We start from the raw sequence: 57671 nt of genomic DNA on the forward strand, positions 1-57671 counted from the left end.
CGCGCAGGGCACTGGCCACCAGATAGCCTGGCGCCCCCATGTCGATGAGGCGCAGGGCGCTGGTGATGGCATCGTTGGTGTGCAGGGTGGTGAGCACCAGGTGCCCCGTGATGGCGCCGCGCAGGCCTATCTCCACCGTCTCGTTGTCCCGCATCTCCCCCACCAGCAGTATGTCCGGATCCTGACGCAGGGTGGAGCGCAGCACCTGGGAGAAGGTGAGCCCTATCTTGGGGTTGACCTGCACCTGGTTGATGCGGGGCAAGCGGTACTCTACCGGGTCTTCTACCGTGATGATCTTCTGGCTCGCCTCGTTCAGCTCGGACAGGGCGCCGTAGAGGGTGGTGGTCTTGCCGCTGCCGGTCGGCCCCGTCACCAGTATCATGCCGTGGGGCCGTTTGAGCTGGCGGCGAAAACGCGTGAGGATCTCGGGGGGCATCCCCGTCTCCTCGAGGGAGAGGATGCCGGCGCTCTGATCCAGCAGTCGCATCACCACGGACTCCCCGTGCTGCACCGGCATGGTGGACAGTCGCACGTCCACGTCGCGCCCGCGCACCTTCATGGCGAAGCGGCCATCCTGGGGCAGCCGCTTCTCCGAGATGTCGAGCCCGGCCACCAGTTTCAGGCGCAGCACCAGGGCCTGGGCGATGCGCACCTCGTTGAGGAGATTCTCGTGCAGCACGCCGTCGATGCGCTGGCGGATGCGCAGCACCTTCTCGTCGGGCTCGATATGGATGTCCGAGGCGCCGACCTGCACCGCGTCCTCGAACAGGGAGCGCAGCAGCTTGGCCACGGTCGCCTCCCCCTCGTTGCCCCCCTCCAGGTTGCTGGATCCCAGCTCGAAGCCGGCATCCTGATACTCCTCGTGCAACTGCTCGGCGAAGCTCTCTATCTCGCGGGTACGGCGATAGAGGCGGTCGAAATAGTCGAGCAACTGGCCCTCACGGGCCACGGCGAGGCGCATCTCCCGCGGCCGCAGCAGGTTGGCGATGGCATCCAGGGCGCTCAAGTCGGCGGGGTCCGACATGGCCACCGTCACCTCGTGTTCGTTCTGGTTGACCGCCAGGGCGCGATAGCGACGGGCCTGCACCTCGGGCAAGAGGGCGACCGCCTTGCCGTCTATGGTGAGGTTGTTGAGGTCGAAGAAGGGCACCCCGAGCTGACGGGCCAGGAATTGCAGCAGTTGCACCTCGCTGATGAAGCCCAGATCGATGAGGGTGGTACCCAGCTTGCGACCGGTCTGACGCTGCTGTTGCAAGGCGAGTTGCAGCTGATCGTCCGTGACGATCTGCTCTTGCACCAGCAGATCGCCCAGGCGCATCTTCAGTCTCGGTTGTGCCATGAAAACTCCGTGTTGTGAGCCGGCGCCCCGGCGCCGACCCGCTCAAATCGATGACCGCGGCCAATGGCCGCGATCAGGCATGCACCTTGTTCAGGGCCCCAGCTGCGCCAGACGCTGGCCGAGCCAGGCCTGGGAGGCTTCTCCCAGGTTGCCGTGCAACTGGGCATTGCGATAGGCATCCCGGGCGCGCTCGCCATGGCCCTGGCCATCCTCGGCGATCCCCAGTCCCAGCCACCAGCGCCCCTGATCCGGTTGCACCCGCAGCAACCGGACATAGAGCTCGGCCGCCTCGGCATTCTGTCCCAGCTCCTGGCTCAGGCCGGCCCAGGTCGCGTAATAGTCGAGGTTGCTGGCCAGGGGGGGCCGGGCGCCGCCGAGCCAGGCGAGGGCCCCTCGCTTGTCCTCTTCGGCCAGGGCCAGACGGGCCCGCAACAGGCGAAAATCGGCCTGATCCGGCTGGCGACGAATGCCCTCCTCCAGCAGGGCGCTCGCCTCGGCGAGGCGACCCTGGCCATAGAGCAGACCCGCCAGCTGCTGCCGGGCCTGTTCGTTGTCCGGCGTCTGACGAAGCAGGGCGCTGAACTGGGCCTCGGCTTCGCTCAGCTCCCCCTTGACCAGGGCCGCGTTGGCCTTGCGTTCGCTCAATACCGCGAACTCGGCCGGGCTCAGCTCCACCGTCTCTATCTTGAGGGAAGGGGCGCGGCGTGGCGCCGGTTCGGGCGCCGCCTCGACGGCGAGCTCGGCATGGAGATCCGGCTGCAACTCGGCGTCGCTCGGTTCTCTCTCCTGCCACTGGGGCTCATCCATCTCGTCGAGATCCGCCCCCTCGTCTGTCTGTGCCTGCGCCAGAGGAGCTGGACTGACCGCCCTCGCTGGCTGTGCCACTGCCTGGGTCGAGGCGTCAGCAGACGGGCCAGGCGCTGGCTGGGCCTCTGCCGGTGGCAGTGGGGTTTGCGGCGCCAGCTCGGATACGGACGAACCAGGCAAGGGGGCCTGTTCACTGGGCAATGACACCGGAGGCAGGACGACAGCCGTCAGATGGCTCCTCTCCTGCTGCTGTTGCCAATAGAGCCAGCTGCGCCAGCTCAGGATGCCGAGGGCCAGGCCGCAGATCAGGGTGAGCAGCAGCATCCACCAGCCCTGGCCCCGGGCGGGCGCCACATAGACGGCGGCGGGCTCGCCATTGCCCTGGCGGCGCTCGAGATCGGTCAGCATCTTGTTGATAACACTCACAACCAGACTCCTGCCCGTTGCATGAAAAATAGGGGGTCACTCACTCGGTTCATGGCCAGATCCCGTAGAGCAGGGCGGCGGCCAGGCCCAGAGCCAGCACCAACCAGCGTCCTCGCCAGGGACGGCTGGCGTCTTCGGTATCCCGGATGGCGAGCCACACCTGGGCGGGCAGGATGCGCCGCACCCCTTCGCCGTAGCCAACCATCAGGCTCTTCTGGGCCAGCACATTGATGAGGCGGGGAATGCCGCGGGAGGCGCGCCACAGCAGGCGCTGGGCCGCCTTCGACCAGAGGGGGGCGCCGCGATAGCCGGAGACATGCAGCCTGTGCTCCAGATAGGCGCGCGCCTCATCCTGGCGCAGGGGGCGCAGGGCATAGGAGAAACCGATACGCTGACGCAACTGACGCAGATGGGGCTGGGCGAGGCGCCCGTCCAGCTCGGGCTGGCCGAACAGCACCACCTGCAGCAACTTGCTCGCCTCCGTCTCCAGGTTGCCAAACAGCCGGATGGCCTCCAGCGTCTCGTCCGGCAGGGCCTGGGCCTCGTCGAGCAGCACCACCACCCGACAGCCCTGCTGGTGCAGGCCGATGAGGTGGCGATGGATCCGATCCGTGATGTCCAGCTCGCTTCCTTCCTGCACCGCGAGCCCCAGCTCCAGGGCCAGGGCGATGCGCAGCTCCGCCGGGGTGAGGTGGGGGTTGGGCAGCCAGGCGAGTCGCACCGGCTGTTGTTCGGAGCCAAGTTCGGCCAGCAGCTTGCGGCAGAGCAGGGTCTTGCCCGTGCCCACCTCGCCGGTCACCTTGATAAAGCCCTCCCCCTGACCCAGGGCCCAGTGCAGCACCTGCAGCGCCTCCTCGTGGGGGGGCAGCCCGTAGTAGAACCCCGTGTTCGGGGTGAGGGCGAAGGGGGGCTCCTGCAGACCGAAATGGTTCAGGTACATGGCGCCCCCCTGCCGGGCAGGGGCGACGGGACGCACGGCGTCACCACTCACCGATCCCGGGCTGGGTACCATTTGTCCAGCAACTCGGAGGAGCGTTGCAGCTCTTTTTGCCAGGTGTCCCTGGCCACCACGGTCGGCTTGAGCAGGATCACCAGCTCCACCTTGCGGTTGCTCTCGCTGCGGTTGGTGAAGGCCTCGCCGACCCAGGGGATGTCGCCGAGCAGGGGCACCTTGCTCACTATCTCCTGCTTCTTGGTCTCCATCAGGCCGCCGATGACGATGATGTCGCCGTCGTTGGCCTGCACCACGGTATCGGACTCGCGGATCGAGCTCTTGGCCAGGGGCAGCACCAGGGGGTTGGCGGTGCCGACGCTGATGGTCTTCTGCTGCTCCTGGGTGTCGATGACAGAGGGGTGTATGTGCAGCAAGACCCTGTCCTGTTCGTCGATCTGCGGGGTCACGTCCAGGGCGATGCCCGAGAAGAAGGGGGTCAGCTCCACGTTCGGGTAGACCTGATCCTGGTTGCTGCTGCTGGTGATGGTGGTGGAGGCGTCGGTGACGAAGTATTCGTCCGTGCCGACCTTGATCACCGCCTTCTGGTTGTTGGTGGCCGTCACCCTGGGGCTCGACAGGGTATTCACGTCCCCTTGGGTCTTGAGCAGGTTGACCGCCACATCGAAGTTGCCGTCCGAGATGGTGAAGCCGGCGCCGCCGCCCAGAGCCTTGAAGATGGTGTTGGTGCTGGCGGCGACCGTGTTGCCCACCAGGCTGCCGATGCCTGTGACCCCCTTGCTGCCACCGTCCCAGGTCGCGGAGAGGCCGTTCCAGTCCACCCCCTGCTCATAGCCCTCGTTCAGGGCCACCTCCAGGATGCGGGCCTCCAGCACCACCTGGCGCTTGAGGTGCGACTCGGACTGGTTGAGGAACTCCCGCACCGCCTTGAGCTCCTTGGGATAGGCGCGCAGGGTGACCAGGCCCGCCTGGGGACTGGTGATCACGGCCCGCCCCTCCCCCTTGCCGATCAGGGTCTGCAGGGATTCCTTGAGATCGGTCCAGTAGTCGGTGTTGGTGTCCGTCTCTATCTGGGTGCCGTTCTGCTGGCCACTGCTGGAAGAAGAGCTGTTGTTGAAGCCGTTGCCGTTCAGGCTGGTCTGGCTGTCGTTGTTGAAATTGTTGTTGCTGCCGCTGTTGGGGTCATTGGCGGTCACCCCCCCTGTGCTGATGGCGGTACGGGACTGGCCGCGACGCGCCATCATCAGGTAATTGACCGGTATGGTCTCGGTGCGCAGCCCGGCCGGATAGATGTGATAGACCGGGCCCTTGCGCTGCACGTCGAAGCCATACATATCTGCCACCACGGACAGCACCTCGGGCAGGGTCACATCCTTGAGCTCCAGGGAGATGAGCCCGGCAACCCCGGGATGGACCGCCACGCTGTAGCGGGATCCCTTGAACAGGGAACCGAAGAAATCCACCGCCTCCACGTCATGGGCGGCGATGCGCAGCCGCTTCTCCGGCACCGCTGCGGGCAGGGCGGGGCGATTGAGGGCCAGCAGCTCGTTTTGCACCGAGCTTGGCACCGTCAGCGCCTGGGCCTGGGCGTTGCGCTGCTGTTCGAGACGGGCGTCGAGCAGCGCCTCCTTGGCCGAAGTCGGTTCCGGATGACGATAACTGGTACAGCCAGCGGCCAGCACGGCGAGGGAGATCACACAGAGTCGATGTCTTTTCATGAAATGAGAATGCCCTGACTGAGAATTCGAAGTGGCGCGCGGCGCCGACATGGTGAGGGGTCGGCTCATCGCAGGATACCGCCGGCAAACAGCGCCAGCCGCAGGCGCTTGCCACCCTTGTCCAGCAGCACGGCGTCGGCGTCTATTCCCACCAGCCGATAGCCGTTGATGCTGTCCCCTATCCGGTAGCTCTGGCCGTCGAGCACGGCCCGGGCGGGCCCGTTGCCCAGCATGATGCTCTGCAACCTGGGCAGGCCGCGGCCCTGGCTGGCGCTCCCCTGTCCCGCTGGCGCCTCCAGGGGCTGAGTCGGATCCCTCAGCACCTCCGCCTGGACGACAGGCGATAACAACAAAATAAATATCAGCAACTTAACCACGAATAAACTCCCGACTGGTGCTCAAGGTGTATATCTCCATCTCCACCTGTGCGCCGGGGTGAGTCTGCACCCGATAGTCGAACAGCCGCCAGTAGAAGTGACGCGGCAAGGCTTCCAGCGCCTTGAGATACTGATACACATCGAAATAGTTTCCCTCCAGCCGCAGGCGGATCCCATGCTTGAACAGGTTGCTGCTCTGCTCCCCCGCCATCAGGGGGGTGGGGGCGATGCTGGTCAGGGCCACCATGTGCAGGCGGGAAGATCCCGCCAGCAGGCTCTCCAGCACCGCGGCCATCTCGTTGGCCGGGATCAGATCCACCGTCTGGGCCTTGAGCTCGCCATCGAGGCGCACCAGCTGCCCATCGAGCTCGGCGAGCTGGCGGCGCACCCCGAGGTTGGGATCCCGGTTGAGCCTGGCCTGCTTGCCCTGGTTCTCGAGCCCCATGATCTCCAGGTCCCGCTGGGCGGTGACCAGGGCCTGCCTGTCTTGCTCCAGGCGCAGCTGAGCCCCTTCCAGCCAGCCGTAATAGAGGACGGCGAACAGCAGGATGAGGCCGGTCAGCAGGATCAACACCCGCTCGCGCTGGCTCAGGGCGGCCACCCGATCGCCATATGCTTGCCAATGGGCTCTCATCAGGGGGTCTCCCGCGCGATACCGCTCAACTGAAACTGCAGCCGCCCCGCCGGGTCGCGGCTCAGGGTCAGCTCACCAAACTCTTTTCCCGCCAGGGTCGGCATCTGCTTGAAGCGATTGACCCAGGCCGGCACGTCCTGGCTGCTGCGCGCCACCCCGGCCAGATTGATGCGCCCCTCGTTGACCTCGATCCGCTCCAGGGCCAGCCTGTCGTTGGCCAGCCGGGCCAGATCCGACATGATGCCGGCATAGCCCTGGGACTTTTGCAAAGAGAGGCTGCCAAGCTGGCTCATCAGGCCCTGCTTGGCACTCAGTTCGTCCCGCTTCTGGGCCAGCTGGCGCTGGAGCGCCGGATCGGCCTGATGACGGGCCAGGGCCGCGTCCAGGCGCTTGGCCTCGCCCCGCTGCACATCCAGGGCCAGCCGCACCTGGGCCAGCTCACGGCCGACCCCCTGCTGCTGCCAGAGCGTCCAGCCCCCCAGCCCGACCAGCAGCAGGGTCAGCAGACCCCAGGCCAGCACCATCTGGGGCAGGCCGGCCCACTGGCGGCGTGGGTGAAACTCGGGAGCGTAGAGGTTAAGGGTGCGCTTCATCACGACCTGGCTCATGACGGATCTCCCAGGGCGGCGCCGTAAGCTGGCAGGTATTCGACCCCGGCCAGCACCGCCTTGTTGGCCATGGCGGACACCGGCAAGGCGAAGGTCTGCTCCATGTGGCGCACCAGGGTGCCGATGAAGGGCGAGGCGATGGCGAGCTGCAAGGCACCGGGCTCGGGCAGCTTGAGCTGGCCGGTCAGGTAATCGAGGGAGCGCTGGATCTCCAGCATCAGGCTGTCGAGCTGCATGGGTGTCGGCTCCTGCTCGCCGGTCAGGGCGGCGAATCCGCGCAGCTGGCGCGAGAAGCAGAGTCCCCCCTGGTGGAATACCAGCAGCTGCAGATCCTGGCCTCTGGCTTGCCACAGCAGCATGCGCACCCGGCTGTCCCGCTCCTGAAGAGAGGTGAGCGCCAGCTCGTCATGCTGTATCGTCTCCAGCCGCGCCACGGCGTTGACGGCATCGGCCACCAGCCGGATCCGGCTCTTGGGCACACAGATCACATTGATGCGCGCCTGGCCGGCCGGCGGCGTCGGCAGATCCACATAGTCCATCGCCAGTTGCATTACCGGCTCGCTGACGTAATCCTTGACGGCCCAGGGCAGGGCCCCGGCCATTTCGGCCTCGGGCACGGCGGGCTTGTCGATCTGGACCTGCTGGCAGAGCGAAGCGGCCAGGGCGACCCGTACCCGGGACTTGGCCAGGCCATGGCGCGAAAACAGCTCGGCGATGGCGACGGGCCACTCCTGCTGGCTATTGACGCTGCGGGTCGCGAAGATGGGGGGATCCTGCAGGGCGGCCAGCATGACCCTGTCCTGGGCCAGCAGCAACCCGACCCGGCTCCCCTTGGGCTTTGCGGAGAAGAAGGCTGTCATCGTGATAGATACCTGGCCGCTGAAAACGGATTAAACCTTAACATATACAGTGAATTAGCCTCTATATAAATGACGAACGACCAAGGCAGACTGCCCTCGCCGCTGCACGCCATCCATCACCCCCTGCTGGACCAGTACGGGGTCAGCCTCTGGTGCAAGCGCGATGATCTGATCCACCCCCGCCTCTCGGGCAACAAGTGGCGCAAGCTCAAGTACCAGCTGGTGCAGGCCAGGGCAGAGGGCAAGCGCCGTCTGGTCTCGTTTGGCGGCGCCTACTCCAACCATATTCACGCCCTGGCGGCGGCTGGGCGCCAATCAGGGCTACACACGACCGGTATCATACGTGGTGAGCCCGCCGCCGTCAGCAATCCCACCCTGACCGATGCCAGAAGCTGGGGCATGGAGCTCATTTTCGTGGATCGCCAGAGCTACCGCCGTCGCCAGGATCCCCACTGGCTGGCCCAGTTCCAGGGGCCGGACACCCTGCTGATCCCGGAAGGGGGCAGCGCCCCCCTGGCCCTGCCCGGGGTCGCCGAATTGGTGGACGAGATGCCCTTCTCCCCGGATCTCTGGGTGCTGCCCTGCGCCAGCGGCGGCACCCTGGCCGGGCTCGTCTCGGGCAGACGGGAGGGCCAGCGGATCCTCGCCATCGCCGTGCTCAAGGGGGCCGACTTCATCCGTGACGAGGTGTGCCGCCTTCATCCCGCCGCCGCCATTGACCCTCACTGGTCCATCGCCCTCGACCACCATGATGGCGGCTACGCCAAGTTCAGCCCGGCGCTCTGGCACTGGGTGCAGCAGTTCAGCGCCGAGACGGGCCTGCCGCTGGAGCCCATCTACAGCGGCAAGGCGATGTGGGGCCTGTTTCGCGAGCTGGCGGCCGGGCGCATCCCCAGAGGCAGCCGCATCGTCTTCCTTCACACCGGCGGCCTGCAGGGGCTGGCCGGGCTCAGGGAGCAGGGGCGGATCTGATCCCTCATCAGGGGCGGGCCATGGGCTCTGGCTCGCTGAACCAGGGCCCCTGGCCACCATAGACCCCCAGGTGGCGCAGCATCTTCCACTCCTCCTGGCTTTCCACCCCCACGGCGATCACCCTGGCCTGGGTATTGGCACAGCCACCCACCAGGCTGCGCACCGCCATCTGGTTGACCTGACGACTCTGGATCTCCCGCACCAGGCTGGGGTGCAGCCGCAGGAAGTTGATCTCGAACTCCTTGATGTACTGGGTGCTGACCACGTCCTGACCCGCATGGTCGATGGCCAGCTGGCAGCCCAGCATGCGCAGGGAGCGCAGCGGCCGCTTGAGAGCCTCGTAGTGGCGGGTCACCTGGGCCTCGGAGAGCTGCAGCACCAGGCGCTCGTTGGTCCTGCGCGGCAGCTGGAACAGGGCGAAGAAGAGCCAGCGCTGGAACTCGCGATTGAGCAGGCTCTGGGCGCAGAGGTTGAGGGTGATGGGGGGGCTCGTCTCGTCTCCCCCCCGCAGCAGCAGCAGGGTCTGCTCCGTCACCAGCCGATCCAGGGGCAGCAGCAGCCCCGTCTTCTCGGCCATGGGAATATAGACCCCCGCCTGCAGGGGCCGCCCCTGCTCGTCCAGGATCCGGGTCACTATGTCCTGCTGGACGACAGGCGCCCCCTGATCCTGCTGCACCCCCTGACGGTAGAAGTCGATGCCCCTCTCCTCCAGCCGACGACTGAGCAGGCTGCGCCAGCGTACCGTACCCTTGCTGCTCGGCTCCAGGCTGAGGCGCTTCTCGTAGAGGAACCAGCCGCTGTGGCCCTGCAGGCGGGCGCTCTTGAGGGCCAGCTCCGCCTCCTCCTGCACCTTGAGCAGGCTGTCGTTGGCCTGGTAGCAGACGGCGCCGATGAACACGGCCGTCTCCGGGTTGACTCCCTGAGGCCAATGCAGCCGTTGCAGGCTCTTGAGCAGCTGGCCGGCCCCGTCCACCATCTCGCTCTCCGCCATGTTGGGCAGCAGCACGGCAAAGGCCTGACCGCCGTAGCGGGCCTGCAGGGCGCCGTTGTGCTTGCGCACGAAGGTGCCGATGGAGGCGCTCGCCTCCTGCAACAACTCCCGTACCTGGCGGGCATCCTCTTCGAAGTCGAACTCCTCCAGGCAGGCCAGCTCGATGAGCAGCACACCGCCGCTCATCACGTTCGCCTCCATGATGGCGCTCTCCAGCCTATTGTCGAAGAAGAGGCGGTTACCTATGCCTATGTCCTTGTCGACAAAGGCATTGCTGCGGATGAAATTGTCAAAGCGGCTGCGCTCCTTGCGGGCATCGGCCAGTTCGGCAAGCAGCTTGTCGAGGGCGCCGCTGGCGGAGACGGGCCACTCCTCGGCCGGATCGTGGGCCAGCTTGGCCAGCTTGCCATCCAGGATCAGCTGACCGCGCAGGGCCAGCAGCTCGGCCCCCCTCAGCTGCAACCGCAGCCAGCGAATGGAGTACCAGAGCCCGAACACCACGATGAGGATGCCAAGGGAGATGCCGGACATGGCCTGGATCGAATATTCGAACTCCTTGAAGGGGCGCTCGAGCTTGAAGTCGGCCACCAGGCCGGGCTGGCGGGAGAGCTGACGCTGATAGGGGATCAGCAGGCTCTCGTCCTCCTGATACTGGACGTCGCGAAACCAGTAGATGCGCTGCTTGCCCTGATGGACCTCCAGCTCGACCACCCGGGCCGAGCGCAGCAGGGTCGGCAGCCAGCGGGTGAGATCCCTGTGGTCATCGGCCACCTCCAGCTGCTTGTCGAGCACCTCCACCAGGGAGCTGACCTTGTTCTGTTGCAGCTCGAAGCCGAGCTGGCGAAAACTGAATACTCCCCCCAGCAGCACCATGGTCATGGCCGCTATCACGCACAGGGTGATGAAGGAGACGAGTTGTGTGGTGAGTTTCATGGGCCTTCCGTATGCACCAACGTCCGTGTTGACTCATGGTAACAGCCGGACCCATGGCCGCCTATGGACGGGGATCCCACTGCTGAGATTAAGGGGCGCGAGCATAATCAATCGCGGCATGAATACCAAGGCGATTGGGGATGACCGGATGGGGGGAAGGCACAAAGAAAAATGGTCCCGCAGAGGGGACCAAAACACTCATATCAAAACTAACACTCTGTGCTACTGACAAAACATACAGATACAGGAGTATTGAACACACGGTGAGTCAAACCGCACGGCTACTCTACCCAGTTCAGATAAGCTGGACAATTGTCATTTCTGACAGGTCAGCGATTGAATCTCGAACAAACCATCAAATAAAATTAATGTTTATCAAAAGGTTATTGCATCGTGCTTAAAACGCGATCAGGCTCATTCAAATTGATACAGCTAATCTTTATGATGGTTAAATCTCAATCGAGTCACCTTTTTCCCGACAGAAGGTTCCCCCATGTCAAGACAGACGCCGTTATGGATTTCCCTGGGGCTCTTCTGTACGCCTCCCCTACTGCTCTTGCTGCTCGGACCCCTGCTCACCAAGCCCCTGACCCACCATCTGCTCAAGGCAAAGGAAGAGGAGCTGCTCGCCTATCAAGCGGAGCGCAGTCAACTGCTCAGCCATGACCTCCTCGCCCAGCTGTCCCGTTTCAAGTTCGATTGCGGGCCACAGGACATGGCGCTGCTGCGATCCCCCGACTATTACAACCGCCACATTCGCTTCGCCGCCCTGCAACCGGCCAAGGGTCAGGGGTGTTCTACCCTGGGCCCCCAGTGGCCCTTCGTGCCCGAGGTCAAGCTATCCCCCTCTGCCGATTTTCAGCTCACCAGCACAGCCCCCAGGTTCGATACCGAGCGAGAGATGCTTGTCTATGCGCGGCGCAATGACAATCTGGCCTACTGGGTGCTCGACAGCAGCTGGAGCCACGAGCTGTTGAGAACCCCCTGCAAGGGGTGCTTCTACCTGGAGTTCAACCACAAGGATCCCGCCCTGGCCGGCCTCTTCTTTCCCCGGGGCAACAAGCAGATCCGGGCAGAATCCAGCCCGATCAGCACTGTCCATTTCGACAACCAGCATCAGGTGGAGCAGACCCTGCTGGCCGGTCAGGCCCTGCGCCAATACGCCGCCAGCCAGATCCGCCACTATGGCCTGCCCATCAGCCTCTTGCTGGGACTGGGGTTGGTGCTGACTTACTGGCTGCTGCGCAACTACCGCAACTCCCTGGATGGCCTGCTGCGGCTCGCCATGCAGCGGGGGGAGTTCATCCCCTTCTACCAACCCATCGTCGACAGCCGCAGCCACGAGGTGGTGGGGCACGAGGCCCTGATCCGCTGGCGGCGCAATGACAGCTTCGTGCCCCCCGGCGCCTTCATCGACTACGTGGAGCGCCAGGGGCTGATCGTGCCCATCACAGAGCAGCTGGTGCGCCAGGTGGTGGCCGATCTCGAGCAACTGCCGCCGCCCCAGTGGGTCAGCGTCAACCTGGTCGCCGCCCACGTCGAGCACAGCTACCTGGACGAGATGCTGCAACGGCTGCGCTGGCCGGATCCCGACCGCCTCACCTTCGAGCTGACCGAACGCATCCCCATCACGGACATGCAGCGGGCGGCCCGCGAGATGGCCAACCTGGGCCTGCGGGGTTATCACTTCAAGATCGATGACTTTGGCACCGGCTACGGCGGCTTCGCCTACCTGCAACGGCTCGGGATCCGCCGCATCAAGATAGACAAGATGTTCGTCGACACCATAGGCACCCAGGATCTCAAGCGCAGCGTGCTCGACGCCATCATCGCCTTCGGCCGCGAATCAGGGATGGAGATGATAGCGGAGGGGGTCGAGAGCCAGGAGCAGATCGACTACCTGGCCGAACGGGGGGTCTACCTGATCCAGGGCTATGCCTTCGCCCGGCCCATGCCCATCGCCGAGCTGGTCCACTGGCAGCCGCCAATGAAGGCGGCAGAGGCGATGCGCGCCAGTGGGGCCTGACGGCCCCGGTCACTCACTCGCAGATGAGGTTCTTGCCAAGGGCCTTGGCGCGATAGAGGGCGCCATCGCCCCGGTTGAGCAGCTGATGGGACCCCTCCCCCGCCAGATACTCCGCCAGCCCCAGGCTCAGGGTGAGGGGCAGGGGCGAGTCGAGCCCCACCTCGGCGATATGGCCCCGGATCTTCTCCGCCACCCGGCGCGCCTCCGCCAGGTTGGTGCCGGGCAGGATCAGGATGAACTCGTCGCCGCCCCAGCGGGCCAGGGTGTCTATCTCCCTCAACTGCCCCTTCACCTGGTTCGCCAGGGCGATCAGGGTCAGATCCCCGGCGCCATGGCCATACGAGTCGTTGATCTGTTTGAACTCATCTATGTCGAGGGTCACTATGCTCAGGGGCTGGTTGAACCGCTTTGCCCGCTCGCACTCGTGGCGCAGGGTCTGCTCCAGCCGATAGCGATTGGCGACCTGGGTCAGGGCATCCGTCTCCGCCAGGCGGCGATTCTCCTCCACCTGATGCAGCAGCGCCTCGTTGGCATGGCGCAGCTCCTGGGTGCACTCCTCCACCAGCAGGGAGAGGGACTTGTTGGTGGACTCCAGGGTTTCGAAATAGAGCCGCTTGTCGTGGATGTTGCGGTGGGCCCCTATCATGCGGGCCGGCGTCCCGTCCTGATGGCGGGCCACGATATGGCCGCTGTCCTCGATCCACAGATAGTCGCCACCGCTGGTGCGGCAGCGATACTCGATGCGGTAATGGGGACTGCGGCCGGCCAGGTAATCGTCGAAGTGGGTCATGACCCGGCCCAGATCTTCCGGGTGGATGAGGGACTCCCAGGTGAGCACGTCGTTGTCCAGACTGTGGGGCTCATACCCCAGCATGCGATACCAACCGGCGTTGCGATAGACGTAACCCGAGTCGACGTGCCAATCCCAGATACCGTCGCTGACCAGATCTATGATGGTTTGCACCACCTCGTCGCAGAGGTCGGGCAGCAGCGGGTCCCTCTGTCGATAGCTCTCCTCATTCATGATGCCATCCTTGCTTACATTCATGGGGCTATTTGCTGGGATCAAGTGTAGGGGCTGACGCCAGAAAAAGAGGGGGGCCAGCTCGCAGATTGCGCAGCCGGCATCAGGTTGTGATGCGCTTGAATCTCAAGCGGCGCGGGGGATCCAGAGGATCGGGGGCCGCTCGGGTGACGAGGCGGGGGCCCGATCAGGCCCCCTGGGGAGAAGGGTCAGTCGGAGAGATAGTATTCCACCGTGGAAACCACCCGCACCTTCTTGATATAGGGGGTGCTGGAGTCGCGATTCTCCACCGTGAACTGGCCCTGGTTCGCGGTGCGGATCTTGCCGAGCCGACTGGCGGAATCCTTGGCAAACTTGTCGGCCACCTCCCGCGCCGAGCGGGTCGCCTCCTCCACCATCTGCGGCTTGAGCTCGTTGAGGCGGGTGAAGATGAACTCGGTCTGCTGATAATCCTGACCGGCGAAGGCGATGCCCTGCTGGCCCAGCTCGGCGATGCCGTTCATCAGCTGGCGCACCCTGTCCACCTGGCCGGAGCGCACCGTGATGGTCTGGGCCGCCGTGTAGCGAAACGCGCTCGCCTCGGCGCCGCCATAGGGCTGAGCCAGCTTGTCGGTGACGGCGGGAGGCGCTATCAGTATCTCCTCCTCGGCCACGCCGTTGAGCTTGAGATAGGCCAGAATGGCGGCCGCGCTCTTGCCCATCTCGCCATAAAGGCCGGGCAGCTCGTTGCTGGCGCCGGAAAAACGAATGGGCCAGACCACCACATCGGCCTGCACCTCCTTCTCAGACAACCCCTTCACCGACACCCGACGCTCATACTCCTTGGCCTTGAGCAGGCTGTTGCCGCCGATCCAGGCCATGCCCAGCAGCCCTGCCAGCAGCAGGCTGCCGAGGACGAGGGACGATTTCACGCTCTGTTCCATAACAAACTCCCCATCAGATGGTGTCTTGTGACCAGCCGTTTCTTGGTTGTAGCAGAAGTTGTACCAGAACCCGGCCCCCCCGCCAGCCCGGGAGCGTCCTCCTTGGGTGAAGCCGAGGAAAAGTGGCGCCATACGCGACATATTGCGGCGGCAGAAAGACGGGAGAGCTTGAAGGAAACCGGCCCAGATATGCGGGTGGCGCAAACGCGGTAAGCCCTATGACCTGTGCGATACAACTCACTTCGTTTATTGCATCCTATGATGCTAAACATTAAAAACATGACGAGCCTCATATGCCACTCACCATAAAGGTGTTAAATTATTTCCCAATTTAAACAATAGGGACTTAATTATGACATATAGGGACTTTAGCAATAGCCAGTTTATGACGTCATTATCCGAGCGCTCAGACCTTGAAGTATATGGGAAATTGAAAGGGGCTATTTATGCCATTGAGTTGTTCACAGGGACTGATGATATTCACACCAATATCCAAGATGCAATAACTGAAGGCCCTGATGACGAAAAAATTGACATTCTATATGTGGATAGAGAAAGAAAGTCCATAATCATAATCCAATCTTATTTCACAGATTTATTTAGAGCTGAAGGTGCAAAACCAAATAAATCGAGTGATGTAGCGTATGCGACTGTTGTTTTTATAAATAAAAACATCACTGATATACCATCTCGAATAAGATATCAGGTACAAGATGCAAGAGATGCTCTAGAAGAAGGTATGATAGAAAATATTTATATTTGGTTTTTACACAACTGCCCAGAGACTATTGACTGTGAGCGTCCACTCAGAGGAATTTCAGACTCAATAAACTCCAGCTTGAATGATAAATACCCTGGTAAGAGATTTCATATAGTAACCAAACAGCTTGGATTAGAAAGCCTTGATGAACTATATAGCACCAAACAACAACCAATAATCATCACTGATGACATAACTTTTGATGGAGGTCTACCTGGATTCATTGAAACAAAGAATGGAGACTGGACGTCATTTTCCACAAGCATACAAGGATATAAGCTAAAAGAGCTGTATGATAAGTATACAGAGGACAAACTTTTCAGCGCCAACGTTCGTTCATATTTAGGTGCAAATAAAAAGGATAAATACATAAATGGTCAGATCGTAGAGAGCGTGAAAAATGATGCGGATGACTTTTTTGTTTTAAATAATGGAATTACTGCTCTTGTACATGATTTATATATAGACAAATTTGATGAAAATAACGTCCTTGGCGTATTGAGAGGTATAAAAGGTATCTCTATCGTCAACGGGGCTCAAACAACTGGCTGTATTTCCAATGCAGATGGCGTTGTTAGCCCCACTCTTAAAGTTGGTGTTCGCTTTGTAAAAACCAGTACAAACAAACGGATTAGCGCAATAACCAAAGCAAATAACTCTCAAAATAAAGTAATATCTTCTGACTTTAGGTCTAGTGACCAAATACAGAAAAGGCTACGTGCGGAGTTCAATAGGATCCCTGATGCTGTATATATGGGAGGGCTGAGGAAAGAATTAACGCCAGATGAAAAAAGGAAGTTAATGCCTGCAGACTCTGTTGCACAAGTCTTACTAGCCTTTCATGGGCACCCTAGGGATAGTTATCACGAGAAAAGCAACATCTGGGATTCAACACAATTATATGCTGATGCATTCAATGACTCAATTACAGCAAGACACATCTTTTTTGTTTACACTCTCTATGAAGCCATAATTAAACATAGAGAAGAACTTAGAGAAGAAATGCGTGATGGAACTCTAACAGATAGAAATAAAGAAAAACTGGCATTCTTGATTAAACCTGGCGCACCATTCCTAGTCGTTAAAGCTGTATCTGCAATTATGGAAGATATATGTGGCCAACGTATTCCCAACTTTTACACAATCGGCTTTAACAATAAGCTAGATCGGCAGACTTGCGTTGAACTATGGAAATCAATAGTCATCAGGGTAACATCCCGACATATAACTTTAGGGCCAGCAGCCGATGGGCGCTTATCGAAGAAAGATATCATCGACAATCAGATAAGAGCCTTTGCCCAAGATATGGGAACATTTGAGGACCAACACGAAGAATGGTTCTCTATTTTTAGAAGCAACATTGTCTATTCATAATCATCAATAATATAAGTTGCTCCTCTTTCATATCGAGAGGAGCAACTATCTAAAATTCTGATCCTCAGACCTGTGTGCGGTCACAGCATAATCGGACAGCGGCAACTCCCTTTACCGCCGCCATCAATCACTCCCCCAACCTCTGTGCCAACCCCGAATACCGTTCGGTCTTTTTCCGCACGGCCTGGGCCAGCAGGGCGCGATCGCCGTAGAGATCGAGTCGCGCCTTGGCGCGGGTGATGCCGGTATAGACCAGCTCGCGGGTCAGCAGCGGGCTGGGGCTGTCGGGCAGCACCAGCACCGTATGGGCAAACTCCGAGCCCTGGGATTTGTGGATGGTCATGGCATAGACCGTCTCGTGAGGCGGCAAGCGGCTGGGCAACAGGGCGCGCAGAGAGCCATCCGGCTGCTCAAACCAGACCTTTAACCGGCCAGTTTCATCGGGCAGGCAGAGCCCCATATCGCCGTTGTAGAGGCCGATGCCGTGGTCGTTGCGCACCACCATCACCGGGCGGCCCGCATACCAGTCGCCGTCGCGGGCAATCAGCCCGGCCCGTGACAGGGCCAGTTCGAGGCGCTCGTTGAGCCCCTCGACGCCGAAGGGGCCGCCGCGCAGAGCGCAGAGGATCTGAAAGCCGTTGAACGCCTTGAACACGGCGGCGGGATCTTCCCCGGCCCGGGCCGCCTTCAGATAGCTGCCATAACCGGCGACCCCCTCTGCAATCAGCTCGTCATAGGCCTCCCCCACCCAGGGGTGCAGGCTGATGTCGGCAAATCCCGCACTCCAGACCGTTTCCACCGCGGCGGCATCACCGCCGTTGCAGGCCCGCGCCAGCTGACCTATGCCCGAATGCTGATCGAAGCGCCAGCTCTTGGAAAGCAAACAGAGGCTGTCGCGCACCGGGGCGCCTGCGGGCAAGCCCTGCAGGCGATAGCCGGTCTGGCGGGAGAGCCAGTCCGCCTGCGCCGGGCTGATGCCCTGCGAGGTAAAGCTGCAGATATCGCCGAGCACGGCCCCCGCCTCCACCGAGGCGAGCTGATCCTTGTCGCCGAGCAGGATGAGGCGGGCGTGGCCGGGCAGCGCGTCCAGCAGGCGCGCCATCATGGGCAGGTCCACCATGGAGGCCTCGTCCACCACCAGCAGGTCCAGATGCAGCGGATTGCCTGCGTGGTGGCGGAACTGGCTGCGCCCGGGGATCACCCCGAGCAGCCGGTGCAAGGTGCCCGCCTCGGTGGGGATGGCTTCCACGACCTCGGGGGGCAGATCCAGGGCCTGGAGGGCTGCGCCGATACTCTCGGTCAGACGCGCCGCCGCCTTGCCGGTGGGGGCCACCAGCCGGATCGCCGGGGCCTTGCCTGCTTGCAGGCCGGTTTCCACCAGAATGGCCAGGAGCTTGGCGACCGTGGTGGTCTTGCCGGTGCCGGGGCCGCCTGAGATCACCGCGAAGGGGCGCGCCGCCGCCGTGGCCGCCGCCAGCTTCTGGCCGTTGCAGCAAAGCGCCTCGGGCACCAATTTATCCAGCGCACTCAGATCGCTCGCCGCCTGGGCGCTCCCCAGCAAGGCCTCGATGGCGGGCCAATCCACCTCGTTCGGGAACACCAGATCCAGGTATTTCTCGACGAAGTGGCGGGCCGAGAAGTCGGGGGCGAGGCGGGCCTTGAGCAGCGCCGCGAACACCAGACCGTAGTCGCGGGCAAAGAGGCGCGACAGGACCGGGGCAATCTCGGGCCATTCGGCGCGTTCGCTCAGGGCGCGCAGGTGGCGGGCCACTCCCAGCTCGAAATCGTGGTAGCGGGTGAGGTAGAGGCGATCGCGCCAGAGCCGCAGGGGCCAACGGGGGGTCTCCCCCTCATGAGCTTCAGAGCCAACCAGCGGACTGGCCGCAAACAGGGCGGGCCAGCTCGCAGGATCCGCGAGATCCGCCAGCAGATCCCGGCTCTGATCCGGATCCAGCCCGAACGGGCGCAGGGATCCCTTCTCGTTACCGGCATGGGCCAGCATTGCCAGCGGCAGGCAGACGTGGCCGCGCCCAAGCTCGTAGCAGGCCAGCGCCGCCCCCAGCACCAGCTCGGGGCCGCCGCCAAGGTCTGCCACCAGTTTGGCAAATTGCAGATCCAGCTGGCGGATACGCCCCCCTAGCGCCAGGGCCTTGAGCCGTTCGATCATCATTGCGCTCTTCATGCTTCTACCCCGTTATCCGAAACGTCTGCGGTGGCGGTCGTCGCCCCCTCGCTAAACAACCGATCCAGTCCCAGCACCAGCTCGCGGCTGGGCCGGGTATGAAACACCCCCCCCTGGGGCATGCCGCGCAGGAACAGATAAAACACGCCGCCAAAGTGCTGGTCGAAGTCGTAGCCCGGCAGGCGCAGGGTCAGCAGCCGATGCAGCGCCAGGGAATAGAGCTGGTATTGCAGATCGTATCTGTGCTCCCTCATTGCAGACTCTAACGCTGCCTGATTGTAATTAGCCGGACTGTTGCCGAGGTGGTTGGATTTGTAGTCGAGCAGATACCAGCGCCCCTGCCACTCGAACACCAGGTCGATAAAGCCCTTGAGCATCCCCTGCACGGTGGCGAAGCCGAGCGGCTTGTTGCCCCGCGACAACGGGTCGTGCTGCTGGCAGAGCGCGGTCAGCGCGCTGGCCGTCACCCGCCCCATGGGCAGGAAGAACTCCAGCTCCACCTGCTTGCGCTCGGGGGCCAGATCCCGCAGCCGCACCGGCTCGCCGCTCTCTGCAAGTAAAGCGGTCTCCAGCGGGGTATCGAGCACAGCCTCCACCTGCTGTTGCAGCACAGGGGCCCAGCTCTCGTCGAAGCCATCCTGGGCCAGCAGGGTGGCGATATGCTGTGCCAGCGGCTCGCCCGCGGCGCTTTGAAAATCGATGGTCTCGAACAGGCTGTGGAGCAGGGTGCCGGGGCGCGCCCCCTTCGGGAAGGTGAAAATGGAGGGGGCTGGCGTCTCCTCTTCCTGCGCAGCGGCAGCCGCCTCGGTCACTACCTCGTCATCGAAGCCGGGGTTCGCCAAGACCCCCTTGCCGTGACCGTGGCCCTGGGCCGCCAGACCCGAATAGGAACTGATCCACCAGTCCCGCTCCAGCCGACCGCTAAAGTGGCGCACCTGGGGCTCGCCCAGCTGCTCCTCCTCTGGCAGCAGCGGGGCCGGGCGGGTGAGCGAGGGCTCACCGACCACCACCCCGGGCAGCGCCTGGGCAAGCTCGGTCAGGGCGGTCGCCAGGGTTTCGGCATCCCCCTCCTCCCCCTTTTGCAGCAGGTAGCCGATGGCGGTGTGGTGCAGATCTGTCTTCTCCGACTTGCCGTTGCCCGAGCGCACCGGCGCCAGCCCGAGCCAGGTGGCGTAGACGCCGCGAGTCAGCGCCACATAGAGCAGCCGCAAGTCTTCGGCGAGGCGCTCCTTGTCCGCTTGTGCCAGAGAATCCTCGGCACCGGTCAGATCGAGAATGGTGCGATTGCCCGCCTCAATCACCTCGTGATAGAGGGGGGTCTCGGCGGTTCTGTGGCTACAGATGAAGGGCAGGAACACCAGGGGGTACTCCAGCCCCTTGGATTTGTGGATGGTGACGATCTGCACCAATTTTCGCTCGGACTCGAGGCGAAGTACCTGCTCCGCATCCTGGCCATTGGGGCGGCTCACCGCCTCCCCCAGCCAGCGCAGCAGGGCATATTCCCCGTCCAGCTCGCTGCTCACCTGTTGCAGCAGCTCGCCGAGATGGAGGAAGTTGGTCAGCCGCCGCTCGCCGTAGGGGCTCGCCAAAAGCGATGCGGCGAGATTGCGCCTGTGCAGCAGGGCCCGCAGCATGGCCAGCACGCCGCGTCTATGCCAGATCTGGCGGTACTCCATAAACTCCTGCACCGCGCTCTCCCAGGCTCGCTCGTCCGAGGCCAGCGCATCGAGCGCCCTGGCGTCCAGATCGAACAGGCCGGTGGCGAGCGCCGCCCTAAGGCTCCTCTCCTCGCTCGGGTTCTGGCAGGCGTGCAAAATCAGCAAAATCTCCCGCGCCTCCACCTGCTCCAGCACGCTCTCGCGATTCGACAGATAAACCGAGGCGATGGCAAGGCGCGCCAGCTCCTGCTGCACCAGCTTGCCCTCACTGCCGGTGCGCACCAGCACGGCGATATCTCCGGCCTTCACCGCCTTGTCACCGATCAGCGCCTTGCCCTCGCGGGCCAGGGTCAGCAGGCGGTGGATCTCGGCGGCGGTGGCGCGGGCCATCTTGCTCTGGTAATCCCCCCGGTTGAAGGTGGGCTGGCCGCTCAGCTGCCAGCAGTGGAGCACGGGCGCGGTGGCGCCATCGAGCAGCAGCGCCTTGCTCTTGCCCTGCGCCTCCACCGGCAGGAAGGGGATATCCGCTTCGTAGATAAAGGGATCCTTGGCTCGCTCGAACAGGCCGTTGACCGCCCCCACCAGGGCGCTGCTTGAGCGCCAGTTGCGCCCGAGGGTGTAGTGGGCGCTCACATTTCGCCGCGCCTGGATGTAGGTAAAGATGTCGGCGCCGCGAAAGCCGTAGATGGCCTGCTTGGGGTCACCGATCATCAGGAGCGCCGTGTCGCTATGGCCGCCGTAAAGCCGGTGGAAGATGCGGTACTGCTGGGGGTCGGTATCCTGAAATTCATCGATCATCGCCACCCGGTAGGTGGCGCGAATGCGATCGCAGAGCCGCTCGCCAAGGCTTGAGCCGAGCGCCCCGTCGAGATCCTTGAGCAAGTCATCGAAGGAGAGCTGATGAGCCTGGCGCTTGCTCGCCTGCATCCGGCTGCGCACCACCTTGGCGGCCCGTTGCAGGATAAGGTCCCGAATACCGGGGCGGCTTTCCAGCAGCTCGTCGATCTGGCTAAACAGCGGCAGGGTCGGCACTGCGCCCCCCTTCTTGAGGTTCTCCTCCAGCACCGTCTGGCCGAAGCGCTCCAGCTCCTTGGGAATGGCGTAGCCACTGCCCTCGTCCTGTGCCCAGTCGCCTATCTTGGCAAGCCAGCCTTCGTAGTTCTTGCCGGTATAGCGGCTTACTTGCCCATCCGTCTGGCGGCGGATCTCGTCCCCTTGCGCCAGCCATTCGCGCTTCACCGCCCCGATGCGGGCCATGGCAGCCTGATGGCGGGCGGCGAGGGTCTCATCCCCCAAGGCCGGGTGTATCTCCAGCTCGCTATTGTCGAGCCAGCCGTTCATCTCCCGCAGCAGGGCGGCGGGGCTAGGCCAGAGCGCGCGCACCGAGCTCGCCAGGGTTTTATCCACCGGATAGAACTCGGCGCGCCAGTAGTCGCTCACCGCCTGCAGCCGAAGCTGGCTGTCGTCGGTCAAAAATTCGGTTTCAAAGAGGGCGCCCGACTCGAAGGCGTTTTGTTTGAGCATCCGCTGGCAGAAGCCATGGATGGTAAAGACCGCCGCCTCGTCCATCTGCCGCTCGGCGGCCAGCAGGCGGCGGGCCGCCAGTTCGTGATCCTCCACCTCGACCAGCAACTGGGCCAGCAAGTCATCCTTGCTCTCACCCCGCATAAAGGCGAGCCGCGCCTCGTGGATGCGACCGCGGATCCGCCCCCGCAGCTCGGCGGTGGCCGCTTCGGTAAAGGTCACCACCAGGATCTCGGTCACCGACAGCGGCCGTTCGTGGGCGCTGGATTGACCCACATCGGCGCCTTCTTCGATGAGCGGGCCGTGCCCCAGCAGCAGGCGCAGGTAGAGGCCGGCGATGGTGTAGGTCTTGCCGGTGCCGGCGGAGGCCTCGATCAGTCGTTCACCATGGAGGGGAAAACGCAATGTATTGAGCGGGTTAGCCATTATTTCAGCTCCTCCAGGGTCTTGAGCAGCGGGGTCAGATGTTCGCGGGCCAGCGCCTGCAACTGCCCCAGCACGGCGTCATCGAGTTCGGGGAAGCAGCGGGCGACATAAGGGTCTTGCCCCTCCCCCGTCACCATGTAGCCGCCGTTGAAGCGGGTGAGGGCCGCCTTGTCGGCCGCCTCCGGCTTGTCGGGATCCTTCTCCATCCCCTTGAGCCAATCCCAGGCGGTATTGGGGAAAAACGGCAGCGGCCGCTTCATCCCCTGGGCCCAGAGCGCCACCAGGGCCGCCAGTTTGGGGCGCGCCTCGTCGGCAGAGAGCTTGGGCAGCCGCAGACTCTGCTTGGCATCGAACAGCAGGGTGTCGCCGGGGGCACGGCTCAGACAGAGACAGAGGTGCTGAACCCAGGCCAGCAGCAGATCCTTGCCGTTGAAGCTGCCGGGTTTGACTACCAGCAAGCGCCCCTTCTGGGTGTCGATCCACCCTTGCAGCTGGCCCTGGGTCAGGGAGATATCGATCTCCACCGCCTGTTTTTCAGCCTCATCAGCCGCAACCCAGGGGCGCAACCTCTCAGCCAGCTTGCCCATCTCGGCATCCAGATCCTCCAGCAGCAGGCTGCCAAACCAGCCTTGGGGCAGCAGGCCGGTGAGCTGCAACCGCTCGCGACGCACGGCACTGTCTCCTTGCGCCAGATGGGCATCGAGCAGCAGCGCTTTCAGCTGATAGTGTTGCAGACCGTCCAGCTCGAACGGCTCGCTGTCCTCGATGTTGGCCTCATTCAACTCAAACCACACCTTGAGGCGGCGGTTGAGGAAATATTTGGTGGGCTGACGGTAGAAGCGCAGCAGCTCCGCCAGCTCCAGCCCCTGCTCCTTGCCCCATTCGGGGGGTAAAGGCAGCTCGCCGCTCTGGAAATTCGCCGCGCCGCGCACCGGATTGAGGGCGGGCAGCCAGTCGGCCCCATAGGTAAAGAGGCGCGAACCCGCCTCTGGATAGAAATAGCTGCGACTGTAGGGGGTGAGCGGGTGCGCCACCATCAGGTGCTGAAGCAGCCGCTGGCCCGAGGTTTCGTCGTCGAGGCTCTCATCCCCCGCCAGCACGAAGCCCTGGCGCACATAGTCGATGAGCTCGGCCAGCAGCACCGAGGGCACCTTGTCGCTGTTGTCCTGGGCGCTGAAGCCCTGATAGCTGATGTAGAGCCCCTGCTGGGCGCTGAGCAGCGCCTCGAGGAAGAGGTAGCGGTCATCATCGCGGCGGGATCTGTCTCCGCGCCGTCCCGCCACCGCCATCAGATCGAACCCCATGGGAGCCAGGGTGCGCGGATAGACGCCGTCGTTCATGCCGAGCAGGCAGACCTGCTTGAAGGGGATGGAGCGCATCGGCATCAGGGTGCAGAAGTTCACCTGACCGGCGAGGAAGCGCTGGCTGGAGCGGGACTCCCCCAGCACGCTGCCGAGGTAATCCTGCAGCAGGTCGGCGGTAATGGGCTGCGCGAAGCGGGCCTCGCCGAGCTGGGTCTGCCAGTCGGTGAGCTGGCTGCGAATGAGCTGGAGCTGGCGTTCTTCCTCCTCGTCTCCCAGATAGAAACGCTCCAGCAGTTCATTGAGGCAGGCGTGCCACTCGGCCAGCGGCTGCGCCTGTTGCAAGCGGGGCAGAAATTCGGCGAGCGAATCGATAAACCAGGCGAGCTTGCCAAGGGCCAGCCCCTGCTGCCCCTCGATCTCGGCATAGGGCAATATGCTGGCCACAGCGCCCTGCTGCCCTGCACCAGGATCGGCGCAGAACGACATGCCCGCCACCGGCTCCCCATCCCCCATGGCAAAGCCCAGCAGCATGCGGCGCAGGCCGAACAGCCAGCTGTTGCCGGACAGGGGCGGCAGATCGAAACGGACGGGGTAGCCGTCGTCCAGCCCCCAGCGGATGCCGGTCTCCTGCACCCAGACCCGCAGCTGGTTGAACTCGTCGTCATCGAGCTCGAAGCGGCGCAGCACGGCGGGCACCTCGAGGATGGCCAGCAGCTCGCCGGCGCCGAGGCGGGCATTGGGCAATTTCAGCAGGGCGAGGAAGCTTTGCAGCAGCGGGCTCTCCTGGCTCGCCGCCCGATCCGAGACCGCGAAGGGGATCTGGCCGCGGGCCCCACTCTTCTCTTTACCAAAGACCGCCTGAATGTAGGGGCCGTAGCTGTTCACGTCCGGCATCATCACCACCACGTCTTTCGGGGTGAGGGAGGGGTCCGCCTCGAACAGCGCCAGCAGGCGATCGTGCAGCACCTCCAGTTCCCGCATCGGGCCGTGGCAGGCGTGGATCTGCAGGGATCCATCCGCCGGACTGATGGGGCTCTTGTGGTGGCTGGCGTCGAGACTGAACTCACCGGCCCCCCGTTCGGCCAGCTCCAGCACATCCTTCTGGATGGCGCGCAGCAGGCTGACGTGGCCCTGCTCGTCCACCTCGTCGATATCGACGAAGGCCTCGATCTGCGGCACCTCCAGCTCCATCAGCTGATGCAGGTAGTCGCGCCCCAGCTTGCCCATGGAGGCGAGCAGCGGGTTGGCGGGCCCTTGCAGGGTCTCGATATCCGTGCCGGGTTTGAGCTTGTTCCCAAGGCGCGCCAGGGTTTTTCTGTCCAGCAGATCCCCCCAGTAGTAGCGGCAGGGGTTGGTGACGAACAGATGCACCTCCACCTCATCACGGCTGCCCAGCGCCAGCAGGGCCTCCACATAGCGGGGCGGCAGGGCCGAGATGCCGAACACGAACACCCGCTGCGGCAGCTTGCCCGGCAGATCCCGGGTACGCGCCAGCTCGTGGATAAACTCCTCGTAGAGGTTGGCTCTGTGGTAGCCGCTGGGTGAGAGCGCCAACGTGCGGGCCACCAGCTCGCGCCACAGCTCGGGCTGCCAATCCTGGCCGCTCACCCCGGCCAGCTCCTGACTCAATCCTTCCCCCTGTTCCCAACGGGCGATCCAGTCAGGCCGATACACCAGATACTGGTCAAAGAGATCCGCTACCTTCTGGCAAAGCTGCCACAGCCGCACTTGCTCGGGATCCCGGGCTGGATCCTCCTCATCCCCACCCAGATAGGCGGCCAGCGGCGCGAAGGCGGGCCTGCCGAGCAGGGCGGGCAAGATGGTCATCAGCTGCCAGCTCATGGAGCCCTTGTTGTAGGGGCTCTGGCGGGGTACGTCCGCCAGCACCTGGGTGAACATCTCCCAGATGAAGCTCGCGGGCAGGGGAAAGTCGATATTGGCGGCGATGCCGAAGGCCTTGGCCAGCTCCAGCTTGAGCCACTGGGCCATGCCGGGACTCTGCACCAGGATCTGCTCGTGCTCGAAGGGGTGGGAGAGGGGCGCCTGCCGGATGCGGCTCACCAGCAGCTCCTTGAGCAGATCCAGCTGATTGGAGTGGTAGAGGGTAAACATGGACGACTCCCGCCAATTTCATGAAGAGGGGTGCGCGCCGGAAAAGGCGAGCCATTTCCGTCACTTCACACGAAATGGGATTGTCGGGGATCGGGGGGGAAGATGCAAAAGGCGCTTGCCGACGCCAGGGGGCTCGTCACAGTACCGACATTCACCTTCTGGCGGGCATAAAAAGGCCGGTGCTGCTGCACCGGCCAAAGGCGTAGGAAAACTTGAACTATCAGGGGATTACCAGCACTTGCCGAGACGGGCATCCAGGCTGAAAGCGCCAGGACCCGCCGCCGCCAGGGCCAGGAAACCACCGGCCACAGACAGGTTCTTCATGAACATCAGCATCTGCATCTGCTCGGCAGGCTGATAGTGGAAGATGAAGGCGGCCATCAGGGTGAAACCGGCCAGCAGCACGGAGAGGCTGCGGGTAAAGAGACCCAGCACTATGGCAAGACCGCCACCCAGCTCCAGCAGGATCACCAGGGGCAGCATGAACCCGGGCACGCCCATGGCCTCCATGTAGCCCTGGGTACCGGCGTAACCGCCGATCTTGCCCCAGCCCGCAATCACGAACATCAGCGCCAGCAAAATACGACCCGCCAGCAGTGCCACATCTTTCATCTTGTCCATCGTCAGATTCCTTTGATTACCCATCTTGGTAATAACAGTGTAAGAGCTAATTGTTAACTCATTCATTTCGCCGTGATTTATCTATCAGGGCAGATCAAACAGCAGGGCTTCGCTCCCCTCGGAGGCGGTGAGCGTCCAGGACGCCTCATCGCGACTGAGCAGACCGTCGCCGGGTCGGGCAGCCAGACCGTTGCCAGTCAGCTCCCCTGAAATCATATGCAGGTAACCATGACGCCCTTGCAATGCCCATTCGAGGGTTTCCCCTTCGGCAAGCTGCAGTCGCCAGATGCGGGCCTGCTGGCGGATCCTGAAGGATCCTGCCTCCCCATCCGGTGACGCGACCAGCGTCAGCCCGGGCTGGGTGGCTATCTTCTTCTGCTGATAACCCGGGGTAGTGCCGACTTCGTTCGGCTCTATCCAGATCTGCAACAGGGAGAGGGGCTCGGTCTGCGAGGGGTTGTACTCGCTGTGCCGGATGCCGGACCCTGCGCTCATCAGCTGGAAATCCCCCGCCGGGATCTGCTCGGCATGGCCGAGGCTGTCCCTGTGCTCTATGGTGCCGCTCAGCACGCAGGTGAGGATCTCCATGTTGGCATGAGGGTGGGTAGCGAAGCCGCCACCCGGCGACACCAGATCCTGGTTGATGACCCGCAGGACAGAGTGCCCCATCCAGTCCGGGTCATAGTAGTGACCGAACGAGAAGCTGTGGCGTGCATCCAGCCAGCCGAAGTTGGCATGACCCCGTTCAGCTGCGGCTCTCAATTTCATCATGGTGTGCTCCTCCAATACCTGTAAACGGTTGATTAACGCTGGCGACCGTCACCCAGACCGAACGGGATGCGGTAGTCGCTGCTTTGATCCCCCAGGCTCACCGTCAGGTTGCCCTGGGTGCGGCTCGGGATCTTGACCTGCTGGGTGCCCATCAGGCTGGCGTGAACCGATGCCAGCAGATCGCCGGATTCGTCGCGCACCTCCAGCATGGGGTTGGCCTTGCCATCGATGGCGGCGCTGGCCTGCCAGTTCACGAACAGCACGCCCGGAGTGGCGGTGAAGTCGGCGGGAACGGAAGCCTGGGCAACACCTGCGGTCATCAGGCCTGCAACGGCCAGCATCTTGATTAGGTTTTTCATGTTCGTTTCTCTCTTGATGAGTTATGTCATTGATAGGCCACCGGGCCTGGTCCAATGCATCCTTGCGAGAGACTATTCAAATATTATGTTGTTCTTTCGCCGACGTCTGACAGGGTGATTTACGATGTCACAGCCAGGAACTACGGTTTATTTGGCCGCCTGGCCTTCCTGCCTAAGCGTTGATTGAATATTAAAGGGGCTTGCCCTAACTTGTTAGCGAGTTAATCTGGCGAACATGTTCAAAAAAATTGAAGGCGAACCATGAGCAAAGAACGCGCACTGACCCTGGAGGCGATCCGGGTACTGGATGCCATAGAGAGGCGGGGCAGCTTCGCCGCCGCCGCCGACGAGCTGGGCAAGGTGCCCTCGGCGCTCAGCTACACGGTGCAGAAGCTGGAAGACGAACTGGACGCCATGCTGTTTGACCGCAGCGGCCACAGAACCAAATTCACCCCGGCCGGGCGCATGCTGCTGGAGCAGGGTCGGCTGCTGCTGGCGGCGGCCGAGCATCTGGTGGGGGAGACCCGGGCCCTGGCCCGGGGCTGGGAGACCGACATCACCATCGCCGTCGATGCCCTGGTGCCGTTGCAGGCCCTCTATCCCCTGGTGGAGCGGCTGGCCGAGCTGACGGATACCCGGCTGCGGCTGCGGGCCGAGGTGCTGGCGGGCAGCTGGGAGTGTCTGGAGGATGGCCGCGCCGACCTGCTCATCTCAGCCCTCAACCCCGACATCATGATGACGGGCATCAAGCACCAGATACTGCAAGAGGAGGTGATGCTCTATGTCGCTCACCCGGATCACCCCTTGCACCTGGAGCCCGAGCCCCTGGCGGACGAGACATTGCGCCGCTACCGCGCCATCGCCATCGCCGACACGGCACTGCGCAAGCCGGTGCTCACCTATCGTCTGCTGGACAAGCAGCCCCGTCTGACCGTCAGCACCATGGGGGAGAAGCGCGATGCCCTGCTGGCGGGCATTGGCGTCGGCACCATGCCCCTGAGCTGGATAGAAGAGGACATCAAGGCGGGGCGACTCAAGGTGATCGGCCCCGAATATCGCCATCAGGTGCAGGTCGTGCTGGCGTGGCGGCGAGACACCATGGGCAAGGCCAAGAGCTGGCTGGTGCGGGAGATCCCCAAGCTGTTTGCGGGCACACCCCCGGGGGCGGCTTGACGCGGGGCGCGAATTAAGGGAAAAGAAAAAAGCGGAGCCCTGTCGGGATCCGCTCAATTTGCCAGGAAAGAATAAAAACCTTTCGGTTTAAAAAAACCCTTAAATTGGAAGCAAACAATCGATTTCGCAACCAGGAAAGTCTCGAATTCGACGTGTTCGATTATGCGTGAACCAATGTTCCTCGCCAGCACTAAGTTGCAGGGTTGAAGGATGTGCACCATCCGGTGTCAATTTCTGCAACCATTGCACCAAACTGGTCTGATCATCCCGCCTATTTCGGCCCCTTGCTTCCTCCTGCTTTTTTAAAGTGTCAAAATCTGAGCCCGAACCATGGAAAAAGTACTCTTTTTAGCGGTTCGCACTATGCACATAAAGGAATGACGCATGACCTACAGCCAGACCCTGGCCACCCATATTCTCGACACCCTGAAGAAGACCCTGACCGACAAGGGGATCCGCTATCAGACCCTGGCGGAGGCCATGGGGGTCTCCATCGCCACCATCAAGCGGATGATGAACAAGCCCTCACTGCCGTTCGATACCCTGCTGGAGATCTGCCATCTGGTGGGGCTCTCGTTCGAGGAGCTGCTGGATCGAACCCAGGAGGCCCAGAGCCGCCGCGCCGTCTTCACCCGGGAGCAGGATGAGGCGTTTCACCAGGAGCCCGGGCTCTACGCCTTCCTCGCCAACATCTTCTGGCGCGACAAGACCCTGATCGATCTGAAGCGGGAGTACGGCCTGACCGACGCCTCCTGCTACCTCTATCTGCGCAAGCTGGAGAAGCTCGGCATATTGCAACTCGGCATCGACAACAGCTTCCACTTCCTCATCAGCGAGCGCATCAGCTTCGAGCAGCACAGCCGCTTCGCTCGCCAGCAGGCGCGCCAGGCCATGTCGGTGCTGGGGGACTATCTGGTGGAGAACATGCACAAGTCCAACAACTACATGGCGCTGTGCCAGCTCCATCTGGGCGAGGGAGAGGCCATGGCGCTGATCGAGCGCATGAAGGAGTACTGGCATCAGGAGCTCAAGCTCAATCGCCCCGCCATCGGCCAGCGGGAGGACACCAAGACCTACACCATGTCCCTGCAACTGGCGGACTGCGGCTACCAGAGCTTCGACGACCTCATCCCCAACATAGATGGCTGAAGGGGCGCCAGCTCCTGGGGGCGGGTATCCAGGCAGATGCGGATGGCGTCATGGCGCCAGTGCTCTATGTCGCAGTCGATGAGCCCGCCCCCCTCGTCATAATTGACCCGCACCAGCCGCAGTACCGGGCTGCCCTGGGCCAGGTTGAGCACGCTGGCCACCTCGCCACGGGCCGCCACCGGCGTCATCTCCAGCCGGGCGCCCCCCTGCCCTATGCCGTATTCATTGAGATAGAGCTCGGTGAGCGACCCCGCCAGGGGCTGCTCCTCGATCCAGGGAAAGCGGCTCGCCAGCAGGTGATGACTGACATGCAGCACGGGGCGGCCGTCGATCAGCCGCTGGCGCCGGATCTGGTAGAGGGGGGTGAAGGGGTCTATGTCCATCCAGCGACACAGCTCGCTGCTGGCCAGCTCGCCGCCCTGGCCTAGGAGCCGGGTCTCGGCGCTGCGCTGCTGCTCGGCGATCCATTGGTGGAAGTGGGTATGGCGGGCGGGATCATAGATCAGCCTGGGGGGCGCCACGAACCAGCCGCGCCGCTCGGCCCGGTAGATGAGCCCTTCCGCCTCCAGGGCCGAGAGCGCCTCCTTGACCGTGATCCGGGTGGTGGCGAATCGCTCGCTCAGGGCCCGCTCGGCGGGCAGCTGCTGCCCCGCCGCCAGCTGGCCGCTGTCGATATAGCTGTGCAGTGTCTGACGTATCTGTTCACTCTTGGAGAGGGGTCTGCTCACGCGCCTGTCCTGGCATAGTCCAGTGGATCGAATGCCATGCTTATATCCCGCCCAGATGAAACTGCCATGACAGCGGCCCAGGCAAGAAGATGTCATCCAATCGCCATAAAACCGCCCCGCCACCGTCATATTTCCCCTCTAGCATCCCTCTCGAACCTTAACTGACCTAGTCCAGAGGGATGGGATGATGAAAAGCGTGATCGCAAGTGCACTGGCCCTGGTGGCCATCAGTCAGCCGCTCTATGCAGCCGAGAACATCGCGGATCTGGAAAAAGCCGCCCGCGGCGAAGGCCAGCTCCACAGCGTCGGCATGCCCGACAGCTGGGCCAACTGGAAGGATACCTGGCAGCAGCTCGGCAGCATCTACGGCATCAAGCATCAGGATACCGACATGAGCTCCGCCCAGGAGATCGCCAAGTTTGCCGCCGAGAAGAGCAACGCCACCGCCGACATCGGCGACGTGGGCGGCGCCTTCGGCCCGGTCGCGGTCAAGCAGGGGGTCACCCAGCCCTACAAGCCCTCCACCTGGGCCGACATTCCCAACTGGGCCAAGGATGCGGACGGCCACTGGATGCTGGCCTATACCGGCACCATCGCCTTCCTGATCAACAAGGATCTGGTCAAGGCCGCCCCCACCAGCTGGCAATCCCTGCTCGGCGGTGACTACAAGGTGACCCTGGGTGACGTGGGCGTCGCTTCCCAGGCCAACAACGGCGTGCTGGCGGCGGCCTATGCCACCGGCGGCAGCGAGAAGGATCTGAAACCCGCGCTGGATCTGTTCGGCAAGCTGGCCAAGCAGGGTCGCCTGTCCCTGAACGACCCCACCATCGCCAACATCGAGAAGGGCGAGGTGGAAGTGGGTGTGCTGTGGGACTTCAACGCCCTGAACTACCGCGACCAGATCGACCCCAAGAAGTTTGATGTGGTGATCCCGAGCGACGGCTCCGTCATCGCCGGCTACACCACCATCATCAACAAGTGGGCCAAGAACCCCAACGCCGCCAAGCTGGCGCGGGAATACATCCTCTCCGACGCCGGCCAGATCAACCTGGCGCGCGGCTACGCCCGCCCCATCCGCAGCAACGTGACCCTGCCGGACGACGTCAAGGCCAAGCTGCTGCCGGCCGAGCAGTACGCCAATGCCAAGCCGGTGCAGGATCACGCCGCCTGGGAGCAGAGCTCAAAGGCCCTGCCGCGCCAGTGGCAGGAAAATGTCATGATCAACATGCAGTAAGGAGCGGCCAGTGCAACACAAGGTGATAGTGGTACTTGTGGATGGCCTGGCAGCAGAGGTAGCCCATTGCATGGGCTACCTCTGTGGCATGGTGGAGGCAGAGCGCGGCCTGCATACGACCCTGAGTGCTGCCCTGCCCTCCCTCTCCCGCCCCCTCTACGAGTGCATCCTGACCGGCGTGCCGCCGGTGGCAAGCGGCATCACCCACAACGGCGTGAATCGCCTGAGCCGGCATGACTCTATCTTCCATCTGGCCCGCGCCGCGGGTAAACGCACCGCAGCCGCGGCCTACCATTGGGTGAGCGAGCTCTACAACCAGAGTCCCTGGCTGGCGGCCCGGGATCGCTTCACTCACGATGAGCAGTTGCCCATCCAGCACGGCTGCTTCTACTGGGATGACGGCTACCCCGACAGCCATCTGCTGATGGACGGCGAGTGGCTGCGCAGCCAATACGATCCCGATTTTCTGCTGATCCACCCCATGGGAGTGGATGACGCCGGCCATAAGTTTGGCCTGGATTCACGCCAGTACCGCAATCAGGCGCGCCGCATGGACAGTCTGCTGGCCGACCTGCTGCCCCAGTGGCTGGCACAGGGGTATCAGGTGGTGATCACCTCGGATCACGGCATGAACAAGGATCTCAGCCACGGCGGTACCCTGGCCGAGGAGCGCACAGTGCCGCTCTGGCTCTTTGGCGATGCATTTGTCGAGCACTGGCCGGATGGCGCCCAGATCCACCAGACCCAGCTCTGCGCCCTGATGGCCGACCTGCTGGGGGTGCCCCATGACAAGCCGAGCGGCCCGCCGCTGCTCAAGGCGACCTTTATGCGCGAGGTGCACCCATGATGCCCGCCACCACCGAGACCCTGACGGATCAACCCGCCATTACCCGGCGCCGACTGCGCCGTCACTGGCTGCCAGCCCTGGTGCTGCTGCCCTTTGTCCTCTTGATGATCCTGTTCCAGCTCGCCCCCATGGTGTGGGTGCTGGTGGGCAGCGTCCAGACCCCGGACGGCTGGGGCCTCGACTACTACCGGGAGATTTTGAGCTCCCCCTTCTACCTGCAATCCTTCGGCAACTCCCTGCGCATCGCCGGTATCGCCAGTCTGGCGGGCCTCGCCATCGGCACGCTCGGGGCGGCGGCGCTACGCCACAGCGGCGAGCGGGTCAAGCGGGTGCTGCTGGCCTTCGTCACCATGACAGGCAACTTCAGCGGGGTGCCGCTGGCGTTTGCCTTCATCATCATTCTCGGCATCAATGGCGCTGTGACCCTGCTGCTGAAATCCTGGGGCCTCATCGACGGCTTCAACCTCTACTCGGGGTCGGGCCTTATCCTCATCTACACCTACTTCCAGATCCCCCTTGCCCTGCTGCTGCTCTACCCGGCGTTCGATGCGTTGCAGGATGAGTGGCCCCAGGCTGCGGCGCTGCTCGGCGCGAGCAAGGGGCAGTATGTGTGGCACGTGGCGCTGCCGGTGCTCACTCCCGCCCTGCTTGGCACCCTGATCATCCTGTTTGCCAATGCTGTGGGGGCCTATGCCTCCGCCTATGCCCTCACCACGGGCAACTTCAACCTGGTGACCATCAGGGTGGCGAGCCTGGTCTCCGGCGACATCTTCCTCGAGCCCAACCTGGCGGCGGCGCTGGCGGTGATCCTGATGGTGCTGCTGGGGGTGGTGACGGCCGCCAACCAGTGGCTGCTGAAGAAGAGCTATGTGAACAAGGGGCAATCCCATGCATGATTTGACGCCGCGCTGGCCCAAGTGGGTGCTGGGGGCCCTGGTGGCCACCCTGCTGCTGCCGCTGCTGGCTACCTTTCTCTACTCCATCTCCACCCGCTGGGGGGCGACCCTGCTGCCGGACGGCTTCACCCTCGACTGGTATCTCAAGCTCTGGGGCGACCCGCGCTTTCTGGCGGCCTTTGGCCGAAGCCTGCTGGTCTGCTTCGCCACCCTGCTGCTGGGCACGCTAGTGCTGGTGCCCACCGTGCTGGTGGTGGCCTACTACTTCCCCAGGCTGGATCCCTGGATGAACCTGCTGATCCTGCTCCCCTTCGCGGTGCCGCCCGTGGTCTCCTCTGTGGGGTTGCTTCAGATCTACGCCGACGGCGTCCTGCCCATCATAGGCACCCCGTGGATCCTGATCGGCACCTGGTTCACCGTGGTGCTCCCCTTCATGTACCGGGCGCTGGCCAACAGCCTGCAGGGGGTACCGCTCAAGGATCTGATGGATGCCGCCCACCTGCTGGGGGCCAGCAGTGCCCGCGCCTTCCTGCTGGTGGTGATCCCCTGCCTGCGTAAGGGGCTGCTGGCGGCGCTGTTTCTCTCCCTCTCCTTCCTGCTCGGCGAGTTCGTGTTTGCCAACATGCTGGTGGGCACCCGCTACGAGACCCTGCAGGTCTACCTCTACAACATGAGGTCCACCTCGGGCCACTTCACCAGCGCCCTGGTGATGAGCTACTTCCTGCTGACCCTGCTGCTCACCTGGGCGGCCAACAGATTTCATCGGTGATCCAAGATGTTTCATTTAGAAGTCAATCAGTTGCACAAATCCTACGGCGACACCCGGGTGTTCGAGGGGATCGAGTTCGGCATCCGCAAGGGGGAGCTGGTGACCCTGCTCGGCCCCTCCGGCTGCGGCAAGTCCACCCTGCTGCGGGCCCTGGCCGGGCTCACTCCGGTGGATGGTGGTCAGGTGCGGGTGGCCGGGGAAGATATCACCTGGCAGGCGCCCCAGAAGCGGGGCATCGGCATGGTGTTCCAGAGCTATGCACTGTTTCCCAACATGACGGTGTGGGACAACGTCGCCTTCGGCCTCAAGATGAAGCCCCAGCCGGGTCGCGAGCTCGCCGCCAGCGTGAAAGAGGCGCTGGCGCTGGTGGAGCTGACCGGCTTCGAGCGCCGCTATCCAAGCGAGCTCTCCGGCGGCCAGCGCCAGCGGGTGGCCTTGGCCCGCGCCCTGGTGGTGCAACCGCGGATCCTCTTGCTGGACGAGCCCCTCTCGGCGCTGGATGCCCGCATCCGCCGCAGCCTGCGCCAGCAGATCCGCGAGATCCAGCAGCGTCTCGAGCTCACCACCATCTTTGTGACCCACGATCAGGAGGAGGCGCTCACCCTGTCGGACAGGATTTTCCTGATGAACAAGGGATCCATCGTCCAGAGCGGCACGCCGGAGCAGATCTACACCCGTCCCGCCAGCGAGTTTGTGGCGGGCTTTATCGGCAACTACAACCTGCTGGGCGCCGAGCAGGGCAAGTCCCTGTTCGGCCCCCGTTTTCAGGGCAAGCTGGCGCTGCGGCCGGAGTCCATCACCCTGTTGCCCGCCGGGGCGACCGGCAGCGAACCCAGCCTGCCCGGCATCGTTCGCCACCAGCAGTTGCTCGGCAACGTCATCCGCTACCAGGTGGAGTGCGAGGCGGGGCTGTTGACGGTGGATTGCCTCAACCGCTCGGCCGATGACCTCCTGCCGGTGGGCCGTGCCGTGACCCTGGCGGTGGCCCGGGATCAACTCTGTGAGGTAGCATGACGCCTCGTTTCATTTTCGTTGCGACCGCAAGGAGCCCTCATGGCACTGGCACTGTTTGATCTGGACGACACCCTGATATCCGGGGATAGTGCCAGCCTCTGGCTGGAGTACATGGTGGCCGGGGAGCTGGCCCCGGCGGGCATGGTGGCCGAGGAGCAGGCCATGATGTCCCTCTACCACCAGGGCAAGATGGACATGCACCAGTACATGGCCTTCACCCTGCAGCCCCTGGCGGGCAGGTCGCGCCAGTGGCTGGAGCAGCAGTGCCATCACTTCGCCGAGCAGGTGCTGCGCGAGCGCCTCTACCCCGAGGGGCTGGCCCGCATCGAGTGGCACCGCCAGCGGGGGGACGAGCTGGTGCTCATCTCCGCCTCCGGCGAACACCTGGTGACCCCCATGGCCAGGATGCTGGGGATGGATCACTGCGTTGCCATCCTGCTCGACGAGGAAGCCGGCAGGCTGACCGGTCAGACCCGGGGCACCCTGAGTTTTAGGGAGGGCAAGGTGGCCCGCATCAACCAGCTCTTTGCCGGCAGGGACAACCTCTGGCAGGGGAGCTTTGGCTACAGCGACTCCCACAACGATCTGCCCATGCTGCGGGCGGTGAGCCACCCGCACGGGGTCAATCCGGCCCCCGCGCTGCGCCAGCAGGCCGAGGCGCTGGGCTGGCCCATCCTCGACTGGCAACGGGCCGAGGTGCGAGCTCGGTAGTGACCGCCCGCATCAGATCACACGACACCAGGGAGGCCTGGCCTCCCTGGTGTCGTGTCAGGCTCTGCATCACACCTGGCGCAGCAAGGGTTCCGGCGGTGTCTCCCCCGCCTGATAGCAGCGGTTCTTGCCCGCCCGCTTGGCGCGATAGACCTCGGCGTCCGCCGCCATGATCAGCCCCATGGCGTCCCTGGCCTGAGTGCTCGCCACCAGGCCACCACTCAGGGTGACCCTCAGCCCGGGCTCGCGCCACACCAGGGCGGCGACCCGCTCGCGAAACTCGTCCAGCAGGGCGAAGATCATGGCCTGATCATCCCCGGTGAGCAGGGCCACCAGCTCCTCGCCACCATAGCGGCAGACCCAGCCGCGCTCGCCCAGCTGTTCCCTGGCGAGGGTCGCTACCCGCTTGAGCACCATGTCTCCGCTGTGATGGCCAAAGGTGTCATTGACCGCCTTGAAATCATCGAGGTCGAACATGGCGAGGAAGAAAGGCTCACCCGCCTCCAGCAAGCCGGTCAGCCTGTCGTCGAAGAAGCGGCGATTGTAGAGGCCGGTCAGCTTGTCCTGATTGGCCAGCTGGCGCACCTCGTGCAGATCCTGGCTGGCGGCGGCCAGCTCGGCATAGACCTGCTTGAGCTCCCGTATCCCCCCCACACGGGCCGCCATGGGATCCTGGCGACTGTGGCGGATCATCAGGGCTACCTCGTTGAGCACTCTCCTGAAATAACGCGTCCAGACCAGGGCCAGCACCAGATAGAGGACGCACGCCAGTCCCACCATCAGCTGCACATTGAACGACGCCCTGGACACCGTCTCGATCAGGCTGGCGGCAGGCTTGACGCTGAGCAGCAGCCAGCCCTGCTCGGGCAGATGGCTGTAGGCGACGAACTGGCCCTTGCCCTCGTCGAGGAAGAGCCCCTTGTCATCCCGGGCCCGCTTGAGCCAGCCAGGATGGGCCATCACCTTGAACAGCTGCTCGGGATCTGGATGGGCCAGCTGACGACCGGCGCCATTGACGATGCTCTGATAACCATCTTCTCCCGGCCGGTTGAGCAGGGCGGAGAGGGGCTGGAGTCTGGCATCGACGGCGAACACCCCCAGCGGCTTGCCCTCCTGATCGATGAGCATCTTTGCCATGGAGATCAAGAGATTACCACTGGTGTAATCGTAATAGGGCTCTGTCCAGACCAGGCTGCCGGGTTGGGAGAAGGCCAGCTGATACCAGGGGCGCGTCCTGGGATCGAAGGCCGGATTGAGTTCCTTGATGGGGTAGGCCAGCACCTGGCGTCGCTCCGTGCCCAGGTAGATGGCCACCAGATCCGGCGCCAGCGCCTTGTAGAGTCGCCAGTCATGGAGATAGCGCCCGGTATGGGCCAGTTCGCTGCCCGCCAGATCCTCGGCCTTCACTTGGCCATAGATCAGGGTAAACTGTCGCTCCAGTTGCGCCAGATAGGGTTCGACCAGGCTCTCGCGCAGCTGATCATTGTTGGCCCCCAGACGTTGCTCCAGCGCCTCTTGCAGGCTGCGAGACATGTGCAGATAGTAGATGCCCCCCAGCATCAGCACCGGCATGAACAAGAGCACCAGCCCCAACCGCATGCGGCTGGTCAGGGACCAGTAGGATTTGGCCTTCGGATATTTGCTCACGAATGGCTCCGTATTGCAGGGACGCTTGACGCAGATTAACAGCCCGTCCGTGCGGCGTCCAAAAGGAAGAATGATGCTCGTTGCCCCACCGCAAGGTCGCCCATGCTGACCCAGGATCCTTGGATATCCGTGCACTTTTGCGCCCTCGTCATGCTGACCGGCGCCCTCACCTCCGAATATTTCCTGTTCCGGCGCGGCATGTCCATCGAACAGGTGCGCAAGCTGCTTATCGCCGATGGTCTGGCGGCGCTGGCCCTGCTGTTGCTGTTTCTCAGCGGCATGATGCGGCTCTATGACAGCCCCCAGGGCCCGGCCGCGCTGTTGCAGCTGCCGAGCTATCGGCTCAAGTTGCTGCTCTTCCTGCTGATGGCCCTGAGCTTTGGCTACCCGAGCCGCCTCTTCTACCGCTGGCGTCGTTCCCTGCGCCGGGGCCGACCTCCCATGGTCTCGACCCAGCAGCAGCTGTGGGTGATCTGGATCCTGCGCATCGACCTGTTGCTGCTGATGCTGATCCCCCTGCTGGCCCACACCTCCCTCCCCTGATCCGGCGCTCGGCAGCCAAGACAAAGCCCATCACAGGCGGTATGGTGGGGAGGGTGTCTCAACTTTTTGATTTCAGGGATGAAACCGTATGCGTTCTAACATGATGTTGCTGATGGCGGCCGCCATCTGGGGGCTGGGCTTCGTCGCCCAGCGGCTGGGGATGGATCACATGGGGCCTTACACCTTCAACGGCCTGCGCTTCCTGCTCGGCGCCGCCTCCCTGCTGCCGCTCTTGTGGTGGCTCAAATCCCGTCAACCGGCCCGGCCAGACAAGGAAGACAACCCGCGCCTGCTGCTGGTCGGGGGTCTCATCGCCGGCACAGTGCTCTTCTCCGCCGCCTCCCTGCAGCAGGTGGGGCTGCTCTACACCACGGCGGCCAAGGCGGGCTTCATCACTGGGCTCTACATCATACTGGTGCCCGTGCTGGGGCTGATCCTGCGCCACAAGACAGGGGCCAACACCTGGGTAGGCGCCCTCATCGCCATGGCCGGCCTCTACTACCTCAGCGTCACCGAGGATTTCACCATAGGCTACGGCGACCTGTTGCAGGTGATCGGCGCCCTGTTCTGGGCCATTCACCTGCTGGTGCTGGATCACTACTCGAGCCGCGTCGCCCCCATTCGCCTGGCCGGGGTGCAGTTTGTGGTGTGCGGCCTGCTCAGTCTGGCCACGGCGTTTGTCATCGAGACCCCGACCCTCGGCGGCGCCGTGGCGGGCTGGCAGGCGCTGCTCTATGCGGGACTGGTGTCGGTGGGGGTGGGTTACACCCTGCAGGTGGTGGGCCAGCGCGGCGCCCATCCGGCCCACGCCGCCATCATCCTCAGCCTGGAGACAGTGTTCGCCGCCATCGGCGGTGTGCTGCTGCTGGAAGAGCATCTGGACGAGCGCGCCATCGTGGGCTGCGCCCTGATGCTGGCAGGCATGCTGGTCTCACAGATCCGCCTGCGCTGGTGGTGGAAATCTCGTCGGGACAAGGTGCCCAGCCAGTCCTGAACGAGCGAACCCTGGTCGGCTGCGCCCTGATGCTGGCAGGCATGCTCATCTCACAGATCCGCCTGCGCTGGTGGTGGAAATCTCGCCGGGACAAGGTGCCCAGCCAGTCCTGAATCTCGTGATGAGCCTTGCTCCAAACGACAAGAGGCGCCCACAGGCGCCTCGTTTTATTGGGGGATGCCTAGCGCACGCTGGAGCAGAAACTCACGTCGTCGCGCAGGGGATCGTAGCTCGCACTGTGATAGAGCTCGAAACAGGGGCCGTCGCCAAACGCCAGCCCGGCCGCGACGATATCGCCTATGTGCTCCTGCCAGAGCACCCCGTACTGACTGCGATCCGTGATGAGGTAGCGGGACTGGGCGTAACGCCCGGCGGGGATGAGCTGAGTTTCCACCTCCCCCGCCCCCTGGGTGCCCACCGGCACGCTGATGCCGATGTCGGTACGGCACTGGGCCGGCGGCGTCACTTGCGGGTTGTCATGGTAGATGAAGATCCACTCCCCGCCCTCCAGCCCGCGCGCGGCAGCCCACTGGTGCAGGCGGTTGCAGACGGCGTCATAGCCTTCGCCATAGGGGCCTGTGACCCGAATATAGGCCAGGGTGCGGGCGTCCATCTCGACAGTTTTCATGGTGTTGCTCCTTGCTGATGAGTGACCTTCAGCATAAGGAAGCGCCTCTTGCCATGCGTGTCCTTCCTTGCGCTCATGGTGTCCGTTCTTGCCCTTGTCGCGGCGAAATTCCCCTGGCGTGCAACCATAGTGACGACGAAACGCCTTGGCAAAGGCCTGGGAGCTGCCAAGCCCCGCCCCCAGGGCGATGGCGGTGACGCTGGCATCTGTGTAGCACAGCTGCCAAGCCGCCCGCTGCATCCGCAGCCGCCGACACATCTCGCCGGGGGACTCCCCCACCACGGCGGTAAACACCCGGTGGAAGTGGTAGAGGGAGAGGCAGGCACGGCTCGCCAGCGCCTCGATGGAGAGATCCGGATCCTGCTCCAGCGCCCGCAGCACCGGGGTCAGGCGCTCGCGATAGTCGATCATGGCTGTTTCACTCTCATGGCAATCTCACTCTCACTGGCTCTCACGGCAGGCGGACCCGCCCCATATGCAGGGCATCGACGAAGTTTCCTTCGCGAAACGCATAGGCGGGTGAGCCCCCCTCCTGCTCGAAGCCGAATTTGCGGTAGAGCGCGATGGCAGCTGCATTGTCGCTATAGACCGTCAACTCAAGCCGTTGCAGGTTGAGCCAGTTATCCGCCAGGTCCACCGCCGCCCCCAGCAAGGCCGAGCCCACGCCGCGACCGGCCCAGTCATCCCGCACCCCCATGCCGATGCCAGCCACATGGCGACGACGAGGATTCGGCTCGAGCCAGAGGCCGAGATCGCCGACCAGCAGCTCATCCACTGTGGCGACCAGACCGTAGCCACTGCGCTCCGCCAAGCGTTTCTGCCACATGGCCAGGGTCGGATAGGGCATCTGCAAGGTGCCCTTCTGAGCCTTTGGCATAGCATAGAGATCCCGCAGTCCCTGGGCATCCCCAGCCTCCGCCTGACGAATCCTGATCTCAATCATCCCCTCTCCTCCCTGATCCATGAACGTCCGTCAAAAATAGCGCCCTTTGCGTCCGTAGCCAACTCCATTAGGACTACCTATCAAACACTTATAGCTGACCAATTGGCCCCGCTCGCGCCCCTTGCCGTATCGTGCCTCCATCATCACAAGGAGATGCCCAATGACCGACAAGACCCTGCGCAGCGCCAACGGTGCCCCCGTCGTCGACAACAACAACAGCCTTACCGCCGGCCCCCGCGGCCCTGTGCTGATGCAAGACATCTGGTTGATGGAGAAACTCGCCCACTTCGACCGCGAGCGCATTCCCGAGCGGGTGGTGCACGCCAAGGGCTCCGGCGCCTACGGCACCTTTACCGTGACCCACGACATCAGCCAATTCAGCAAGGCCGACTTCTTCAACGCCGTCGGCAAGCAGACTCCGGTCTTCCTGCGCTTCTCCACCGTGGCCGGGGAGAAGGGCGCCGCCGACGCCGAGCGCGACGTGCGCGGCTTCGCCCTCAAGTTCTACACAGAGCAGGGCAACTGGGATCTGGTGGGCAACAACACCCCGGTGTTCTTCATCCGGGATCCGCTGAAATTCCCCGACTTCATCCACACCCAGAAGCGGGATCCGCGCACCAACCTGCGCAGCGCCACCGCCGCCTGGGACTTCTGGTCCCGCCACCCCGAATCCCTGCACCAGGTCACCATACTGTTCAGCGATCGCGGCATCCCCAGGAGCCTGCGGGAGATGAACGGCTACGGCAGCCACACCTTCAGCTTCATCAACTCGGGCAACGAGCGCTTCTGGGTCAAGTTCCACTTCAAGACAGAGCAGGGCCACAGCTTCTACACAGATGAAGAGGCGGCCAATGCCGTCGGTCAGGACAGAGAGACCAGTCAGGCGGATCTGTTCAATGCCATAGAGCGGGGCGACTTCCCGCGCTGGAAGGTCTATGTGCAGGTGATGCCGGAAGCCGAGGCACAGACCTACGAGATCCACCCGTTCGACCTCACCAAGGTGTGGCCCCACAAGGACTATCCGCTGATCCCGGTCGGCGTGCTTGAGCTCAACCAGAACCCGGACAACTACTTCGCCCATGTGGAGCAGGCCGCCTTCACCCCGGCCAACGTGGTGCCCGGCATCGGCTTCTCGCCGGATCGCATGTTGCAGGGGCGGCTCTTCTCCTACGGCGACACCCAGCGCTATCGCCTCGGCGTCAACCACGGCCTGCTGCCGGTCAACGCCCCGCGCTGCCCGTTCCACCACGGTGCCCACCGCGACGGCGCCATGCGGGCGGACAGCAATGGTGGCGCCAGCCCCAACTATCAGCCGAACCGCTTCGGCACCCAGCAGCCGAGCGAGCAGCACGAACCGGCGCTGAGCCTGGAAGGGGCCGCCCTGCACTACGATTTTCGTGACTACGACAGCGACTACTACAGCCAGCCAGGGGATCTGTTCCGCCTGATGGACGAGGGGCAGCGCGCGCGCCTCGCCGCCAACCTGGCGCGATCCCTCATCAACGTGGAGGATGACGCCATAGTCGCGGCCCAGCTCAGTCACTTCGAGCAGGCCGACCCCGAGTACGCCAAGCGGGTCGAGCTGGCACTGGCCGCCTTGCAGCGTTAAGCCGCCATGCACCATGCCATGCACCATAGCAACGGGGCCTGCTGGCCCCGTTTCAAGTCATGCCCCCAGAGAGTCTGATCAGCCATGCTGGCCAACCGCGTCTCCTCAGGCGGGATCAATAAAAAACGGGAACCCTGAGGCTCCCGCTTTTATCAATCTGTCTCAATCTCTATCAATCCCGGACGCAGCGCCTCGCGCTCTGCCCGCTCCCTGACCAGCAGGCGTTTGTACCACCCACTGTTGCGACGACGTCGGTGTGATGAAAGGAGGAAGGGCGACGAGCCAGCCCGATACCGGCACTGTCACGACCCAAAAACGGGAACCCTGAGGTTCCCGCTTTTATCAATCTCTATCAATCCCGGACGGAGCGCGCCTCGCGCTCTGCCCGCTCCCTGACCAGCAGGCGTTTGTACCACCAACTATTGCGACGACGTTGAGTAATGGAAGAGCGACGAGCCATAGTCTTGGGTCCCATGCCAATTGTGAGCGAGGCCGTATTATGCGATAGCCTTCCCGCTCCTGTCTTTAGCTGGATCAAGAAAAGCTCAGCGGGGTGTCTCGATGCGATCCACCCCGGCCGGAGGGGCGGATTCCCCCCTCTCCTCCTGCAAGGGGCGCCAGGCCAGGGGGCCATTGCTCTCCTGCAGGTTGATGGGGGCACAGATCAGCCCGTGCTCTCCCTGGGGGATCCGGGCGCCGAGAGAATACTGCTTCCCCTCATACCAGCAGATCCGCTCCGCCATGGCGCCCAGGGGCAGCACCAGATCCGTGCCGGTCCGAATGGTATGGCGGGATGACTCTGCCATGGCCGGCAGGGTGAGCCCCAGCAGGGCCAGCATGATAACGACTGATTTCATCGCGACTCCTTGGTTTCCTCTTTCAGGCGACCAGCCGGGGGGAAAACTTGATTAATAAGTGACACGCCATCTGGCATTCCGGAACCAATATGGTAGCCTGCGAGCGCCGCGCCAGCCTGTACAGGAATTGGTCGCCACAACCCCAGTAACCTGGTCTGATCGAGACCAAGATTACCTTAATTATCAAATCGTTATTTGGATTTTCCCCCAATGCGTATCATGCCCTTGCTCAAGGCGACCTGCCTGAGCCTGATGTTGTCCGCCTGCGTCGCTCCCCTGCTGATGATGGGTCCCTCCAGCCAGTTGATGTGGGCCCTGCTCAAGCCACTGGTCGGTTTCGACCCCAACGAGGTCAATCTGTTCGAACAACCCCTCATCAAGGACAGGATGACGGCCCTGCTCGGCCCCAACTATGACACCACTGTCTCCCTGCTCAAGACCGCCGGCGAGCTGCAACAGGAGGGTCCCCTCTTCTATGTGGTCTCCCGCTATACCCCTGTGCCCGACCTCGCCCAGAAGGCTGGCCTGGTGTGGAACTCGGATACCAACCAGATGGCGGTCAAGTTGCTCAAGGGAGATGCCGTCGAGGTGTTTGGCGAGCAGCTGGGTCAGGTGACCCCGAGCTGGCCAAAAGAGATGGCCGGCTGGCAGACACCGGCCAGCGAGGCCGTCAAGGGGGCCATGACAGGGTCGGCCAGCGAGCTGATCAACGGGGCGACCCAGCAGGCCGCCAAGGCGGTCAGCAACCAGGCCAGTCAGGCCGTCGAGGGCGCCAGCGCCGCCGCAGCCCAGGCCGTGACCAGGACGGTCAATGACGCCGGCAAGCAGGCCGTCGAGGGCGCCAGCGCCGCCGCAACCCAGGCCGTGACCAAGACGGTCAATGAAGCCGGCAAGCAGGCCGCCGAGGGCGCCAGCGCCGCCGCAACCCAGGCCGTGACCAAGACGGTCAATGACGCCGGCAAGCAAGCCGCCGAGAGCGCCAGCGCCGCCGCAGCTCAGGCCGTAAGCAAGACGGTCGAAGACGCCGGCAAACAGGGCGCCGAGGCGGTCAGCCAGGCGTTACCGACTCAGGATCCTCAGGCCGCCGCCCGCGCCAGCGCCGAGGCCGAACTGGAGGCCCTGCTGAAGTGAGGCAAAGCGCCATGACCCCGGCCAGACCCTGCCACCGGAGAGCCGCACGATGAGACTCATGGCTCTGCTCGGCCTGCTGGCCACCCTGGCCAGCCCGCCCCTGACGGCCCTGACCTACTACTCAGAGCAGAACCTGCCGTTCAACGGCCTGGATGAGCAGGGGCGCACCAGCGGCTTCAGCATAGAGCTGCTGCGCCTGATGTGGCAGGAGCTGGGGCAGGAGGAGGAACCCATCCACTTCCTGCCCTGGGCCCAGGCCTGGTATCTGCTGACCCAGCAGCCGGATGCCGTCCTGCTCACCACGGCACGCACCCAGCGACGCGCCTCCCGGTTGCAATGGGTCTGCCCCATCAGCCACTCCCGGATCGTGTTGATGGCCAGGGCCGACCAGTTGCCGACGATCCAGCGCAGGGCCGATCTGCTCAATCTGAGGATTGGGGCCATGGAGGCCGATGTGGGGGAACAACTGCTGCTCAATCGCGGCGTTCCCCCCAGCCAGCTGATGACGGTACCCAGCATGGATCGGGTGGTGCGCCAGTTGCTGCTGGCCCGCACCGACCTGGTCGCGGGCAACGAAGTCATGTTGCGCCACCAGATCCGCCAGCTCGGCTACCCGGCGACCCAGTTCGTCACCGTGGCCGTACTGGCCCAGCAGGATGACTGCTTCGCCTTCAATGACGCCGTGGATTCGGCCGAGGTGGCCAGGCTGCAGCAGGCCCTGGACAAGGTGCGTCAGGGGCCCGCGTTTCGTGCCCTCCAGGCCCGTTACCGGGACCAGCTCGCGCCGGGCAACCAGGCCCCTCTGCCCGAGATAGAGTGACGCCGGGCAGACAGCCCCGGCGCCAAGCAAAGAGGTCACCCCTGGGTGACCTCTTTTTCCATCCGCCTATGAGGCAGGCACCTATTTGTAGAGGTTGTCCTGCTCGTTGTCCTTGCTGGCGGCCGGCTCGCTGTGCTCGATGGCGGTGCGGATGAGATCCACCCCGGCCCGGATGATCAGCACCCCCATGTTGACCAGCTTGACGCAGACCCACATGAAGGTGATGAGCAGTATCAGCTTGAGTACCGTCTGGAAAGCCTCCAGGAAGTTCTGCTCCAGCTGGGCGGTGAGTCCATTGGCGCTGCTCATCAGCCAGGTGTAGACCTCGCGCACGAAGGGGATGCGGCTCGGCATTTCCAGCACGTCCAGTGCGGCAGGCAGGGCCTGGCAGATGACGATACTGCCAAACAGTACCAGGATGACGCCAAGGCCGATGCCGAGATAAAAACCTAACTGTTTCATGAAGAGTCCCACGGTTTGCTGCATGAAGGGTGACGATAGCTGCCAATAGTAGGCACAGGGGCGAGCAAGGGCAATCCTGGCCGGGACAAACCTGACGACAAGGCCGGTTCTGACAGGGAAATCATTGCCCAAGCTACTGATTTCTGTGAGGCTTGGCTATCGTCCCCGGATCCGGCTCCCCATGATCAGATACGTTTGCTGCCTGTTACTGGCCCTGTTGACCGCCCCGCCCGTACTCGCCCAATCTGCCCCCAGCGGCGCCGTGTGCGTCGTCAAACATCAGGACAAGGTCTTGCTGGTACAAGACAGGGTCTCGTCACGCTACAGCCTGACCGGCGGCTACATAGACCAGGGCGAGACCCCGGCCCAGTCGGCGCTGCGGGAATTGTTCGAAGAGACGGGGCTCAGAGGCCGGATCGTCGCCCCCCTGGGTCGCTGGCGATCGGCCGAGCTGTTCGCCTGCCAGAGCCTGAGCCCCATCAGGGCCCAGTCCGGCACAGGGGCCGTCTCCCTGCTTCAGGCCTCCAACCGGGATGGGGAGGTGCTCAGCGCCCTGCTGATCGCTCCCACCACCCTGCCCCACGCCCTGCGCCGCTTCCCGGCCCAGCTCGACTGGATCGTGCCACGCCTCGCCAGCATCCCGGACAGCGAGGTCACCTGGGTGGCGGATTTTCGCTCCGAGGCCAATGCCCTTCATGATCGGGAGCTCACCCTGATCCGCCAGGTGCAGAGCCTCATCGGCCCCAAGGCGCTCTGGCTGCAACTGGCCAACCTCGCGGGATCGACCCCCTTCCTGCTGCTGCTCATCCCCTTCCTGCTGCCCCTGCTGGGGTGGCCCAGAGTCTGGCAACTGCTGTTCGCCATGCTCTGGCTCGCCCTGCTGACTCAGCTCGCCAAGGAGGCCGTGGCCTGGCCCAGACCCTTCAACTTCATGCCTGATCTGGCCCCACGCGCCGTCTCGGGCTTCGGCATGCCGAGCGGCCATACCGCCACCGCCATGCTGGGGTGGGGGCTGCTGCTCGGCTGGGCCTGGCCGAAGCGGCGAGGGGCGGCACTGACCCTGGCGCTGTTGCTAGGGAGCGCCACCGGCCTGGCCCGCGTCTGGCTCGGGGTGCATTTCATTTCGGACGTGGTGGCCGGCCTGCTGCTGGGACTGTTCCTGCTCACCCTGCGCTCCCGGCTGCTGCCGCTGGCCAGCCGCTATCTGGCCTGGCTGCTGCTCGCCGGCCTGGCCGGCATGGGGGCCGCCATCCTGCAATCCCCCACCCTGGCCGCCATCGCCATCGCCAGCCTGGCCCTGTTGCTCGGCAGCCAGAGCCGGGTAAATCGCACGCGGCGCCACCCCTGGCTGGTCGGCTTCATTGCCCTCTCGGGCTGCCTGCTGCTGGGGCTGCTCAGCACAGGTCTGCCGCTGCTCATCTCCAGTTCCCTGTTGATCCTGAGCGGGCAAGGCATACTCTATGGGCTCTGGGGGCTCTGGTTGAGCCATGGTATCTGGTGGCTCCTCTCCCTGACCGATGACCACAACCGGGGCATGGCCCCACCGCAAGGAACATCATGACCTTCAAGAAACCGGATCTGGCCAAGATCACCCTGGGGGTGCTGTTTCTCAGCATTCTCATCATCTCCTGCTTCATGGTGCTGCGCCCCTTCCTGCCTGCCCTGGTCTGGGCCACCATGATCACCATCGCCACCTGGCCCCTGATGCGGATGATGCAGCGCCTGCTGTGGGGCAAGCGCGCCCTGGCCGCCCTCTTCATGACCCTGGTCCTGCTGCTGATGTTCGTCATCCCCCTGTTCATGGCGCTGGCCAATGTGGCGGAGAAGGCCCCCATGCTCATCGAACTCGGCACCAACCTCAGCCACTCGCCCCCCCCCAAGCTGCTCTGGTTGCAACAGGTGCCCCTGGTGGGCGACAAGCTCTATGAGTTCTGGCAGCAGATCCTGGCGAGCGGCGGCCAGGTCCTGTTCGCCAAGCTGGCCCCCTACTTCGGCCAGACCGCCCGCTGGCTCGCCTCCCAGGCGGGCAACCTCGGCCTCCTGTTCGTCCACTTCCTGCTGACCGTGGCCATCTGCGGCCTGCTCTATCACTCCGGGGAAAAAGCCGCCGACGGCATTCGCCGTTTCGCCCATCGCCTGGCGGGCCAGCGCGGTGACAACGCCGTGGTACTCGCCTCCCAGGCCATCCGTGCCGTCGCCATGGGTGTGGTGGTGACCGCCCTGGTGCAATCCTCCGTGGCCGGGATCGGCCTGCTCATTGCCGGCATTCCCTACGTCATGGTGCTGGTGGTGCTGATGTTCCTGCTGATCGTCGCCCAGATTGGTCCCTTCCCCGTGCTGCTGGCCAGCGTGGGCTACCTCTACTGGAGCGGGGACACCACCTGGGGCACCTTCCTGCTGGTCTGGTCCCTGCTGGCGGGCACCATGGACAACTTCCTGCGCCCCTTCCTCATCAAGCGCGGCGCCGACCTGCCGCTGATCCTGATCCTGGTGGGGGTCATCGGCGGCCTGCTGGCCATGGGGATCATAGGGCTCTTTATCGGCCCCGTGATGCTGGCAGTGGGCTATACCCTGCTGGATGCCTGGATCAAGGAGGGCGACCAACCGGCGGCGGCCGTGGTGGATGCGCCCAAGGCGGAGTGACGATTCAGCCCCTATAGTTGATGCAAAGGGCCGCCCATAAGGGCGGCTCTTTGGTTTGTGGTGATAGTGGTTTATGGCGATCGTGTCGGATTGGCTGATCCGCGCCAACCGCATATCCCACATCTTACCGTCCCATGCAGGTTCGATTATGCCTTACGGCTAATTGAATCCACGGGTTTTACAGAAATCTAGACATGCCAGCGAGCACATTTTCCATAGCAACGCCTTTTATCTTTCAGCTCCCTTTTGCTTTAGAGATCACCCCCATCATGGAGTGAGAAAACTGTCCAGCCTCTGCTTTTTCCTCGAGTTTATCGGAAATGTATTTACCTGTAGCTACTGCAGCACCCAAGGGAAGTAACCCACTTAGGAAAGGAGCTAAAACAGGAAACATTGTTACAGCCAATGTGCCGCCAGCAATTAAGGCTGTATACTTGTGTTTTGCTTGATATTTATCATTAAATAATGAAACTTGCGTCTCGTGTTTTGATATTGCCCTTTCAATATGAGAGCATACTTCTGCTGCGACATATCCTAAATCTTCAAGCTTGGTATTAGGCAAACTGTTAACCAAATCTCTCAATTCTCGCCTAAACTCCACATTCTCATCTGTCTTTCTCAATGCCACGAGTTGCGAGTCTTTGATATTAGCTAAATAGTCGAGTCTTTTAGACGTGAGAGACTGTAAAATTGCTGATGTAGATGGATCAAATGACGTAACTTTACCGGCAGATACATTTTTCATTTTTGCGATCAGTTGGTAATAGTGAGCCTGTGCATCAATACATAGAAATGGATGGCTTCTGAGCTCATCTGAATTTTCTAGTAAATGGTAGTTTGGCATAATACGTTCACAGATCGCGTTAGTTACGATACTAATGTCACCTTTTGAAAAAAACTCGTTACACCATTTTTCTGACCTCCATTGTCTCATTTCAGCTTTGTAATTTTCTAAAGCTATCTTTATAGGCTCTCCAGGCTCCGATCCAGGCGATACAAAAAGCCTTGCTTCTTCTATTTTACTAAAGTAAATATCAGGTTTTTTTATGGCAAACTCCATAATTTCTCGAGGGTGAGATATTCCTGGATCTACATAATATGAGAAAAAATCTTGTATAAGTTGAATGCTATTCTCTTGTGTTTGCTGATCATGTTCTTCTAGTGATTTCTCAAAGCTTGGAAATACGAAAAATGGTGGAATATCAAACTCAGCTCCTTTCAAGTCACTCAAGTGCAACAAGAAAAATGCCATCTGAAGAGGGATGACATGACTAAATTTTTCCTCGCCACGGCTTTTCTCTAACCATGGCATAATTGGGTCTGGAATTAAAACTGTGTCGGAATAAAGAAGAGATTTTCGAGTCGCATTTAATTGCGTCAGTAAAAAACGGCTGCCCCCACCTAAATTCAACTTACATGCATCTAAACTCTTAGCCGCGCTAAAAGCCTTGGCACCTTCCTCCGAGTATAATCTTTTTAATTCTTTTTCGAGAGTTGAAAAGCCCATCATACATTTTTCAGCTCTGCTAGGGTTTTCTTGTAAAGTAACGGCCATTCTTTGAATAGATTCAGAGAAGTTATTCAGAGCTGAAAAGTCACGAGGCATGCACCCAGTTACATTGAGGAAAAATTCAGTCAATATCTCAAAGTATCTATCTTGATAAATAATCAAGTCGTGTAATTGCTGCTGACCCACTGAGAATCTCCTCTTGACATATAAGCCTTGTTCGTCTGGATGATCACCACGAAAATTAAATTTAAATCAACATCTAAAATCCTGGCTCTAGTGTTGAGCGTATTAGCCAAGATACTCTTTTGGCGCTACTTTGCCACCAAACAAAAATACATCCACGGCTTGGTAATGAAAAGCTCCACCCAGTCTCGTCTTCTTAAATAACTCGGGAGTGTGATCGAGGTTACACACCATATGGCGCTGTGGGCCAAGTTATCGTGTAGCGGCGGGGCAGGGGTTGGTGGCTAACAAAAATGGGCATGGAGTAATAACCCAGGGCGTCGCAACGCCCCGGGTTATCGGTGGGTAGATGAGGGTCAGGCTGGCTGGTGGAGGGTGATGCAGTGAATGCCACCGCTGTCGGCGACCTTGTCGCCAAATTCGCGGGCGAACCCGACCAAGAGCAGAGCGGGCTTGCCACCCTCTGAGGCAGGTCACTGAATCGGGGGCGCTGGCGTGGTTAAATGGTCGGCTCACATCTTGCCGGATATCGCCGTGACCCTGCCATCTGACCTTCAGCATCATCAGCCCTGGCCTGACTATCTGCAGGCCTCCTGGCTTCGCTGCGCCCACCAGACCAGCGCCACCCTCTGGCATCCGCCCCACAGCGCCAAGGGGCAGACCTTGCAGAGCCTGCGCCAGCGCAAGCGGGACCTGCTCACCACAGGCGAGATGGCCCTCGAAGATCTCTACGAATTTATGGAGGGGCGCCCCTGCGCCCTGCTGCTCACCGACGAGAGCGGCTGCCTGCTGGCCCGCACCGGCCATCGCGAGACGCTGGCAGAACTCGAAGCCCTGGGTTTTGGCCCCGGTGCCTTCTTCAGCGAGGGGCGTATCGGCACCAATGCCATCAATCTGGCGGCGCTGGAGGGAGTGCCGCTCTGCGTCAGCGGCCCCCAGCACTTCAACCAGACCCTGCACCCGTGGCACAGCTGCGCCAGCCCGGTCTACAACAGCAACGGCCGTCAGGTCGCCATCATGGCCTTGGTCTGCCGGGTGGAGGAGGCAACGGTCGGGGATCTGGCGCTCACCGTCAGCGCCGGGCGCGAGCTGGCCCATCTGCTGCAGATGGAGACCCTGATGCAGGAGTCCCAGCACCATCTGAGCGAGCTTTACGCCCTGCTGGACGGCATGGATGACGGCGTGCTGGCCTGGGATCCCCAGGGCCGGCTGCGCTACCTCAACGCCCTGGCGGCACACCGGCTGCGGCTCGATCCGGCGCTCTGTCTCGGCCAGCCCCTGGAGCAGCACCTGCTGCTGCCCCAGCGGTTGCAGCTGGCCATCAGGGGGCAGACGCCCCTCAGCCATGTGGAGGTAACGCTTGAGCGGCTTGGCGCTCAGGAGGGGGAGTTCATCAATGCGCTGATAAGCCTCAAGCCGCTGCCGGGACCGGAGGGGGTCAGCTTTATCGCCCTGCTGCACCCGGTCGATCGGCTGCGGGCCATTCATCAGCTGCGCCAGACGGTGCCCGAGCTCTCTGCCCTGGTGGGGGAATCGAGCGCCATGCGCAAGCTGCTGCGCTACGCCCGGCAGGCGGCCCAGAGTCAGGGGCCGATCCTGCTGCGCGGCGAGGAGGAGGTGGGCAAGGCCCAGCTGGCGGAGGCGATCCACTTTGGTAGCGAACGGGCCGCCGGGCCCCTCATCACCCTCAACTGTCAGGCGCTGCCGAGCGAGCGGATGGCGCTGGAGCTGATGGGCTCCGACGAGGCGGGGCAGGAGCGGGCCGGCAAGTTCGAGCTGGCCCACGGCGGCACGTTGGTGCTGGAGCAAGTGGAGTGCCTCTCTGCCCCCATGCAGGCGGCGCTGCTGCAACTGCTCAAGACCGGCCGCATCCAGCGCTTCGATTCGGCCCGCATTCTGCCGCTCAAGGTGCGGATCATCGCCACCAGCAGCGCCCCGTTGGAGCAGAAGGTGCAGGAGGGGCTGTTTGGCCGCCAGCTGCTCTATGCCTTGCAGGCGTGCGAGCTATGGCTGCCGGGGCTGCGGGAGCGCGCGGCCGATCTGCCGGGTCTTATCAGCCAGCAGCTAGGGGCGCAGGGGCGCGAGCCGGTGCGCCAGTTCAGCCCGGCGGCCCTCGACTGTCTGCTCGCCTATCCCTGGCCCGGCAATCTAGGGGAACTGCGCAGTGCGGTGGAGCATGCGCTGCTTCATGCCGGTCAGGGGCCGATCCCGCCGCAGGCGCTGCCCGCCGCCATTCGTCACGGCTATCAGCGGGTGGCGGACGAGGTGGTGGGACAACCGCTGCTCACCCTGGCCGAGCTGGAGCGCCAGGCCATTTTGCGCTGCGCCCACGCCTGCAAGGGGCAGGTGAGCCAGATGGCCCAGCATCTGGGCATCAGTCGCACCACCCTGTGGCGGCGGCTCAAGCTACTCGAGATCGATCCCGCCGACTATCACGGCTGACGGTTATTCAGGCCGTCGCCAACCGGCCCGTAGAAAATGAAACGGCCCCGCAGTTGCGGGGCCGATTTATATGACAAGGTCAGCCGTGGCGCGGTTACAGCCCCAGCTGGTGGGCGGTGACGATGGCCGCCAGCACATCCTCGGCAGTGACCTTGAACGGCATATTGTGGATGGTCTCACCCTCCGCAGTGGAGGCTCTGGCCACCTCCATCAGGCGCGCCATATCCAGCTCCTTGACCCCCATCATATGCAGGTTGGTCGGCAGGCCCACCGAGCGGCAGAAACCCAGCACTGTCTCGATCTCCGCCATCGGGGCGTTCTCCAGCACCAGCTGTACCAGGGTACCGAACGCCACCTTCTCGCCGTGGTAGAGATGGTGACACTCGGCCAGCTGGGTCAGGCCATTGTGAACGGCGTGGGCGGCGGCCAGACCGCTGCTCTCGAAGCCGATACCGCTCAGATAGGTGTTGGCCTCTATGATGTTCTCCACCGCCTTGGTGCAGAGCCCCTGCTCCACCGCCAGCTTGGCCTTGTAGCCATCGGCCAGCAGGGTCTTGTAGCAGAGCTCGGCGATGGCCTGGGCCGCCAGGGTGGAGGCGCCACCGGCCATGGTCTGGCAACCGGACACCTTGTTGGCACGCGCCTCGAAGTAGGTGGAGAGTGCATCCCCCATGCCGGAGACCAGCAGGCGCACCGGGGCGCGGGAGACCACGCCGGTATCCATGATGACCATGTCGGGGTTGGTCGGGATCATCAGGTATTCGCTGAACTGCCCCTCTGGGGTGTAGATGACCGCCAGCGCGCTGGTGGGGGCATCGGTGGAGGCGATGGTCGGCACTATGACCACAGGTACCTGCTGGTAGAAGGCGACCGACTTGGCGGTATCCAGGGTCTTGCCGCCGCCGATGCCGATGATGACGTCAAACGGGGTCTGCTTGCAGCGAGCCAGCAGGCGGTCGATCTCGGGGCGGGAGCACTCGCCGTTGAAGCAGTCGAACTCGGGCTGGATGCCTGCGCCGTGGAAGCTGGTGGCCACGGTATCGCCTACCAGCTTGGTGACGAAGGCGTCGGCCAGAATGAGTGGCTTGGCGCCGAGCGCCTTGACGTAGTTGCCGATGTTGGCGAGGGCCCCGTTGCCTTGCACGTATTTGCTGGGGCTGATGATGATGCGGTCCATATTCTATCCCTCTCTCTTTATGTATTAAGAATCGGGGCGAAGGGGCGGCAGTGCCGGGGACTCCTTCGTCTTTACTTGCACGACAGAGTGGCGCGGCTGGCCGATGAGGCCGCAGCCGCGCCTTGAAGCAGGCAGGTCAGTCGCCGAAGCGATCAAGGGCCAGCTGCTGGAAGCTGGTCAATGCGGCGGCGGCATCCTCCCCGCGCGCCAGCAGGGTGAGCCGGTCGCCCTGGCGCACGTTCAGCATGGCGAGCCGGGTCAGGCTGCGGGGATTGGCCTCTTTATCCCCCTTTTGCAGCTTGAGTTCGGCGGCAAAGGGCTTGAGGGCCGCCACCAGTCGGGCGGCGGGGCGTACGTGCAGGCCGTGGGGATTGTCCACCACCACCTCGCAGCGCAGCCAGCCGTCGTCGGCAACGGGGGCTGTCTCGGTGGAGGCTTGCGCCGCGCTGGCAGGCAGCATCGCCTGTTTCGGGCCCAGGGCGCCGAGTGCCTCGGCGGCCACCTCATCCAGCGTCAGGCCGGAACCGGCCGCCACCACGGCGGCCAGGGTGCCCTCGACCAGCGGGGCGGGGCAGAGCCGCACCCTCGCGCTCAGCTCCGGGGACAGCAGTTCGAGGGCGGTCTCGGCGCTCAAGAGGGCGCTGCCGAGATCCATCAACACCAGCACGCCGCTGCCGTCGTCCGCTTCTTCAATCGCACTCATCACGGCGATGGCATCTGTACCGATGGGGTGGTCGGGGTCATCGACCCCGGCCGCCAGCAGCAATCTGGCCGGGCTGCCGAGCTGGTCGGCCAGCGCTTTCAATCCGGCCGCCAGCATGGCGCTGTGAGAGACAACTACGATTCCGATCATGTCACAACCTCGCTCTATCACGCAGGGCGGTCAGCAGCAGCAGGGTCGAGGTGGCCCCGGCATCCTGATGGCCTATGCTGCGCTCGCCAAGGTAGCTGGCGCGCCCCTTGCGGGCCTGCATCTGGATGGTAGCCTCGGTGCCGGCTGCGGCGGCTGCCACCGCCTTGTCCAGCGCTTCGTTGAGCGGCAGCTCTTGCTGCTGCGCCTGTTGCAGGGCGGCCAGTGCCGGCCACCAGGCGTCGCACATGGTCTTGTCGCCCGGCTCGGCACGGCCGCGGGAGACGATCCCCTCCACCCCGTCGCTCAGCATCTTGCACAGCTGGCTGAGACTGAGGCTCTGGCAGGCATCGCTGCTGGCTGCGGCCCGGATAAAGAAGGTGCCGTAGAGCGGGCCGCTGGCACCGCCGACCGAGGAGAGCAGAGTCATGCCGGTGGTTTTCAGCACCTGCCCTATATCTTTGTCCGCCACCGCGGGCAGCTTCTCGGCCACTTTGGCAAAGCCGCGCTGCATGTTGAGGCCGTGGTCGCCGTCGCCGATGTCGGTATCCAGCGCGGTGAGGTAGTCACGCTGCTCGGTGAAGATGTGTTCGCAGTCGAGCAGCCAGTTGACGATCTGATGCTTGCTTAACATGGATTCTCCTTAGCAGCCGCGACGCAGGGCGGGGGTGTGAACGGGGGCATCCCACAGGGTCATCAGTTCATCATCCACCTTGAGCAAGGTGATGGAGATGCCGGTCATGTCGAGGGAGGTGCAGTAGGGGCCAATCAGGTTGCGCACCAGATGGATGCCTGCCTCTTCGCACAGGGTAGCGAGGCGGCCATAGACGCCGTAGAGCTCGGAGATGGGGGTGCCACCCAGGCTGTTGACCAGGGCAATGACCCGATCGCCCCCATTCAGCGGCTCGATAAAGGTGTGCTCTTCCTGCCAGCTGCCGGAGGCTCTGTCCCAGTGGCGCAGGGTGCGGCCATAGGGGGTGTTGTCAGCCAGCTCGCTGAACATGTCCTCCACCAGGGTATTGAGGTCGGTGAAGGGGCGGCGCGCTATGCCCGGCTCGCCGTGAATGCCCACGCCGAACTCCATCTCGTTGTCGGCCAGGGTGAAGGAGGGCTTGCCGGCGGCAGGCACGGTGCAGGCATGCATGGCCACGCCTATGGTGCGGCTCTGGTTGTTGATGCGACGGGCCAGCGCCTCGCAGCGCGCCAGATCATAGCCCGCTTCGGCAGCGGCTCCGACCAGCTTTTCGCACAGCACGGTCGTGGCAACGCCACGGCGACCGGCGGTGTAGAGGCTGTCTTTGACCGCCACGTCGTCATCGATGAGGGCAAAGCCCACCTTGACCCCGTCACCGTGCAGCAGCTCGACCGCAGTCTCGAAGTTGAGCACGTCGCCGGTGTAGTTCTTCACCAGAAACAGCACGCCCGCGCCGCCATCCACCGCCTGACCGCATTCATACATCTGATCCGGGGTCGGGGAGGTAAAAATCTCGCCGGGGCAGGCGCCATCCAGCATCCCCTTGCCCACCAGGCCACCGTGCATCGGCTCGTGGCCGCTGCCACCTCCGGAGACCAGCGCCACCTTGCCCATCACGGGGGAATCGGCGCGGGTGATGTAGTGGGGCTCGATACGTACCTTGAGCTCGGGGTGGGCGGCTGCCATCCCCATCAGTTGTTCACGGACCACGGCATCGACGGCATTGATCAGTTTCTTCATGGCTCACTCCTTGGCTTGCCACCGCACGGGTGGGCAAATGGTTGATGGAGCCAGTCTAACGACAGAAAAAGGGATAAAAATGACGGGCGATTTGGTTCGGATTTGAAACAGCAGAAGGGGGCTCGGAGTTTCAATCTGAAACAGCGCAGGGCTAGCGGGCGGGAAACTGTTAGCTGACTCACAGCCATGAAAAAGGGCCCCGCAGGGCCCTTGGCTATAACCGGAATATGCGGACGGGTTAGATGGCCCAGCCACCGGCATAGAAGATCACCAGCGCCAGGGCGATGATGACGGTGCCGACGTTGAGCTTCTTCCACTCGGCAGCGAAGATGCGGCCAACGACCAGCGCCACGAAGCCCAGCATGATGCCGGTCACGATGTTGCAGGTCAGTACGATAAAGACGGCGCACAGCATGCCGGAGAGCGCATCGACAGAGTCGCTGAAGTCCAGCTTGGTGACGTTGCCCAGCATCAGCAGACCGACGTACATCAGGGCCGGTGCGGTGGCGTAAGCCGGTACCAGATAGCTCAGCGGGGAGAGGAAGATCATCAGCAGGAACAGCACGCCGACCAGCGCTGCGGTCAGACCGGTCTTGCCACCTGCTGCGGTGCCTGCGGCAGATTCGATGTAGACGGCAGCCGGAGCGCCACCAACGGCGCCCGCCACCATGCTACTGACGGAGTCGGCCGTCAGGGCCTTGCCGCCGCTGATGATGTGGCCACGTTCGTTGATGAGGCCCGCCTGACCGGCCACGGCACGTATGGTACCGGTGGCGTCAAACACGGCGGTCATCACCAGCGCCAGCACGGTCGGAATGACCACAGGATTGAGGGCGCCCAGCAGATCCATGCTCCCTACCAGGGAGCCCTTCTCACCGGTCAGGCTCGGCATGGCGAAGAAGCCCTGCCAGGTCACTTTCGGGTCGAAGATAAGGCCAAGGATGGAGATCGCGATGATCACCATCAGGATGCCGCCCGGCACCTTGCGACGCTCCAGACCGAAGATGGCAGCCAGACCCAGCACCGTCATGATGACCGGGAAGGAAGTCACTTCACCCAGTTGAACCGGCAGGCCGGCCCCTTCGTTCTTGATCACCATGCCGACGCCGTTGGTGGCGATCAGCAGCAGGAACAGGCCGATACCGATGCCGGTGCCGTGGGCGATGCCGGAGGGGAGGTTGTCCAGGATCCACTGGCGCACGCCGGTGACGCTGATCAGGGTAAACAGCACACCCATCAGGAAGATGGCGCCGAGGGCGACCGGAATGCTCAGCCCCTGACCCAGCACCAGACTGAAGGCAGTAAAGGCGGTGAGG

At 63.0% G+C, this 57671-nt stretch carries 48 protein-coding genes and 1 pseudogene (1 of these 49 cut by a window edge); 20 read left to right on the forward strand and 29 right to left on the reverse strand.

Annotated elements, in window-relative coordinates:
* The 8 genes from mshE to BN1119_RS17705 all read right to left on the reverse strand — a co-directional run.
* Window positions 1-1339: MSHA fimbrial ATPase MshE (mshE, locus tag BN1119_RS17670; protein WP_042001208.1), on the reverse strand; the 1339-nt coding region annotated here is incomplete at its 3' end.
* A gap of 90 nt (window positions 1340-1429) precedes the next feature.
* Window positions 1430-2572, reverse strand: a complete 1143-nt coding sequence (locus BN1119_RS17675; RefSeq protein ID WP_042001210.1) for a tetratricopeptide repeat protein — start codon at window positions 2570-2572, stop codon at window positions 1430-1432.
* A 49-nt stretch (window positions 2573-2621) separates the two neighbouring features.
* Window positions 2622-3512: an ExeA family protein gene (locus tag BN1119_RS17680; RefSeq protein WP_042001213.1), complete on the reverse strand. Its 891-nt coding sequence runs from the start codon at window positions 3510-3512 to the stop codon at window positions 2622-2624.
* A 47-nt stretch (window positions 3513-3559) separates the two neighbouring features.
* Window positions 3560-5242 (reverse strand): pilus (MSHA type) biogenesis protein MshL, encoded by a 1683-nt coding sequence (gene mshL, locus BN1119_RS17685; protein WP_042001216.1) that lies wholly within the window; start codon window positions 5240-5242, stop codon window positions 3560-3562.
* A 65-nt stretch (window positions 5243-5307) separates the two neighbouring features.
* Window positions 5308-5619 (reverse strand): SctD/MshK family protein, encoded by a 312-nt coding sequence (locus tag BN1119_RS17690; protein WP_042001219.1) that lies wholly within the window; start codon window positions 5617-5619, stop codon window positions 5308-5310.
* A complete protein-coding gene (locus BN1119_RS17695) occupies window positions 5612-6253 on the reverse strand; it encodes a type II secretion system protein M (protein WP_042001222.1) in 642 nt (213 codons plus the stop codon). Before BN1119_RS17695 ends, BN1119_RS17690 begins: the two co-directional genes overlap by 8 nt.
* Window positions 6253-6846 carry a PilN domain-containing protein gene (locus BN1119_RS17700; RefSeq protein ID WP_042001375.1) on the reverse strand — a complete coding sequence of 198 codons (594 nt, stop codon included), beginning with the start codon at window positions 6844-6846 and terminating at the stop codon, window positions 6253-6255. Before BN1119_RS17700 ends, BN1119_RS17695 begins: the two co-directional genes overlap by 1 nt.
* An 11-nt stretch (window positions 6847-6857) precedes the next feature.
* Entirely contained in the window at window positions 6858-7721 is an 864-nt protein-coding gene (locus tag BN1119_RS17705) for a hypothetical protein (protein WP_042001223.1), read from the reverse strand.
* 69 nt (window positions 7722-7790) lie between these two features.
* On the opposite strand from BN1119_RS17705, the gene BN1119_RS17710 reads away from it, so the two are divergent.
* The gene (locus BN1119_RS17710) at window positions 7791-8693 is read left to right on the forward strand and encodes a 1-aminocyclopropane-1-carboxylate deaminase/D-cysteine desulfhydrase (protein ID WP_042001225.1); all 903 of its coding nucleotides are present in this window, start codon (window positions 7791-7793) and stop codon (window positions 8691-8693) included.
* Window positions 8694-8700: 7 nt separating this feature from the next.
* On the opposite strand, the gene BN1119_RS17715 is transcribed toward BN1119_RS17710, so the two are convergent.
* Window positions 8701-10617 (reverse strand): EAL domain-containing protein, encoded by a 1917-nt coding sequence (locus BN1119_RS17715; RefSeq protein WP_042001227.1) that lies wholly within the window; start codon window positions 10615-10617, stop codon window positions 8701-8703.
* 493 nt (window positions 10618-11110) lie between these two features.
* On the opposite strand from BN1119_RS17715, the gene BN1119_RS17720 reads away from it, so the two are divergent.
* Entirely contained in the window at window positions 11111-12643 is a 1533-nt protein-coding gene (locus BN1119_RS17720; RefSeq protein ID WP_042001230.1) for an EAL domain-containing protein, read from the forward strand.
* 13 nt (window positions 12644-12656) lie between these two features.
* Here BN1119_RS17720 and BN1119_RS17725 read toward each other — a convergent pair whose 3' ends face one another.
* Window positions 12657-13667, reverse strand: coding sequence for a sensor domain-containing diguanylate cyclase (locus BN1119_RS17725; protein WP_042001233.1), 1011 nt, complete (start codon window positions 13665-13667; stop codon window positions 12657-12659).
* 209 nt (window positions 13668-13876) lie between these two features.
* Entirely contained in the window at window positions 13877-14590 is a 714-nt protein-coding gene (locus BN1119_RS17730) for an SIMPL domain-containing protein (RefSeq protein ID WP_042001235.1), read from the reverse strand.
* A 385-nt stretch (window positions 14591-14975) separates the two neighbouring features.
* On the opposite strand from BN1119_RS17730, the gene BN1119_RS20280 reads away from it, so the two are divergent.
* On the forward strand, window positions 14976-16724 hold the full coding sequence (locus BN1119_RS20280; RefSeq protein ID WP_167335486.1) for an AIPR family protein: 1749 nt from the start codon (window positions 14976-14978) through the stop codon (window positions 16722-16724).
* Between the two features lie 127 nt (window positions 16725-16851).
* Here BN1119_RS20280 and recD read toward each other — a convergent pair whose 3' ends face one another.
* From recD to BN1119_RS17760, 6 genes are all read right to left on the reverse strand, one after another.
* On the reverse strand, window positions 16852-18906 hold the full coding sequence (gene recD / locus BN1119_RS17735; protein WP_042001239.1) for an exodeoxyribonuclease V subunit alpha: 2055 nt from the start codon (window positions 18904-18906) through the stop codon (window positions 16852-16854).
* Window positions 18903-22514, reverse strand: a complete 3612-nt coding sequence (gene recB, locus BN1119_RS17740) for an exodeoxyribonuclease V subunit beta (protein WP_042001242.1) — start codon at window positions 22512-22514, stop codon at window positions 18903-18905. The genes recD and recB overlap by 4 nt, the downstream gene beginning before the upstream one ends.
* Entirely contained in the window at window positions 22514-25930 is a 3417-nt protein-coding gene (recC, locus tag BN1119_RS17745) for an exodeoxyribonuclease V subunit gamma (RefSeq protein ID WP_042001245.1), read from the reverse strand. Before recC ends, recB begins: the two co-directional genes overlap by 1 nt.
* A gap of 228 nt (window positions 25931-26158) precedes the next feature.
* Entirely contained in the window at window positions 26159-26551 is a 393-nt protein-coding gene (locus BN1119_RS17750; RefSeq protein ID WP_042001247.1) for a DoxX family protein, read from the reverse strand.
* Between the two features lie 84 nt (window positions 26552-26635).
* Window positions 26636-27322, reverse strand: coding sequence for a pirin family protein (locus BN1119_RS17755; RefSeq protein WP_025328577.1), 687 nt, complete (start codon window positions 27320-27322; stop codon window positions 26636-26638).
* A 32-nt stretch (window positions 27323-27354) separates the two neighbouring features.
* The gene (locus tag BN1119_RS17760) at window positions 27355-27681 is read right to left on the reverse strand and encodes a hypothetical protein (protein WP_042001255.1); all 327 of its coding nucleotides are present in this window, start codon (window positions 27679-27681) and stop codon (window positions 27355-27357) included.
* Window positions 27682-27942: 261 nt separating this feature from the next.
* On the opposite strand from BN1119_RS17760, the gene BN1119_RS17765 reads away from it, so the two are divergent.
* Together BN1119_RS17765 and BN1119_RS17770 are read left to right on the forward strand one after the other, a co-directional pair.
* Complete coding sequence (locus BN1119_RS17765; protein WP_042001258.1) at window positions 27943-28854, forward strand: LysR family transcriptional regulator; 912 nt, start codon at window positions 27943-27945, stop codon at window positions 28852-28854.
* Between the two features lie 384 nt (window positions 28855-29238).
* Window positions 29239-30003 carry a helix-turn-helix domain-containing protein gene (locus BN1119_RS17770; RefSeq protein WP_042001261.1) on the forward strand — a complete coding sequence of 255 codons (765 nt, stop codon included), beginning with the start codon at window positions 29239-29241 and terminating at the stop codon, window positions 30001-30003.
* Here the strand turns inward: BN1119_RS17770 and BN1119_RS17775 are convergent.
* The gene (locus tag BN1119_RS17775) at window positions 29961-30731 is read right to left on the reverse strand and encodes a UTRA domain-containing protein (protein WP_042001264.1); all 771 of its coding nucleotides are present in this window, start codon (window positions 30729-30731) and stop codon (window positions 29961-29963) included. The two genes, BN1119_RS17770 and BN1119_RS17775, sit on opposite strands and share 43 nt — an antisense overlap.
* A gap of 187 nt (window positions 30732-30918) precedes the next feature.
* On the opposite strand from BN1119_RS17775, the gene BN1119_RS17780 reads away from it, so the two are divergent.
* From BN1119_RS17780 to BN1119_RS17805, 6 genes are read left to right on the forward strand one after another with little or no spacing between them, the layout of a single operon-like run.
* Entirely contained in the window at window positions 30919-31965 is a 1047-nt protein-coding gene (locus BN1119_RS17780) for an ABC transporter substrate-binding protein (RefSeq protein ID WP_042001267.1), read from the forward strand.
* A gap of 10 nt (window positions 31966-31975) precedes the next feature.
* Entirely contained in the window at window positions 31976-32812 is an 837-nt protein-coding gene (locus BN1119_RS17785) for an alkaline phosphatase family protein (RefSeq protein ID WP_042001270.1), read from the forward strand.
* The gene (locus BN1119_RS17790) at window positions 32809-33708 is read left to right on the forward strand and encodes an ABC transporter permease (protein WP_042001273.1); all 900 of its coding nucleotides are present in this window, start codon (window positions 32809-32811) and stop codon (window positions 33706-33708) included. The genes BN1119_RS17785 and BN1119_RS17790 overlap by 4 nt, the downstream gene beginning before the upstream one ends.
* Entirely contained in the window at window positions 33701-34477 is a 777-nt protein-coding gene (locus BN1119_RS17795; RefSeq protein ID WP_042001276.1) for an ABC transporter permease, read from the forward strand. Before BN1119_RS17790 ends, BN1119_RS17795 begins: the two co-directional genes overlap by 8 nt.
* Before the next feature lie 6 nt (window positions 34478-34483).
* A complete protein-coding gene (locus BN1119_RS17800; RefSeq protein WP_042001279.1) occupies window positions 34484-35491 on the forward strand; it encodes an ABC transporter ATP-binding protein in 1008 nt (335 codons plus the stop codon).
* Between the two features lie 39 nt (window positions 35492-35530).
* On the forward strand, window positions 35531-36202 hold the full coding sequence (locus BN1119_RS17805) for an HAD family hydrolase (RefSeq protein WP_042001282.1): 672 nt from the start codon (window positions 35531-35533) through the stop codon (window positions 36200-36202).
* A 69-nt stretch (window positions 36203-36271) separates the two neighbouring features.
* On the opposite strand, the gene BN1119_RS17810 is transcribed toward BN1119_RS17805, so the two are convergent.
* Window positions 36272-37849 carry a sensor domain-containing diguanylate cyclase gene (locus BN1119_RS17810; RefSeq protein ID WP_052448086.1) on the reverse strand — a complete coding sequence of 526 codons (1578 nt, stop codon included), beginning with the start codon at window positions 37847-37849 and terminating at the stop codon, window positions 36272-36274.
* A gap of 102 nt (window positions 37850-37951) precedes the next feature.
* Between BN1119_RS17810 and BN1119_RS17815 the strand changes: the two genes are divergently transcribed.
* From BN1119_RS17815 to BN1119_RS20575, 3 genes and pseudogenes are all read left to right on the forward strand, one after another.
* Complete coding sequence (locus tag BN1119_RS17815; RefSeq protein ID WP_042001286.1) at window positions 37952-38392, forward strand: DUF2214 family protein; 441 nt, start codon at window positions 37952-37954, stop codon at window positions 38390-38392.
* An 88-nt stretch (window positions 38393-38480) separates the two neighbouring features.
* Window positions 38481-39386, forward strand: a complete 906-nt coding sequence (locus BN1119_RS17820; RefSeq protein ID WP_042001289.1) for a DMT family transporter — start codon at window positions 38481-38483, stop codon at window positions 39384-39386.
* Window positions 39383-39499, forward strand: a pseudogene (locus tag BN1119_RS20575) (EamA family transporter); the annotation flags it as partial. The gene BN1119_RS17820 and the pseudogene BN1119_RS20575, both read left to right, overlap by 4 nt.
* Window positions 39500-39567: 68 nt before the next feature.
* On the opposite strand, the gene BN1119_RS17825 reads toward BN1119_RS20575, so the two are convergent.
* Window positions 39568-40425, reverse strand: a complete 858-nt coding sequence (locus BN1119_RS17825) for an AraC family transcriptional regulator (protein WP_042001292.1) — start codon at window positions 40423-40425, stop codon at window positions 39568-39570.
* A gap of 40 nt (window positions 40426-40465) precedes the next feature.
* On the reverse strand, window positions 40466-40954 hold the full coding sequence (locus BN1119_RS17830; protein WP_042001381.1) for a GNAT family N-acetyltransferase: 489 nt from the start codon (window positions 40952-40954) through the stop codon (window positions 40466-40468).
* A 163-nt stretch (window positions 40955-41117) separates the two neighbouring features.
* Between BN1119_RS17830 and BN1119_RS17835 the strand changes: the two genes are divergently transcribed.
* Complete coding sequence (locus BN1119_RS17835; protein WP_042001295.1) at window positions 41118-42566, forward strand: catalase; 1449 nt, start codon at window positions 41118-41120, stop codon at window positions 42564-42566.
* Window positions 42567-43111: 545 nt separating this feature from the next.
* Here the strand turns inward: BN1119_RS17835 and BN1119_RS17840 are convergent.
* Window positions 43112-43423 carry a DUF1496 domain-containing protein gene (locus BN1119_RS17840; RefSeq protein ID WP_042001298.1) on the reverse strand — a complete coding sequence of 104 codons (312 nt, stop codon included), beginning with the start codon at window positions 43421-43423 and terminating at the stop codon, window positions 43112-43114.
* 210 nt (window positions 43424-43633) lie between these two features.
* Here BN1119_RS17840 and BN1119_RS17845 point away from each other — a divergent pair, with 210 nt between their 5' ends.
* Together BN1119_RS17845 and BN1119_RS17850 are read left to right on the forward strand one after the other, a co-directional pair.
* A complete protein-coding gene (locus BN1119_RS17845) occupies window positions 43634-44554 on the forward strand; it encodes a hypothetical protein (RefSeq protein ID WP_042001300.1) in 921 nt (306 codons plus the stop codon).
* Window positions 44555-44603: 49 nt separating this feature from the next.
* The gene (locus tag BN1119_RS17850) at window positions 44604-45374 is read left to right on the forward strand and encodes a substrate-binding periplasmic protein (RefSeq protein ID WP_042001302.1); all 771 of its coding nucleotides are present in this window, start codon (window positions 44604-44606) and stop codon (window positions 45372-45374) included.
* An 81-nt stretch (window positions 45375-45455) separates the two neighbouring features.
* Here BN1119_RS17850 and BN1119_RS17855 read toward each other — a convergent pair whose 3' ends face one another.
* Window positions 45456-45836, reverse strand: coding sequence for a hypothetical protein (locus BN1119_RS17855; RefSeq protein ID WP_042001384.1), 381 nt, complete (start codon window positions 45834-45836; stop codon window positions 45456-45458).
* A 181-nt stretch (window positions 45837-46017) separates the two neighbouring features.
* On the opposite strand from BN1119_RS17855, the gene BN1119_RS17860 reads away from it, so the two are divergent.
* Both BN1119_RS17860 and ydiK read left to right on the forward strand, forming a co-directional pair.
* The gene (locus BN1119_RS17860; protein ID WP_042001305.1) at window positions 46018-47397 is read left to right on the forward strand and encodes a bifunctional NUDIX hydrolase/phosphatase PAP2 family protein; all 1380 of its coding nucleotides are present in this window, start codon (window positions 46018-46020) and stop codon (window positions 47395-47397) included.
* Window positions 47394-48479: an AI-2E family transporter YdiK gene (ydiK, locus tag BN1119_RS17865; RefSeq protein ID WP_042001308.1), complete on the forward strand. Its 1086-nt coding sequence runs from the start codon at window positions 47394-47396 to the stop codon at window positions 48477-48479. Before BN1119_RS17860 ends, ydiK begins: the two co-directional genes overlap by 4 nt.
* Window positions 48480-48714: 235 nt before the next feature.
* Here the strand turns inward: ydiK and BN1119_RS20285 are convergent, their stop codons facing one another.
* Entirely contained in the window at window positions 48715-50175 is a 1461-nt protein-coding gene (locus BN1119_RS20285) for a hypothetical protein (RefSeq protein ID WP_084205553.1), read from the reverse strand.
* 537 nt (window positions 50176-50712) lie between these two features.
* Here BN1119_RS20285 and dhaR point away from each other — a divergent pair.
* The gene (gene dhaR, locus BN1119_RS17870) at window positions 50713-52614 is read left to right on the forward strand and encodes a dihydroxyacetone kinase operon transcriptional regulator DhaR (RefSeq protein ID WP_042001387.1); all 1902 of its coding nucleotides are present in this window, start codon (window positions 50713-50715) and stop codon (window positions 52612-52614) included.
* A 94-nt stretch (window positions 52615-52708) separates the two neighbouring features.
* Here the strand turns inward: dhaR and BN1119_RS17875 are convergent, their stop codons facing one another.
* From BN1119_RS17875 to BN1119_RS17895, 5 genes are all read right to left on the reverse strand, one after another.
* Window positions 52709-53791: a glycerol dehydrogenase gene (locus BN1119_RS17875; RefSeq protein ID WP_042001312.1), complete on the reverse strand. Its 1083-nt coding sequence runs from the start codon at window positions 53789-53791 to the stop codon at window positions 52709-52711.
* A gap of 136 nt (window positions 53792-53927) precedes the next feature.
* Complete coding sequence (dhaM, locus tag BN1119_RS17880; protein ID WP_042001315.1) at window positions 53928-54644, reverse strand: dihydroxyacetone kinase phosphoryl donor subunit DhaM; 717 nt, start codon at window positions 54642-54644, stop codon at window positions 53928-53930.
* A gap of 1 nt (window position 54645) precedes the next feature.
* Window positions 54646-55275 carry a dihydroxyacetone kinase subunit DhaL gene (gene dhaL / locus BN1119_RS17885; RefSeq protein ID WP_005341571.1) on the reverse strand — a complete coding sequence of 210 codons (630 nt, stop codon included), beginning with the start codon at window positions 55273-55275 and terminating at the stop codon, window positions 54646-54648.
* Window positions 55276-55284: 9 nt separating this feature from the next.
* The gene (gene dhaK / locus BN1119_RS17890; RefSeq protein ID WP_042001322.1) at window positions 55285-56355 is read right to left on the reverse strand and encodes a dihydroxyacetone kinase subunit DhaK; all 1071 of its coding nucleotides are present in this window, start codon (window positions 56353-56355) and stop codon (window positions 55285-55287) included.
* Between the two features lie 238 nt (window positions 56356-56593).
* On the reverse strand, window positions 56594-57671 hold the 3' portion of the coding sequence (locus tag BN1119_RS17895; RefSeq protein WP_042001325.1) for an NCS2 family permease. It continues 281 nt past the right edge of the window; 1078 of the gene's 1359 nt are visible here — the last part of the coding sequence; the start codon falls outside the window, past its right edge — the gene reads right to left on this strand; its stop codon occupies window positions 56594-56596.

The organism is Aeromonas bivalvium (assembly GCF_000819765.1).
GTDB classification, from domain to species: domain Bacteria; phylum Pseudomonadota; class Gammaproteobacteria; order Enterobacterales; family Aeromonadaceae; genus Aeromonas; species Aeromonas bivalvium.

Coding starts and splice junctions, on each gene's coding strand:
- BN1119_RS17750 (WP_042001247.1), bottom strand. CDS start 26,551: ATGGACAAGATGAAAGATGTGGCACTGCTGGCGGGTCGTATTTTGCTG.
- BN1119_RS17875 (WP_042001312.1), bottom strand. CDS start 53,791: ATGGACCGCATCATCATCAGCCCCAGCAAATACGTGCAAGGCAACGGG.
- dhaK (WP_042001322.1), bottom strand. CDS start 56,355: ATGAAGAAACTGATCAATGCCGTCGATGCCGTGGTCCGTGAACAACTG.
- BN1119_RS17790 (WP_042001273.1), top strand. CDS start 32,809: ATGATGCCCGCCACCACCGAGACCCTGACGGATCAACCCGCCATTACC.
- BN1119_RS17780 (WP_042001267.1), top strand. CDS start 30,919: ATGAAAAGCGTGATCGCAAGTGCACTGGCCCTGGTGGCCATCAGTCAG.
- BN1119_RS17725 (WP_042001233.1), bottom strand. CDS start 13,667: ATGAATGAGGAGAGCTATCGACAGAGGGACCCGCTGCTGCCCGACCTC.
- BN1119_RS17820 (WP_042001289.1), top strand. CDS start 38,481: ATGCGTTCTAACATGATGTTGCTGATGGCGGCCGCCATCTGGGGGCTG.
- BN1119_RS17705 (WP_042001223.1), bottom strand. CDS start 7,721: ATGACAGCCTTCTTCTCCGCAAAGCCCAAGGGGAGCCGGGTCGGGTTG.
- BN1119_RS17850 (WP_042001302.1), top strand. CDS start 44,604: ATGAGACTCATGGCTCTGCTCGGCCTGCTGGCCACCCTGGCCAGCCCG.
- BN1119_RS17700 (WP_042001375.1), bottom strand. CDS start 6,846: ATGAAGCGCACCCTTAACCTCTACGCTCCCGAGTTTCACCCACGCCGC.
- BN1119_RS17720 (WP_042001230.1), top strand. CDS start 11,111: ATGTCAAGACAGACGCCGTTATGGATTTCCCTGGGGCTCTTCTGTACG.
- BN1119_RS17835 (WP_042001295.1), top strand. CDS start 41,118: ATGACCGACAAGACCCTGCGCAGCGCCAACGGTGCCCCCGTCGTCGAC.
- ydiK (WP_042001308.1), top strand. CDS start 47,394: ATGACCTTCAAGAAACCGGATCTGGCCAAGATCACCCTGGGGGTGCTG.
- BN1119_RS17755 (WP_025328577.1), bottom strand. CDS start 27,322: ATGATGAAATTGAGAGCCGCAGCTGAACGGGGTCATGCCAACTTCGGC.
- BN1119_RS17765 (WP_042001258.1), top strand. CDS start 27,943: ATGAGCAAAGAACGCGCACTGACCCTGGAGGCGATCCGGGTACTGGAT.
- dhaL (WP_005341571.1), bottom strand. CDS start 55,275: ATGTTAAGCAAGCATCAGATCGTCAACTGGCTGCTCGACTGCGAACAC.
- BN1119_RS17695 (WP_042001222.1), bottom strand. CDS start 6,253: ATGAGAGCCCATTGGCAAGCATATGGCGATCGGGTGGCCGCCCTGAGC.
- recD (WP_042001239.1), bottom strand. CDS start 18,906: ATGAAGAGCGCAATGATGATCGAACGGCTCAAGGCCCTGGCGCTAGGG.
- BN1119_RS17845 (WP_042001300.1), top strand. CDS start 43,634: ATGCGTATCATGCCCTTGCTCAAGGCGACCTGCCTGAGCCTGATGTTG.
- BN1119_RS17860 (WP_042001305.1), top strand. CDS start 46,018: ATGATCAGATACGTTTGCTGCCTGTTACTGGCCCTGTTGACCGCCCCG.
- BN1119_RS17805 (WP_042001282.1), top strand. CDS start 35,531: ATGGCACTGGCACTGTTTGATCTGGACGACACCCTGATATCCGGGGAT.
- BN1119_RS20280 (WP_167335486.1), top strand. CDS start 14,976: ATGACGTCATTATCCGAGCGCTCAGACCTTGAAGTATATGGGAAATTG.
- BN1119_RS17855 (WP_042001384.1), bottom strand. CDS start 45,836: ATGAAACAGTTAGGTTTTTATCTCGGCATCGGCCTTGGCGTCATCCTG.
- BN1119_RS17795 (WP_042001276.1), top strand. CDS start 33,701: ATGCATGATTTGACGCCGCGCTGGCCCAAGTGGGTGCTGGGGGCCCTG.
- mshL (WP_042001216.1), bottom strand. CDS start 5,242: ATGAAAAGACATCGACTCTGTGTGATCTCCCTCGCCGTGCTGGCCGCT.
- BN1119_RS17815 (WP_042001286.1), top strand. CDS start 37,952: ATGCTGACCCAGGATCCTTGGATATCCGTGCACTTTTGCGCCCTCGTC.
- BN1119_RS17770 (WP_042001261.1), top strand. CDS start 29,239: ATGACCTACAGCCAGACCCTGGCCACCCATATTCTCGACACCCTGAAG.
- BN1119_RS17715 (WP_042001227.1), bottom strand. CDS start 10,617: ATGAAACTCACCACACAACTCGTCTCCTTCATCACCCTGTGCGTGATA.
- BN1119_RS17680 (WP_042001213.1), bottom strand. CDS start 3,512: ATGTACCTGAACCATTTCGGTCTGCAGGAGCCCCCCTTCGCCCTCACC.
- dhaM (WP_042001315.1), bottom strand. CDS start 54,644: ATGATCGGAATCGTAGTTGTCTCTCACAGCGCCATGCTGGCGGCCGGA.
- recB (WP_042001242.1), bottom strand. CDS start 22,514: ATGGCTAACCCGCTCAATACATTGCGTTTTCCCCTCCATGGTGAACGA.
- BN1119_RS17760 (WP_042001255.1), bottom strand. CDS start 27,681: ATGAAAAACCTAATCAAGATGCTGGCCGTTGCAGGCCTGATGACCGCA.
- recC (WP_042001245.1), bottom strand. CDS start 25,930: ATGTTTACCCTCTACCACTCCAATCAGCTGGATCTGCTCAAGGAGCTG.
- BN1119_RS17800 (WP_042001279.1), top strand. CDS start 34,484: ATGTTTCATTTAGAAGTCAATCAGTTGCACAAATCCTACGGCGACACC.
- BN1119_RS17840 (WP_042001298.1), bottom strand. CDS start 43,423: ATGAAATCAGTCGTTATCATGCTGGCCCTGCTGGGGCTCACCCTGCCG.
- BN1119_RS17710 (WP_042001225.1), top strand. CDS start 7,791: ATGACGAACGACCAAGGCAGACTGCCCTCGCCGCTGCACGCCATCCAT.
- BN1119_RS17730 (WP_042001235.1), bottom strand. CDS start 14,590: ATGGAACAGAGCGTGAAATCGTCCCTCGTCCTCGGCAGCCTGCTGCTG.
- BN1119_RS17825 (WP_042001292.1), bottom strand. CDS start 40,425: ATGATCGACTATCGCGAGCGCCTGACCCCGGTGCTGCGGGCGCTGGAG.